The 56,526-nt window shown below is 61.6% G+C and carries 57 protein-coding genes (1 of these 57 only partly in view); 11 read left to right on the forward strand and 46 right to left on the reverse strand.

Annotation, left to right across the window (positions count from 1 at the left end):
- Positions 1–178: 178 nt before the first annotated feature.
- Both HX790_RS10405 and HX790_RS10410 read right to left on the reverse strand, forming a co-directional pair.
- Positions 179–379: a DUF6021 family protein gene (locus tag HX790_RS10405; protein WP_169988239.1), complete on the reverse strand. Its 201-nt coding sequence runs from the start codon at positions 377–379 to the stop codon at positions 179–181.
- Positions 380–394: 15 nt separating this feature from the next.
- Positions 395–574, reverse strand: a complete 180-nt coding sequence (locus HX790_RS10410) for a hypothetical protein (RefSeq protein WP_099550507.1) — start codon at positions 572–574, stop codon at positions 395–397.
- A 117-nt stretch (positions 575–691) separates the two neighbouring features.
- On the opposite strand from HX790_RS10410, the gene HX790_RS10415 reads away from it, so the two are divergent.
- The gene (locus HX790_RS10415; RefSeq protein ID WP_138454153.1) at positions 692–1,213 is read left to right on the forward strand and encodes a DUF3087 domain-containing protein; all 522 of its coding nucleotides are present in this window, start codon (positions 692–694) and stop codon (positions 1,211–1,213) included.
- On the opposite strand, the gene HX790_RS10420 is transcribed toward HX790_RS10415, so the two are convergent.
- The 8 genes from HX790_RS10420 to HX790_RS10455 all read right to left on the reverse strand — a co-directional run bounded on the left by HX790_RS10420 (position 1,214) and on the right by HX790_RS10455 (position 7,503).
- On the reverse strand, positions 1,214–2,341 hold the full coding sequence (locus tag HX790_RS10420) for an MFS transporter (protein ID WP_017137590.1): 1,128 nt from the start codon (positions 2,339–2,341) through the stop codon (positions 1,214–1,216).
- A 66-nt stretch (positions 2,342–2,407) separates the two neighbouring features.
- Complete coding sequence (locus HX790_RS10425; RefSeq protein WP_099550509.1) at positions 2,408–3,772, reverse strand: MFS transporter; 1,365 nt, start codon at positions 3,770–3,772, stop codon at positions 2,408–2,410.
- A 242-nt stretch (positions 3,773–4,014) separates the two neighbouring features.
- Positions 4,015–4,800, reverse strand: a complete 786-nt coding sequence (locus tag HX790_RS10430; protein ID WP_176991514.1) for a DNA-binding domain-containing protein — start codon at positions 4,798–4,800, stop codon at positions 4,015–4,017.
- A complete protein-coding gene (locus HX790_RS10435) occupies positions 4,797–5,621 on the reverse strand; it encodes a DUF692 domain-containing protein (RefSeq protein ID WP_170040719.1) in 825 nt (274 codons plus the stop codon). The genes HX790_RS10430 and HX790_RS10435 overlap by 4 nt, the downstream gene beginning before the upstream one ends.
- Positions 5,622–5,734: 113 nt before the next feature.
- Complete coding sequence (locus HX790_RS10440) at positions 5,735–6,007, reverse strand: hypothetical protein (RefSeq protein WP_017137586.1); 273 nt, start codon at positions 6,005–6,007, stop codon at positions 5,735–5,737.
- Between the two features lie 39 nt (positions 6,008–6,046).
- Complete coding sequence (locus HX790_RS10445; RefSeq protein ID WP_176991515.1) at positions 6,047–6,808, reverse strand: alpha/beta fold hydrolase; 762 nt, start codon at positions 6,806–6,808, stop codon at positions 6,047–6,049.
- Between the two features lie 21 nt (positions 6,809–6,829).
- Complete coding sequence (locus HX790_RS10450) at positions 6,830–7,234, reverse strand: DoxX family protein (RefSeq protein WP_017137584.1); 405 nt, start codon at positions 7,232–7,234, stop codon at positions 6,830–6,832.
- Positions 7,231–7,503, reverse strand: coding sequence for a DUF2282 domain-containing protein (locus HX790_RS10455; RefSeq protein WP_017137583.1), 273 nt, complete (start codon positions 7,501–7,503; stop codon positions 7,231–7,233). Before HX790_RS10455 ends, HX790_RS10450 begins: the two co-directional genes overlap by 4 nt.
- A gap of 577 nt (positions 7,504–8,080) precedes the next feature.
- Between HX790_RS10455 and HX790_RS10460 the strand changes: the two genes are divergently transcribed.
- Positions 8,081–10,897 (forward strand): winged helix-turn-helix domain-containing protein, encoded by a 2,817-nt coding sequence (locus HX790_RS10460; RefSeq protein ID WP_176991516.1) that lies wholly within the window; start codon positions 8,081–8,083, stop codon positions 10,895–10,897.
- Between the two features lie 51 nt (positions 10,898–10,948).
- Here HX790_RS10460 and HX790_RS10465 read toward each other — a convergent pair whose 3' ends face one another.
- From HX790_RS10465 to HX790_RS10525, 13 genes are all read right to left on the reverse strand, one after another.
- Entirely contained in the window at positions 10,949–11,995 is a 1,047-nt protein-coding gene (locus HX790_RS10465) for an EscU/YscU/HrcU family type III secretion system export apparatus switch protein (RefSeq protein ID WP_099550512.1), read from the reverse strand.
- Between the two features lie 3 nt (positions 11,996–11,998).
- The gene (gene sctT, locus HX790_RS10470; RefSeq protein WP_169988229.1) at positions 11,999–12,811 is read right to left on the reverse strand and encodes a type III secretion system export apparatus subunit SctT; all 813 of its coding nucleotides are present in this window, start codon (positions 12,809–12,811) and stop codon (positions 11,999–12,001) included.
- Between the two features lie 6 nt (positions 12,812–12,817).
- Positions 12,818–13,087 carry an EscS/YscS/HrcS family type III secretion system export apparatus protein gene (locus tag HX790_RS10475; protein WP_016969171.1) on the reverse strand — a complete coding sequence of 90 codons (270 nt, stop codon included), beginning with the start codon at positions 13,085–13,087 and terminating at the stop codon, positions 12,818–12,820.
- Positions 13,088–13,097: 10 nt separating this feature from the next.
- On the reverse strand, positions 13,098–13,751 hold the full coding sequence (sctR, locus tag HX790_RS10480) for a type III secretion system export apparatus subunit SctR (RefSeq protein ID WP_017137580.1): 654 nt from the start codon (positions 13,749–13,751) through the stop codon (positions 13,098–13,100).
- A complete protein-coding gene (sctQ, locus tag HX790_RS10485) occupies positions 13,748–14,749 on the reverse strand; it encodes a type III secretion system cytoplasmic ring protein SctQ (RefSeq protein WP_176991517.1) in 1,002 nt (333 codons plus the stop codon). The genes sctR and sctQ overlap by 4 nt, the downstream gene beginning before the upstream one ends.
- The gene (locus tag HX790_RS10490) at positions 14,746–15,192 is read right to left on the reverse strand and encodes a hypothetical protein (protein ID WP_017137578.1); all 447 of its coding nucleotides are present in this window, start codon (positions 15,190–15,192) and stop codon (positions 14,746–14,748) included. The genes sctQ and HX790_RS10490 overlap by 4 nt, the downstream gene beginning before the upstream one ends.
- A 175-nt stretch (positions 15,193–15,367) precedes the next feature.
- Positions 15,368–16,690 (reverse strand): FliI/YscN family ATPase, encoded by a 1,323-nt coding sequence (locus HX790_RS10495; RefSeq protein ID WP_017137577.1) that lies wholly within the window; start codon positions 16,688–16,690, stop codon positions 15,368–15,370.
- Entirely contained in the window at positions 16,687–17,271 is a 585-nt protein-coding gene (sctL, locus tag HX790_RS10500; protein WP_017137576.1) for a type III secretion system stator protein SctL, read from the reverse strand. The genes HX790_RS10495 and sctL overlap by 4 nt, the downstream gene beginning before the upstream one ends.
- Positions 17,268–17,882, reverse strand: a complete 615-nt coding sequence (locus tag HX790_RS10505) for a hypothetical protein (RefSeq protein WP_017137575.1) — start codon at positions 17,880–17,882, stop codon at positions 17,268–17,270. Before HX790_RS10505 ends, sctL begins: the two co-directional genes overlap by 4 nt.
- On the reverse strand, positions 17,879–18,661 hold the full coding sequence (gene sctJ / locus HX790_RS10510) for a type III secretion system inner membrane ring lipoprotein SctJ (RefSeq protein WP_017137574.1): 783 nt from the start codon (positions 18,659–18,661) through the stop codon (positions 17,879–17,881). The genes HX790_RS10505 and sctJ overlap by 4 nt, the downstream gene beginning before the upstream one ends.
- A gap of 4 nt (positions 18,662–18,665) precedes the next feature.
- Positions 18,666–19,100, reverse strand: coding sequence for a hypothetical protein (locus HX790_RS10515; protein ID WP_099550517.1), 435 nt, complete (start codon positions 19,098–19,100; stop codon positions 18,666–18,668).
- Between the two features lie 9 nt (positions 19,101–19,109).
- Complete coding sequence (locus HX790_RS10520; RefSeq protein WP_017137572.1) at positions 19,110–19,352, reverse strand: hypothetical protein; 243 nt, start codon at positions 19,350–19,352, stop codon at positions 19,110–19,112.
- A gap of 12 nt (positions 19,353–19,364) precedes the next feature.
- Positions 19,365–19,928: a hypothetical protein gene (locus HX790_RS10525; protein WP_017137571.1), complete on the reverse strand. Its 564-nt coding sequence runs from the start codon at positions 19,926–19,928 to the stop codon at positions 19,365–19,367.
- A 48-nt stretch (positions 19,929–19,976) separates the two neighbouring features.
- On the opposite strand from HX790_RS10525, the gene HX790_RS10530 reads away from it, so the two are divergent.
- Positions 19,977–20,741: a tetratricopeptide repeat protein gene (locus tag HX790_RS10530; protein WP_017137570.1), complete on the forward strand. Its 765-nt coding sequence runs from the start codon at positions 19,977–19,979 to the stop codon at positions 20,739–20,741.
- A 461-nt stretch (positions 20,742–21,202) separates the two neighbouring features.
- Here the strand turns inward: HX790_RS10530 and HX790_RS10535 are convergent, their stop codons facing one another.
- The 7 genes from HX790_RS10535 to HX790_RS10565 all read right to left on the reverse strand — a co-directional run bounded on the left by HX790_RS10535 (position 21,203) and on the right by HX790_RS10565 (position 27,002).
- Positions 21,203–21,583 (reverse strand): hypothetical protein, encoded by a 381-nt coding sequence (locus HX790_RS10535; protein WP_017137569.1) that lies wholly within the window; start codon positions 21,581–21,583, stop codon positions 21,203–21,205.
- Positions 21,584–21,597: 14 nt separating this feature from the next.
- Complete coding sequence (locus tag HX790_RS10540; RefSeq protein WP_138449212.1) at positions 21,598–22,878, reverse strand: type II and III secretion system protein family protein; 1,281 nt, start codon at positions 22,876–22,878, stop codon at positions 21,598–21,600.
- Positions 22,875–25,013, reverse strand: coding sequence for a type III secretion system export apparatus subunit SctV (gene sctV / locus HX790_RS10545; RefSeq protein ID WP_017137567.1), 2,139 nt, complete (start codon positions 25,011–25,013; stop codon positions 22,875–22,877). Before sctV ends, HX790_RS10540 begins: the two co-directional genes overlap by 4 nt.
- Entirely contained in the window at positions 25,010–25,345 is a 336-nt protein-coding gene (locus HX790_RS10550; RefSeq protein WP_017137566.1) for a lipopolysaccharide assembly protein LapB, read from the reverse strand. Before HX790_RS10550 ends, sctV begins: the two co-directional genes overlap by 4 nt.
- Entirely contained in the window at positions 25,345–25,701 is a 357-nt protein-coding gene (locus HX790_RS10555) for a hypothetical protein (RefSeq protein ID WP_099550522.1), read from the reverse strand. Before HX790_RS10555 ends, HX790_RS10550 begins: the two co-directional genes overlap by 1 nt.
- A gap of 172 nt (positions 25,702–25,873) precedes the next feature.
- Positions 25,874–26,755: an FHA domain-containing protein gene (locus HX790_RS10560; protein WP_017137564.1), complete on the reverse strand. Its 882-nt coding sequence runs from the start codon at positions 26,753–26,755 to the stop codon at positions 25,874–25,876.
- An 85-nt stretch (positions 26,756–26,840) separates the two neighbouring features.
- On the reverse strand, positions 26,841–27,002 hold the full coding sequence (locus HX790_RS10565) for a hypothetical protein (RefSeq protein WP_016969018.1): 162 nt from the start codon (positions 27,000–27,002) through the stop codon (positions 26,841–26,843).
- A 610-nt stretch (positions 27,003–27,612) separates the two neighbouring features.
- Between HX790_RS10565 and HX790_RS10570 the strand changes: the two genes are divergently transcribed.
- On the forward strand, positions 27,613–30,828 hold the full coding sequence (locus HX790_RS10570; protein WP_176991518.1) for a type III effector HrpK domain-containing protein: 3,216 nt from the start codon (positions 27,613–27,615) through the stop codon (positions 30,826–30,828).
- A 71-nt stretch (positions 30,829–30,899) separates the two neighbouring features.
- Positions 30,900–31,310: a winged helix-turn-helix domain-containing protein gene (locus HX790_RS10575; RefSeq protein ID WP_138449202.1), complete on the forward strand. Its 411-nt coding sequence runs from the start codon at positions 30,900–30,902 to the stop codon at positions 31,308–31,310.
- A gap of 163 nt (positions 31,311–31,473) precedes the next feature.
- Here the strand turns inward: HX790_RS10575 and HX790_RS10580 are convergent, their stop codons facing one another.
- The 3 genes from HX790_RS10580 to HX790_RS10585 all read right to left on the reverse strand — a co-directional run bounded on the left by HX790_RS10580 (position 31,474) and on the right by HX790_RS10585 (position 32,700).
- Positions 31,474–32,334, reverse strand: a complete 861-nt coding sequence (locus tag HX790_RS10580; protein ID WP_017137561.1) for a Dyp-type peroxidase — start codon at positions 32,332–32,334, stop codon at positions 31,474–31,476.
- 28 nt (positions 32,335–32,362) lie between these two features.
- Positions 32,363–32,491, reverse strand: a complete 129-nt coding sequence (locus tag HX790_RS29570) for a hypothetical protein (protein WP_017137560.1) — start codon at positions 32,489–32,491, stop codon at positions 32,363–32,365.
- A gap of 71 nt (positions 32,492–32,562) precedes the next feature.
- Positions 32,563–32,700 carry a hypothetical protein gene (locus tag HX790_RS10585; RefSeq protein ID WP_176991519.1) on the reverse strand — a complete coding sequence of 46 codons (138 nt, stop codon included), beginning with the start codon at positions 32,698–32,700 and terminating at the stop codon, positions 32,563–32,565.
- A 28-nt stretch (positions 32,701–32,728) separates the two neighbouring features.
- On the opposite strand from HX790_RS10585, the gene HX790_RS10590 reads away from it, so the two are divergent.
- Together HX790_RS10590 and HX790_RS10595 are read left to right on the forward strand one after the other, a co-directional pair.
- Positions 32,729–34,345, forward strand: a complete 1,617-nt coding sequence (locus HX790_RS10590; protein ID WP_176991520.1) for an NADP-dependent glyceraldehyde-3-phosphate dehydrogenase — start codon at positions 32,729–32,731, stop codon at positions 34,343–34,345.
- Positions 34,346–34,508: 163 nt separating this feature from the next.
- Positions 34,509–35,570: an FUSC family protein gene (locus HX790_RS10595; protein ID WP_169988215.1), complete on the forward strand. Its 1,062-nt coding sequence runs from the start codon at positions 34,509–34,511 to the stop codon at positions 35,568–35,570.
- Between the two features lie 65 nt (positions 35,571–35,635).
- Here HX790_RS10595 and HX790_RS10600 read toward each other — a convergent pair whose 3' ends face one another.
- Positions 35,636–39,304 (reverse strand): hypothetical protein, encoded by a 3,669-nt coding sequence (locus HX790_RS10600; protein WP_017137557.1) that lies wholly within the window; start codon positions 39,302–39,304, stop codon positions 35,636–35,638.
- 301 nt (positions 39,305–39,605) lie between these two features.
- Positions 39,606–40,358, reverse strand: coding sequence for a TetR/AcrR family transcriptional regulator (locus tag HX790_RS10605; RefSeq protein ID WP_099550527.1), 753 nt, complete (start codon positions 40,356–40,358; stop codon positions 39,606–39,608).
- A gap of 359 nt (positions 40,359–40,717) precedes the next feature.
- Here HX790_RS10605 and HX790_RS10610 point away from each other — a divergent pair, with 359 nt between their 5' ends.
- Genes HX790_RS10610 through HX790_RS10625 form a run of 4 tightly spaced genes read left to right on the forward strand, consistent with a single transcriptional unit; the run spans position 40,718 to position 45,332 of the window.
- Complete coding sequence (locus tag HX790_RS10610) at positions 40,718–41,425, forward strand: ABC transporter ATP-binding protein (protein ID WP_017137555.1); 708 nt, start codon at positions 40,718–40,720, stop codon at positions 41,423–41,425.
- Positions 41,422–42,621: an ABC transporter permease gene (locus tag HX790_RS10615; RefSeq protein ID WP_017137554.1), complete on the forward strand. Its 1,200-nt coding sequence runs from the start codon at positions 41,422–41,424 to the stop codon at positions 42,619–42,621. Before HX790_RS10610 ends, HX790_RS10615 begins: the two co-directional genes overlap by 4 nt.
- Positions 42,614–44,095 (forward strand): TolC family protein, encoded by a 1,482-nt coding sequence (locus HX790_RS10620; protein WP_017137553.1) that lies wholly within the window; start codon positions 42,614–42,616, stop codon positions 44,093–44,095. The genes HX790_RS10615 and HX790_RS10620 overlap by 8 nt, the downstream gene beginning before the upstream one ends.
- Positions 44,085–45,332, forward strand: coding sequence for an efflux RND transporter periplasmic adaptor subunit (locus tag HX790_RS10625; RefSeq protein WP_017137552.1), 1,248 nt, complete (start codon positions 44,085–44,087; stop codon positions 45,330–45,332). The genes HX790_RS10620 and HX790_RS10625 overlap by 11 nt, the downstream gene beginning before the upstream one ends.
- A 103-nt stretch (positions 45,333–45,435) precedes the next feature.
- Here the strand turns inward: HX790_RS10625 and HX790_RS10630 are convergent, their stop codons facing one another.
- The 11 genes from HX790_RS10630 to HX790_RS10680 form a co-directional block, all read right to left on the reverse strand.
- Positions 45,436–46,830 (reverse strand): FAD/NAD(P)-binding protein, encoded by a 1,395-nt coding sequence (locus tag HX790_RS10630; protein ID WP_017137551.1) that lies wholly within the window; start codon positions 46,828–46,830, stop codon positions 45,436–45,438.
- A 12-nt stretch (positions 46,831–46,842) separates the two neighbouring features.
- A complete protein-coding gene (locus HX790_RS10635; protein WP_017137550.1) occupies positions 46,843–47,610 on the reverse strand; it encodes an ABC transporter ATP-binding protein in 768 nt (255 codons plus the stop codon).
- Between the two features lie 3 nt (positions 47,611–47,613).
- On the reverse strand, positions 47,614–48,954 hold the full coding sequence (locus tag HX790_RS10640; protein WP_017137549.1) for an ABC transporter substrate-binding protein: 1,341 nt from the start codon (positions 48,952–48,954) through the stop codon (positions 47,614–47,616).
- Between the two features lie 17 nt (positions 48,955–48,971).
- Entirely contained in the window at positions 48,972–50,021 is a 1,050-nt protein-coding gene (locus HX790_RS10645) for a branched-chain amino acid ABC transporter permease (protein ID WP_017137548.1), read from the reverse strand.
- A 4-nt stretch (positions 50,022–50,025) separates the two neighbouring features.
- Positions 50,026–50,907 carry a branched-chain amino acid ABC transporter permease gene (locus tag HX790_RS10650; RefSeq protein WP_099550532.1) on the reverse strand — a complete coding sequence of 294 codons (882 nt, stop codon included), beginning with the start codon at positions 50,905–50,907 and terminating at the stop codon, positions 50,026–50,028.
- Positions 50,907–51,677 carry an ABC transporter ATP-binding protein gene (locus tag HX790_RS10655; RefSeq protein ID WP_099550533.1) on the reverse strand — a complete coding sequence of 257 codons (771 nt, stop codon included), beginning with the start codon at positions 51,675–51,677 and terminating at the stop codon, positions 50,907–50,909. The genes HX790_RS10650 and HX790_RS10655 overlap by 1 nt, the downstream gene beginning before the upstream one ends.
- Positions 51,674–52,585 carry an AMP-binding protein gene (locus tag HX790_RS10660; protein ID WP_169988209.1) on the reverse strand — a complete coding sequence of 304 codons (912 nt, stop codon included), beginning with the start codon at positions 52,583–52,585 and terminating at the stop codon, positions 51,674–51,676. The genes HX790_RS10655 and HX790_RS10660 overlap by 4 nt, the downstream gene beginning before the upstream one ends.
- A gap of 640 nt (positions 52,586–53,225) precedes the next feature.
- A complete protein-coding gene (locus tag HX790_RS10665; protein WP_017137544.1) occupies positions 53,226–54,605 on the reverse strand; it encodes an LLM class flavin-dependent oxidoreductase in 1,380 nt (459 codons plus the stop codon).
- A complete protein-coding gene (locus HX790_RS10670; protein ID WP_138453846.1) occupies positions 54,605–54,931 on the reverse strand; it encodes an acyl-CoA dehydrogenase in 327 nt (108 codons plus the stop codon). The genes HX790_RS10665 and HX790_RS10670 overlap by 1 nt, the downstream gene beginning before the upstream one ends.
- Positions 54,932–54,943: 12 nt before the next feature.
- Positions 54,944–56,140: an SfnB family sulfur acquisition oxidoreductase gene (locus HX790_RS10675; protein ID WP_099550537.1), complete on the reverse strand. Its 1,197-nt coding sequence runs from the start codon at positions 56,138–56,140 to the stop codon at positions 54,944–54,946.
- A gap of 154 nt (positions 56,141–56,294) precedes the next feature.
- Positions 56,295–56,526 carry the 3' end of a helix-turn-helix domain-containing protein gene (locus HX790_RS10680; protein ID WP_099550538.1) on the reverse strand. The gene runs 332 nt beyond the window's last position, so the window shows 232 of its 564 coding nt (coding positions 333–564); its start codon lies off the right edge, out of view; the stop codon is at positions 56,295–56,297.

A 56,526-nucleotide genomic window follows, 5' to 3' on the forward strand; every position in this document is an offset into this window, starting at 1 on the left:
AAGCCGGAGTGCGGGCACACCGAGCATTAGCGAGGTGCCGAGTGGTGGGGCGAAGACCTTTTGGTTACTTTTGGCTGGGCCGGCATTCCGGGCGTTTGCCAAAAGTGACCCGCTGTAAGAGCGGAACCATAAGCCGCCGTTACCGCAGCAACGGATATGTACACCAAAAGCGCCGACATCACCTAGGCTTCTTAAGATCCCCCAACGGATCATAATCCACCTTTTTCCGCTGCTCCTTGTCCTTATCCAACGGCGCAATCGCCGGCCCAACAGGATCAACCTGCGGGTCCGACACATCAGGCGAATCAGGATCAAACCCCAACTCATTCTCGCCGCTGGCATGCTCGCCCGAACCCGGGCCTTTCGGATGATTACTCACAGTCACCTCCTGAACCTATAGCGGGCGCGCCCTGTCATGCAGGTTTTCCAGGTCTTCCTCAACCCGCTCCACATCATCTTCGTCCTGACGCTCGGCCGGGTCATTGGGCCGCAACGCATCGTTGTCACGCTCCTCCTCTCCCGGCGTACGGTCAGGGTCAGGTGTACCCGGCGGCGGTTGCTTGTACTCAGACATAATGGCTTACCTCAAAAGGGCTATACAGATTTAGAGAAACCACCCCAAGCCATCGTTCAACTTGTTTGCCCAAAGCATGCGAAGATGCCACCCCGCCTTTCTTGAGACCTGACCCGGATGTTCGAGCTCAAACCCTGCGACCCCGCAACCTTCCGCCAACAAACCCGCCGCAGCACGCTGATCATCGCCGTGCTGTTCATGGCCCTGGCCATGCTGCTATCAACCCTGGCGGTGATGCTGTTCGGCGAACCCGGCGGCGATAATTTGCGTTTCAACATCGGCGGCGTATTCGCCGGGGTGCTGATCACCGTCGCCCTGGTGCGCGGCCCATTTTGGACCCAACCATGGCTGGCGCCTGCAGTGTACGGCTGGCAGCTCAAGCGCAACCTGATGCGCGTGACCAATGTGATGCACACCCTCAAGGACCGCGCACAGGCCAACGACCCCACTGCCCTCAAAGTGCTGCGTTTTTACCACTTGGGCCTGACGCAGATGCATGACCTGGACGCCAACTCCAGCGCCCAGGCGCAACTGGTCGGCGAGATGGAAGCCCATAGGGCGAAAATGCAGGCACTGGGCATCGACACCGACCAAACCCGCTTCGACCCCGCCTGGCTGGAAGGCTTCAAAAACCCATAATCAGTTGGAAACCTTCGCGCGCCAGCAGAACACGGCGCTGACGGCAATCGCCGCGCCTGCCAGACCGAACACCCACGGCGCCGACGCCACCGGTAGCAGCAACCCCGCCATCAGCGGCCCAAGGCCAGCGCCGACATCGCGCCACACCGCGTTGGAGGCCAGGGCCGAAACGCGCATCGAACCAGGGTTGCGCTCAGCCACCAAAGTGGTCACCAACGGCAATTGCAAGGCGCGCAGCACCAGCACCGCGGCCGCGCCGACGATCACCCAATAACTGCCAAATGCCGTCAGCGCCAAGGCACTCAAGAACGAAAACAACAGCAGCATCGAGGTGGCACCAAAACGCTGCGCCGCACGCCCACCCAGCGGGCTCAGAAGCATCTCCGAGGCATAGCGCAGTGCCATCAGGCCGCCGGCGATCAGTACCGCATCGCCGCCAAGAATCTTCTGCGCCTGGATCGACAGGCCAAAGATAAACAGCCCGTCCAACGCCACGCCTTCGATAAACGACCACACCGCCACGCTGTCCGGCCACTTGAAGCGGCGCCCGGTGCTGTGCAAATCATGCCCGGCGGTCGGCAAACCACGTGCCACCCACACGCCCGCCAGGCAGCAGCCGGCCAGAATCATGAAGATAGGTCGCGGCCCGGCCCACAGGGTCAGCCAGCCCCCCAGCGGCAGCGCCAGCATCGGCCCGAGGGCGATCACCGCCCTGGAGCGCCCTGCCCTGCGCGCCGCGCCCGCAGGCTCAGAGGTGGCCAACACTTGGGTCGACAGGTTCAGCGCGGCAAAACACAGGCCCCAGATCAGCCGCAGCCCCAACAAAGCGGCAAAACCTGACAGCATCGAGTTGCCCAAGGCGCACACCGTGGCGGCACCGGCGGCAATCATGCAGGTCAGCCGGTCGCCATTACGGGCGTAGAAATTCAACACATGGCGGTAGCCGAAAATCCGCACCAGGCGGTTGGCTGCGAGCAACACCCCGGCCTGGGCCAGGGTGATGCCAAAGGCCTGGGATTCCATGGGCAGCAGCAAGTAGAGCAACACATCACTGGGCAGGCATAACGCGAGGGTCAGTGCGGCACGTCGGGAGGTGGTATCAGCAGTGCGTAGAGCCAGGCTGGACATAAATCTGAAACATCCCGAAATATTCAGGCCGCCACGTTAGCGTTGCCGCCGCGTGTTTTACAAGGGCTAAACCTTGTGTTTATACGGCAACAAGCGCAGCCCACTGGCCACACTGCCCACCAGCGCAAACCCACAGCCCAGCCACAGCGCGTATTGCGGGCCGCTGCCCAGGGAGAGGTGAAAGCAGAACGCCACCAACGACGCCCCCAGCGTTTGCCCCAGCAAACGTGAAATCGCGACGATGCCACTGGCCCCACCGCTGCGGGCCAACGGCGCGCTGGTCATGATCGCCTTGAGGTTGGGTGACTGGAAAAAACCGAAACCGGCGCCGCACAAGGCCATGCGCCAGCCAATATCGAAGGCGCTGGCGCCGCTGCCCAAGGTCGCCAACGCCGCCATGCCCGCGCTGAGCATCAGCAAACCGATGCCGCACAACAGGCCCAGCGACACACGATCCGCCAGCCGCCCCGCCACCAGGGCCATCACCGCCACCACGGCAGGCCACGGCGTCATCAAAAAACCGGTTGCCACCTGGCTGTGCCCCAGCACCGCCTGCAACAGAAACGGCAGCGATACAAAGGCCAGGCCCTGGGCGCTGAACGCACAGATGGCCGTGAGAGAAGACAGCGCAAACACCGGGCGCTTGAACAAGTCCACGGCCAGCATCGGCGCCGGGTGACCGGCTTCACGGCGCAACAGCAATGCGCCGCACACCATCGCCAGCGCAATCAAACCGAGGGTCAGTGTGCCTTGGGCGCCATGCACCGCCGTGCCCAGCCCCAGCACCAACAGCGCGAACAGACCAGCACACAACAGCGCCGAAAACCGATCGAACGCGTGACCGGTCAACGGCAGTGTCGGCAATGACCGCAGGCCCAGCCCCAGGGCCAGCAGCCCCAGCGGCACGTTGATCAGGTACAGCCAATGCCAGCTCGCCACCGACAGAATCGCCGACGCGGCGGTCGGCCCCAGCGTGAAGGCCAACCCCACCACCAGCGAGTTATAGCCCAGGCCGCGCCCGAGCATTTTTGACGGGTAGATATGCCGCAACAACGCCGTGTTGACACTCATCACCGCCGCCGCCCCGAGCCCTTGGGCCACCCGCGCGGCAGTCAGGGTGAGCAAAGAACCGGCCAACCCGCAAAACAGCGACGAGACAATAAACAGCAGCAAGCCGCCGAGGTACACGCGCCGGTGACCGAGCACATCACTGAGCGACGCGAACGGCAGCACCGTGGCGATAATCGCCAACTGGTAGGCGTTCACCACCCAGATAACCGAGGCCGAATCAGTGCCGATACCTTGTGCCAGCGTCGGCAGCGCCGTATTGACGATGGCGGTGTCCAGGGTTGCCATGCCAATGCCCAAAGACAAGGCGATCACCGCCGGCAAGCGTTTATTGGAAGGCAGCCCATCGGCAACAGAAGACATGAACAATCCGCACAGGTGACAAAGGCCCTTAGATTAAGGGTTGCGCGAATTTTTTTCAGTGGCCGATTGCCTGGCTGTCCGAATTTTCATGTTTGGATGGCTAAGACTATCCAGACCTTCGCTGCGAACGGGGCTGTAGTGGAGAACTGGCTTGTTGTGGCGAGCGGGCTTGCCCCGCGTTGGGCTGCGAAGCGGCCCCAAAACCTGGCTGACCAGGTCCGTCAGGAATACCCGAGGTGGCTTCACTGGGAGTGCTTCGCACTCCAACGCGGGGCAAGCCCGCTCGCCACAGGGTCAACGATCAACTCACTGCCTAACCACCCGGCCAGGTATTCACCGGCCTGGGCCACTCCCGCCTCTTCACCCAGGCGCGCCACCAGAAACTCGCACAGCCCGGCAAAGCTGCCGTCGGCCTGCAGGTGCAACACGGCCTCAAGCTCCAACGCACTGACCTGACGTAAACGTGAGGTGTACTGACGCCGCCACACTAACAATCCACCTGCCTGTTCCAGCATCATTGCCTGCGGCGCAAGCGCGTCTTGCCACAGTGCCGACCAGATAGCCTCAGCATTGGTAGTCAGCCCATGGCAGCGCAACGACGGCGTCAGGCGCAAAACGGCGCTGTCCCAATCCAGCTCGGCCAGGGCTTGCAACGGCAAGGGCGTCGCATCGGCGGCGACAAACGCCTCATTCAGCGCCGACTCGATCCAGGCCAGTTCATGCACATCCGGGTTATTCGGCAATACGGTCTTCAAGGTCGCGTAAAACCCTTCGGGATACGCATCCAGGGTCCAGGCATGCGGGGGTTGCTGGTCGATATGGGTAATGCTGGCCGCCAGAAACGCCTCCTCTCCCAGCCAACGTCGCACAATCGGAAACGCCTGTTCCAGGCAACCCACCAGCTGCGCGCGATAGTTGTTCTGGTACACCGCCAGGCCTGCGTGCCGGTCGCCCAACAGTCGGGCCGAATCATCCGACGCACTCACCAGCCACGTGTGAAATGCCTGCTGCCACTGCGCCAGGTTCATTGCGCCAGCCCCAAAGCCCGCGCCATTGACAGCTCCTCAAGCAATTCGGCCAGCGGCGGGATGGCATCATCGCGCTCAATCATCGTGGCCACCGGCCCGATTAGCGCTATGGCCTTGGCATACAAATCCCAAACCCCGGCGCACACCGGGCTGTCGTGGCTGTCGATCAACAGCTCACGGCCCTGGCTATGGCCGGCCAAGTGAATCTGGCGCACGCGCTCAGCGGGAATGCCTTCGAGAAAGGCCAGGGCATCAAAGCCATGATTGCTGGCACTGACAAACACATTATTGACGTCCAGTAGCAACTCGCACCCCGTGCGCTCGGCCATAGCGGCGATAAATGCGCATTCGCTCATGCTGGCACCGTCAAACGCCAGGTAGCTGGACGGGTTTTCCACCAGCAGCGTGCGGCCCAACACCTCCTGGGCCTGGTGGATATTGGCGCAAACGCGGTCCAGAGCCTCGTCCGTATAGGGCACCGGCAACAAATCGTGGGCATTGAACCCCCCGCTGCGCGACCAACTCAGGTGGTCGGAGACAAACAGCGGCTCCACCTCATCCACCAGCGCTTTGAGACGCCGCAGGTACTCCGGGTCCAGCCCTTCGGCCGTGCCGATCGACATCGACACCCCGTGCAGCGCCACCGGGTAACGCTCGCGAATCTGGCGCAGGATGTGCCGTGGTTGCCCACCTGCGACCATAAAATTCTCAGAAATCACTTCGACAAAATCCACGGGCACCAAGGTTTCCAGGAAGTCGCAGTAATGCTCCTTGCGCAGCCCCAGGCCATAGCCGGAAAAGCGCGGGTTAAATGTCGGCATCATCGGTACTCCAGCAAAAACTGTGGCGAGGGAGCTTGCTCCCGCTCGGCTGCGCAGCAGTCGCCCGTTTCTGGAGGCGCTGCACAAGCAAGCTTGCTCGCCACAGGAAGGCGTTATTTCGGCTCAGTCAACGTGCCACCGGCCTTGAGGCATTCAGACGGCGTCTTGACGATCACGCCCTCGCCCTTGCAACTGTTGAGGCCCTTGCAGTCGTGCTTGGCGGTGGCGCACAGGCTTTCGCCCTTGCAACTGTTGACGCCGTAGCATCGGCCGGGCTTTTCCTGCTGGTCGGCGGCGCTGGCGGCACTGGCGAATGACGCCGACGCCATGGCAATCAGGGCGGCGGCGGCGGCGAGGCTCAGACGGGATTTAAGTGCAGTGTTCATGGTTATTTCCTTTTGAGGTCTTGTGTGGGGTGAGAGGGATTATTTGATAACGGAAGCCGCGTCTTCGATGACCTTCGCCACAGCCTCAGGCTGGGAGATGTACACCAAGTGGCTAGCCTTGATTTCGGTGACCTTGGAACCCGCGCGCTGGTACATCCAGCGTTGCAGCGCGGGGCTGAGCGCACGGTCTTCGGTGGACACCACGGCATACGTCGGCTTTTTGTGCCACGTCGCCGCCCACACGGTGCCGCCGAACAAGGCGGTGGTAGCCGGCACTTGGGAGGCGGCCATGAAGTCGGTGCGGTTGGGGGTCAGGTCGGCGGCAAAATCGGCGTTGTATTTGCTGCGATCAAAGAACAGGTGGCCGTCGCGACTCTGCTTGATGTCATCGCTGGGCGCCGGCATCGAGCCGATCAACTGGGCCATGTTCTCGCCCACTTCCGGCTGCAGCGCCGAGACGTAGACCATCGACTTGACCTTGTCGCGGTCGCCGGCAATCGAGATCACCGCGCCACCGGAACTGTGGCCCACCAACACCACGGGGCCGACTTGTTGCTCCAGCACTTCACGCGCCTCGGCCACATCCGCCGCGAGGTTTTCGTGGCCCTGGTGCACCACGGTGACCTTGTAGCCCTTGTGAATCAGGATGTCGTGCACCACACGCCAGCCGGAACCGTCGACAAACGAGCCGGGCACGATCACCACACTTTTGCCGGTGCCGGGCTGCGGTGTATCGGCCGCCTGGGCCAGCACGGGGACAGTCAGGGCCATGGCCATGGCCAAAGAAGAAAGCATGCGCATCGGGTATCTCCATCAGGGTTGTTAAGGTTTGCCGAACAGGCGGCGATCCAGCGACCACGCCCCGCCGCCATAGGCCAGCAGCGGCAGCAACAGGCCCGCCCAGGTCAGGTGCGTCGGCCAGGCCTCGGGGTATACGAACACCTCGATCACCAGGGTCATGCCCAGCAGCGCGGCGGCCGCCGGGCGCGTCAGCAGGCCCACTAGCAGCAACAGCGGAAACAGGTGTTCGGCGTAGGTCGCCAGGTGCGCGGCCCAGTCCGACGGGATCAGCGGCAAGGCGTATTCCGAACGGAACAAGGTGTAGGTCGACGGTTTGAGGCTCATAAATCCGCTGACCTTGGTGCGTCCCGACAGGAAGAACACCGCTGCGATGCCCAGCCGGGCCACCAGCAACAGCAGCGCTTGGGGCAACAGGCGCTGGATCACGGCTGTTCCGTCAGGCTGCCGAAGCCTTTGGGCGTCTTGATCTGGGTGCAGGTGCCCTTGTCGACCAATACCCAGGCGTTGCCCTGGTAATCGGCGGTGGCGGTACCGGCGCACGAGGTGCCTTTACCGGCAGCGCAGTCGTTGGCACCGGCGAGGGCGACGCCGAAGCATTTTTCCTGGGGCTTGGCGTCGTCGGCATGAGCCATCGCCGCAAAGGCGCTGAGGGACAGGGCGAAAGTGGCCGCAAGGGCCGCGTAGGGTCGCTTCATCGGTGTATCTCCTGGCTTGACTGAGTGTGGCCAGGGCGCGTGTGGCGGTGGGTGACCGCCTGCGCCAGCTGGTGAACAGAGTTAAAGCCAGGCGTGTATCCGCTCTGTGTCGCCGACACGCCAGAACGTCATGCCGATGTATCAAGGTGGTGCGGGGATACTTTGTAATACAAAGCCAATAAACCACCGCCAAAACGCCAGCGTTTTAGTCGGCATCCCGAACGACACAATTAGAAATATTCGTGTTTCCGAACGAAGGCATTCGCCGGTCGCCAACGACCCTAAAAATCACCATAAATTTCATATGGTTGTTGTCATCTTTGGTACATGCCAACTGGCATACATTCTGCTTTATCAGGGTTTCTGGTAATAAAATGTTTCAGCTTTGCGACAGTCTCATCCTCCGGGACATGCGCTGTGATACGCCCATAACAACGACTACGCCCCAAAGGAGGGCGGCCTTTCCAACGTTTTGATCGACATCAACTTTCCAAGACTGCTGCTGCACATCTGTACCCCAAAAAGGGCGAATGGCCTGATCGCCAATAACAAGCCCGACTATAAAAAGGACGATTTGATGAGCTCGAGCAAGAACCACGCGGTGTCCTTGATGGACGCCGATCACCCGACCCCGGCAGCCGCCGAGAATGTCCTGGGCTTTGGCCCCTTCCTGTTACTGGCCAGGCAGCACGTGCTGCTGCGTAACGGCGAGCCGGTCAGCCTGGGGAGTCGCGCCCTCTACCTGTTGATCGCCCTGGCGACCCGCGCCGGTGAATTGCTGGAGAAGACCGAGCTGATCGCCTTCGCCTGGCCCAAGGTGGTGGTGGAGGAATGCAACCTGCGTGCACAGATCGTCGCATTGCGCCGGGCACTGGGCGACGATGGCAACTTCAGCTATATCGTCACCGTGCCGGGGCGTGGTTATCGCTTTGTGGCGCCGGTGACCGTGCAAACCGCCGGCGAAGAAAGCCTGCCGGTGCTCTGCGCACGCACCGAGGAGCCCGCGCCGCCAGTGCCGTCCTGCGAGGTCATCGGCCGTGACAGCTTGATTTCAAGCCTTGCCGAGCAGTTGCTCAGCCAGCGCTTCGTCACCCTCACCGGCCCCGGCGGCATCGGCAAGACAACCGTGGCCACCGCCGTGGCGCAGCGGCTGGCGCATGAATCCAAGCTCGACACCTGCTTCGTCGACCTGGCGCCCGCCACCAGCGGGCAATGGGTGGCCGGTATGCTCGCCAGCGCCCTGGGGATCCAGACCGTCAGCACTGAACCGCTGCCGACCATCGCCGCCGCCTTGGCCGAACGCCGTCTGCTGCTGGTACTGGACAACTGCGAACACGTACTGCCGGCCGCCGCCGACGCGGTGGAGACCCTGCTGCGCTGCGCCCCACAATGTTATGTACTGACCACCAGCCGCGAACCACTGCGCGCCGACGGTGAGCGGGTGCATGATTTGGCGCCACTGGAAGTGCCCGACGAAGGCACCCGCCTCAACGCCAGTGAGGCAATGGCCTGGTCCGGCGTGCGCCTGTTTGTCGAGCGCGTGCGCGCCCTCGACCCCGACTTTGTGTTCAACGACACCGACGTGGCAGCCGTCTGCGCCATCTGCCGCAAACTCGACAGCAACGCGCTCGCCATCGAAATCGCCGCGGCCCGGGTACGGACCTTTGGCGTCCAGGACCTGGTCGGCCTGCTTGACGGCAGTTTCCGCCTGCAAATGACCGGCCGACGCACCGCCCTCGCCCGCCATCGCACCCTCAGTGCCACGCTGGACTGGACCTACTCGATGCTCAGTGGTGACGAGCAGGCCATGTTGCGCCAACTGGCGGTGTTCACTGGCTCCTTCACCCTGGATGCGGTCAAGGCCATGACCGCCAGCAGCAGCCTGGACCCACGCAACGCCCTGCCGTTGCTCGAAAGCCTGATGGACAAATCGCTGCTGATCGCCGGTGAGGCGCAGTTGCTCAAACGCTATCGCCTGCTGGAAACCACCCGCGCCTATGCCCTGGAAAAGCTCGAAGAACACGGCGAAGTCAATGCCACCAGCCGACGCCACGCCCACTATGCCCTCGGCGTATTGCAAGAAGCCGGGCAAACCCTGGACGGCCTGTCGCCAGACACCTGGATCGCCCTCTACGGCCCCGAAAGCAGCACCATTCGCTCGGCTCTGGACTGGGCCTATTCCGCCAGCGGCGAGCTGCCCCTGGCCATCGAACTGACCCTGGGCGGCGTGCCGTTATGGTTGCGCCTGTCGCGGGTCAGTGAATGCCGAACCTGGGTCGACAAGGGCCTGGCCAGCGACGCCGTTGCACCCTTGGCCGTGCGTCAGCGCATGCTGCTGCAAACCGCCCTGGCCAGCGTGCTGATGCTGACCTACGGCACCGGCGCGGAAATGCGCGAAGCCTGGCGCCAAGTCCGCGAAGATGCCCGCGACCTGGGCGATGCCGAACACAAAATGCGCGCCTTGTGGGGCCTGTGGACCGACCGCTGCGGCTGCAACCAATACACTGAAGCCCTGGAACTGGCCGAGCGTTATATCGCCCTCAACAGCGGCGGTAATCAGCAATTGCTCGGCAAACGCATGCGCGCCGTGGCGCTGTTTCATATGGGCGACCTGCTGGGCGCGCGGCAAAACATCGATGAAGCGCTTGGCTCGCCGTCGGCACCGCGCTCGCACATCATCGACGTGCATTTTGACCAACGCATTGCCGCCCGTTGTCTCAAGGCCAAGGTGCAATTGCTCGAAGGCGACGTCGACCCGGCGCTGCGCCTGATCGCCAGCTGCGTCGACGATGCCATCAGCCTCGACCACCCCGCCACCCTCTGGTACACCCTGTGCCTGGGCGCACTGCCGCTGGCGCTGTTGGCGTCCAACCTGCCGCAGGTGCGCTATTACCTGGGCCTGCTGCAAAGCAGCACTACGCTCCAGGACTTGCCGATCTGGCGGCAATTTCGCCTGTGCTTCGAGAACATCCTGCTGATCCGCGAGGGCTCACCGGAAACGGGCGTGCCGCAACTGGGTGAAGCCTTGCACCACCTGCAAAGCCAGGGCGACAGCCAGCTCTACAGCCTGCTGCGCTGTGAATACGCCTTGGGCCTGGCGCGCCTGGGCCTGGAAAAACTGGCTTTGGAGGTGTTGGAAGATACGCTGCAATTGGCGATTGGCCATCATGAACGCTGGTTTGTGCCGCAGATGTTGCGGATCAAGGCGCAACTGATCTTGCGCCAAGGTCACTATGGTTCGGTTGACAAGGCCAAGGTGCTGCTGCGCCAGGCGTGGGTGGATGCGCAGTTGGCGGGGGCGCATTTTTGGCGGGCGCAGATTGCTGCTGACTTGGCGCGGTTGCAGGAACCTAAGTTGCGGATTGCTGCGTTGCCGCGGTTTCAGCATCGGTAATGGGGTGGGTATATATCCGTCATTTGGGTAACGGCTGAGTGGTGTGTTGGGTCAGATCAGGCGGGCGGCGACCAGCCAATCCGCCACGGCCTGGAATGAGGCGTCGGGCACCGGGTCACCGGGTACGGTTCTGCGCGCAATCTCCGCCGCCAAGGCCCGGTCCGGCGCATGCGGGATGCCTAAATCATAAGCCTCCTGCAACATCAGCAACGCCTCCTCCGGCGCGGCGCGGCAGACAATCACTGGCACCGGCGTTTCGCCGCGCACATAGCGCACGCCAATCACCCAGCCATCGGTAGTCCCGATCATCATCGACGCACGGCCCAACCCCAGCTTGGTCGCAAGTGCCTGCATTTCATTGCGCTGGCGCCGGCGCTCGCTCTTGATCAGCGGGTCGCCGTCGATGTCCTTGCGTTCACGTTTGGTTTCGCTGCGGGTCATTTTCATGTCGCGGCCGAACAGCCAACGCTGCATTAACACGTCAACGGCGCCCACGGTGATAAAGGCGCACAGCACGGTAAACACCAGCGGCTTGAGCACCAGGAAAAACGTCGACTCCATGCATTCGGCGCCACAGCGCGAAGACTCCATCAGCGCCTGCAGCGCGTGCTTGCCGACCACATAGAACGCAATCGCCAACACGTGCACCTTGACCAACCCCTTGATGAACTCCACCAGGTTACGCAGGGCGAAGATCTTCTTCATGCCCTCCGCCGGGTTGATGCGCTTGAACTCCGGCTTGATCGGGTCTACCGAGAACACAAAGCCGCGCATGGTGATGATATTGGTCAGGATCACCACCCCGGTGGTCACCGCCATCACTGGCAGGGTAATACCGATGATCAACTGCTCGGCATGGTCCAGCACCCGCGGCCACACGGTGGCGAACGGCTCGATATAGATTTGCGCGGTCAGGTCGATCAGCGCCGTCACCTGGGCCATGGCCCGTGGCGCCAGAATCGAGATGCACAGGGTGCAGAACAAAATGACCATGCCCGACACCAGGTCCTGGCTCTTGGCGACCTGGCCTTTTTTGCGCGCGTCGCTGAGCTTTTTGTCCGTGGCCGGCTGGGATTTCTCTTCGCTGGTATCGGCCATGGGCTACTCCATGCCCGCCAGGGTTTTAAGCAGCTCGACGGTGCCACGAAACTCGGCCAGTTGGTCGAGCATCAGCGGGATCAAAAAGCCGATGTAGATCACCATCAGAATCGAGAAAAACAGGTTTTTCACCGGCAACGACAAGTCGAAAATATGCAGGTTCGGCGCCATCCGCGACAGGTACGCAAGCATCAAGTCGGTGACCAGCAACGCGATCAGCAACGGCGAGACCATCAGCACGCCAACCCGCATGATCTGGTCGAGGATCGACAGCACCGCCAGCAACGCGGAGCTGGCAAATACCGGCGTAAATGCGGTCACCGGCCATAACTGGTAACTGTGGTAATAGCCGTCGACCATCAGGATAAAACCGCCGGACATAAAGAACAGCGTGATCAGCATCACCGTGAGCAAGGTCGACATCACGCTCGACTCGCCGGTGGACAGCGGGTCCACCAGCTGCGCCATGGTCGAGCCGCGTTGCAGGTCGATCAACTCCCCCGCCACTTCCGCCGCCCAGAACGGAATGCCGAACAGCAAGCCGATCAGGATGCCTATCAAGAACTCCTTGATCAGCAAGCCGGCGATAAACACGCTGCCGTGTTCGGGCATGTGGGTCAGCGCATCGAACACCGGAAAGAACATCGGGATGGAAATCGCCACGGCCACACAGCCGCGAATCATGCCGGTGAGGCCCAGGCGGTTGAACGCCGGGGTGATCACCACCACGCCCATGGCTCGACAGGCGGCGAGCGAGGCAGAACTGATCACCGGATAGGCGACTTCCAGGAACTGCGCGGTCAGGCTGGCATCCATGGGCGGTCAGCGCGTCCACATCGGGAAGTTGTCCAGCACCTGGCCACCCAGTTCCGCGACTTGCCCGGCCAATACCGGGCCGAGAAACACGATGGTCAGCAATACCGCCACCAGCTTTACCACCTGCGGCAGGGTCTGGTCCTGGATCTGCGTCAGCGCCTGGAACAGCCCTACGCTCAAACCCACGATAATCGCCACGCCCAGCGCCGGCGCCGAGAGCATCAGCACCGTCATCAGTGCCTGTTTCATCAATGACAGGAACACATCCTGGCCCATGGGTCGTGCCTCAGCCGTAACTCAGAATCAAACCGTGCATCAAGCGCGACCAGCCGCTCAAGGACACGAATAAAAAGATCTTCAGCGGGATCGAAATCAGGTTCGGCGAAACCATCGACATGCCCATCGCCATCAGCACGTTGGACACCAGCAAGTCCACCACCAGGAATGGGATATAGAGCAAAAAGCCGATCTCGAAGGCCCGCGTCAGTTCCGAACTGACGAACGCCGGAATCAACACCACCAGGTCATCGTCGCGCAAGTCGGCCCGCGCCTCCGGCGACCAGATGGTCTCGGTGGCCTGCACAAAAAAACCGCGCTCGGACTCGTTCGCAAAGCGCTTCAAATGCGCCTGCAAGGGCGGGCGCAGCGCATCGCCCAGATCCTTGAGCTGCTCCACATGCTCGATATTAAGGTCGCGGCCCTCCACTTGCCGGTACATGTCACCAATCAACGGCGTGGTCACATACACCGAGAGGATCAGCGCGATGCCGTACAGCACCAGGTTCGGCGGGGTCTGCTGCACACCGAGGGCGTTGCGGATCAGGAACAGCACCACCGAGATCTTCATGAAACCGGTGAGTGTCACCACCGCCAACGGGATCAGCCCGATCGTCGCAACGACCAGGATGATCTCGATCAGGTTGGGCTGATAACCGGTCATGGGGTGGCGAAACTCAGCAGGCGCACACCCAGGCCGTCACCGATTTTCACCAATTGGCCCTGGCCGACACGGCGCCCGTTGACCATCAAATCGACGCTGTCCACGCCGGGTGTATTGAACTGCAACAAGCTGCCGGCGCCCAGTTCACGCAGTTGCGCCAGGGTCAATTCCAGGCTGCCGACCTGGCACACCAGTTTGAGCGGCAGATCATCCAGGGCCGCAGCCGCATCAACATCAGTCATCGTGTTCTCCATCTGCAAAAGAGGTGCTTGCAAGGCTTCCTGCAAGCGCAAGACTTCACCCTGGTATTGGCAGCGGGCCTGCAGGCGACCCGCCAGCTCCAGCAGCAAACCCGGGCCGGGTTCGAGCATCAGCACATCGCCGGGGCGCAGGCTGCGCAGCTCACCGAGGCTCAAGTGCTGCTGCCCGGCCAGCAGCGCCAGGCTCTGGCGCAGGTCGGGCAATGGGTCCGGCTCAAGCTGGGCGTGTTGATCCAGCAACTGCGCCAACAACACGGCGGCGCCTTCGCTCAGGTCCAGTTGCGCGTGCGTGGCAGGCTGGTTGGCGAAGGACAATTCCAGCGCCAGGTGCAGCGCATAAGGCTGTTGGTCTTGCGGCGCTTCGAGCAATTGCAGCGGCTGACCCAGCAGCGGTTCGAGACGCTCGATCAGGTCCAGTACCGCCAGTTCCAGCAGCAATGCACGCGGCAGCGCCGGCAGCAGTTGCACGTCAAACTGCAACGCCAGCGGCACCAACACCTGCTCCAATGCCGCAGCCGACAGCCGCAAACGCACTGGCGCGCGACCAAGCAACAGCAGCACCTCGCGTGCCGCATCAAGCGGCTGCGGTTCAGCGGCCCAGTTCACGCGCAGGTCTTGCCCGGCGCAGCGGCCCCGCCAGGCGCGGCGGCGCCGGTGCAGTTGGTTATGCAGCGCCAGCAAGGCCGGGTCGTAGTGCGTCAACCATGGCGACAGCGGGTCGGCAAGGGCTGCAATCATGTGCCGGTGCCTTCATCACGCAGTTCACCGACGCGGCGCTCATCGCTTTCACGCCCTTCCAGCAGGCTCTGCCAGGCATCGGACTGACGCTGGCGGCTCAGGCGTTCCTGGCGGAACAGGTCGCGCTCACGCTCCTGGCTTTGCAGGGTGGTGGACACGTGGCTCACGTCGTTTTCCAACTGCTGCTGGTCATCCGACAGCCCACGCAAACGGTCCTGAGCCGCCTGCCAACTGGCTACCGACAAGCCCTCGGTGAGCGAGGCGTACACCTGACGGGCTTCCTCGGCAATTGCCTCACGGTGCAGGCGCAGTTGCTCCTTGGCATCGGTCAACACGCCATGGGTCTGCTCGCAGCGTTGCTGCTGGGCGGCCAGTTGGCTGGCAGCACGTTGTTCGCGCAGTACCCGCAAGGTTTGCAGGGTGCGCAGTTGGTCGGTTTTCATTGGGCGTTCTCCTTTCTAATGCCAGCGACTACCGTTTCCGGATCAGCGAAGATCGACTGTGGGAGCTGGCTTGCCTGCGATAGCGGTGTATCAGTCACAACAGGGCTGACTGACCCACCGCTATCGCAGGCAAGCCAGCTCCCACAGGGTTTTGCGTGTATCTCGATTGCGCGGCTCATGCCAACACCTGGCGCATGTGCATCAGGGTCTGTTCCAGGTTGCTGGGCTCGCCCGCGTTCTGGCGCAGGAATGCTTCGATGGCGGCGTGGCGTGCAATGGCTTCGTCCGCCAGCGGGTCGCTGCCGGCGGAGTACTCGCCCACACGGATCAGCATTTCGATTTCGCCGTAGCGCGCCATCAGCTCACGGATTCGCATGGCCAGGCGCTTGTGCTCCTCCCCGGCGACCTGCTCCATCAAGCGGCTGCGACTGCGCAGCACGTCCACCGCCGGGAAGTAATTGCGCTGGGCCAACTCGGCGCTCAGGGCGATATGCCCGTCGAGGATCGAACGCGCTTCCTCGGCCACCGGGTCGCTCGCGGCATCGCCTTCAGTGAGCACGGTGTAAAGCGCGGTAATACTGCCGGTAGGGCCGGGGCCGGCGCGTTCGAGCAGGCGTGGCAACGCCGAGAAGAACGACGGCGGGTAACCGCGACGGGTCGGTGGCTCGCCCACGGCCAGGCCAATTTCGCGCTGGGCGCGGGCAAAACGCGTGAGGCTGTCCATTAGCAGCAATACATTGCGGCCCTGGTCACGGTGGTATTCGGCCAGGGTGGTGGCGACGAACGCGGCACGTACACGCTCGGCCGCCGGGCGATCCGAGGTGGCGACCACCGCCACCGTGCGCGCGCGCGCCTGGGCATCGAGTTGCACGTCGAGCAACTCGCGCACCTCCCTGCCCCGCTCGCCGATCAGGCCGATCACAATCACATCGGCTTCGCTGTTACGGATGATGCTGGCAAGCAGCGACGATTTGCCCACGCCTGGCTCGCCAAAGATGCCCATGCGTTGGCCCTGGGCCAAGGTCAGCAAGCCGTCGATGGAGCGGATGCCCAAGGCCATGGAGCGCACGATCAGCTGCCGCGAAAACGGTGCCGGAGGCTCGGTGTGCAGCGGATAGCTTTTCAGGGCCAGAGTCAGTGGCAGGCCATCACCGTCGAGAGAATCGCCCATAGGGCTGATCACACGCCCCAACTGCGCATCACCGACCGCCACGCCGAGGGTTTCGCCGGTGGCGGTGATCTGCGTGCGGGTCGACAACCCTTCCATCGAGCCGATGGGCGACAGAATCGCCTCGTCACCATCAAAACCAATGACCTCGGCACTCAAGCTGCGGCTGCTGCCGGGATCGCGCAATTGGCACAGCTCACCAATGCTCGCACCGGCCACGCTGGCGCGCAGCAGCACGCCGCGAATGCTCAGCACGGTGCCGTGCATTGGTCGCGGGCGCGCCTGGGCCAGGCGCTCAGTCAGGCGTGGCAGCAACTGCTCCAGGTTCATGCCACACCTTCTTCGGCAAAGGGCAGCAAGCTGCGGCGCAGGGTTTGCAATTGCGCGTCCAGGCCCAGCTCCACCGAGCCGGCCGGGCTGCTGAGGCGTGCCTGGCCGGCGCCAAGCTGTTCATCGGCGTCCACTGCAAGCGCCAAGCCTTCAAGCTTAAGGCGTTGGCGCAATGCGTCGACCTCGGCGGGTGGCACCCACAGTGTCAGTGCCTGGTCCTGGCGAAACGCGCTCAGGGCTTGGCGGGTGCAGCGCACGACGCGCTCGGCGTTATCCAATTCGCCCAGCACTTCACGCACGATGCCCAACGCCAAATCGGCCAGCGAAGTCTCCAGGCTGCTCAGGTAGTGCTGCACCTGGGATTGGGTCTGCACCAGCAATTGCGCGACCTGCTCGGCACCGGCCTGCCGGGCGCTTTCAAAGCCCTCGGCGCGGGCGGCGTGCAGCCACTGGTCGCTGTCGGCCTTGATCTGTTCGGCCTGGTCTTTGGCCGCTTGCAGGAAGGCAAAACCGTCGGTCCACAACGCGGCTTCTTCGGCCCGCAAAATACGCGCAGCCGGACGGCTCGGTAGTTCATTCATGGGGCAACCTCCTCGGCCAGCAGGCAAGCAGCGGCGGCCTGGACGATTTCCAGGTCACGCGGCACGCGTGCGCTGTAGCCCTGGGGAAAGTCAAAACGCAAGCGCAGCCAGCCTTGCCAGTCAGCGTGCTGGGCCTGCAGCCAGGCGGCGACACAGCCAAGGCCGTCACGGTCGATGGCTTCGATCAACTCGGCCGGTTCACGCAGCAGATCCGCCGCGCCCCCCAGTTGGCGCAGAGCCAGGGCGGCCACAAAGACCTCGGCGCCGAGGCCTTCACGCAGCTCATTGACCACCTCGCGGCGGATCTCACGGCTCAAGGTTGCGCCGTGCCAGATAGCCCCGCATAACCTCGGCAGGCGCGCAAATTGCGCAGGCGACAGCAGCAACACCGGCAGGTCGGCCGCCAACGGCGTGACCAATTGCTCGATCGGCGCCAACTGGTAGTGCTTGACCAGCAACTGCTGCAGGCGCGGGCGAAAACGTGGCTGGGCCTGCATGGCCTGCAACACGTCATCTGGCAGCTCAGCGGCAAAACACGCGCCCAGGCTAGGCCCGCGCACAAACTGCAAAGGCTCGGCGATCAACCCCTGCCAGCGTTCGAATAAACTCATTCACCCTCCTTGAGCACATACAGCGCCTGGGACTGGCGCCGCGCCCACTGCTGGCGTGCCAATACACCGAGGGCGCCAAGCGCAATCAGCAACAACGTGCCGAACATGAAACGCGCCTGAGGCACGTTGTCTTCCAGCATCCACAAGCCCATAAAGCGCGCCAGCCGTGGTTGTGCCGGGTTCTGGCTGATGGCGACAGCTGCCTTGATCGCCGTGACCGAAACGCCTTCGTAGCTCAGGCCGGAAATGCCGTTGGCCACCAGCGTCTTGATCTGCGGGATCAGCGTATTGATGTCGGTACCCGGGTCGTAACGCACCAGTACCGAGGCCGACGAGGGTGAAATCACGCGTTTGAGCAGGTCGTTATCGGGCAGCACCACATGCACGCGCGCAGCGACGATGCCGTCGATCTGCGACACCGAATGCGAGAGCTCCTCGCTCAGCGCATAGATCATCTGCGCGCGCTCCTGCACCGGCGACGACACCAGGCCGTTGCCCTTGAACACTTGGCCCATATTGGAAAAGCTCTGTTGCGGCAGGCCGGCGTTGTCGAGCAGCGTCATGGCTTCGGCGAAACGCTCCTCGTCGACCACCACTTTGAGCTGGCCGTTGTCCTGGGTCTTGCGCTCCGCCGGTATACCACCGCGCAGCAGCACCGCGACCATGGCGTTGGCATCGCGCTCGCTGAGGTTGGTATAGAGGTCGGTGTTGCACGCCTGCAACAGACTGGCCAGCAGGCCGATCAGCAACAGGCGCAGGGCGCGGTTTGGGCTTGGCATGGCGTTATTGACCCTTGAGCAGCGTGTTGGCGGAGCCGGAAATCTGCGTTGCACCGCGCACCACCATCTGGGTTTCGATGGAGTAGTCGAACATCTTGCCCAGGGAATGGACGATCTGGTCGACCTGCTGCTCGCCGACTTTTTTTCCCGACTCAGCCTGGGGAGAAGCACTGGCCGTGCGGATTTCGGCCTGCGCGGGTGGCGGCGCCGAGGGGTTGTTGGTGAGCAAATCCGCACGCTCGGAGAACGCTCGCGAACGGTCGATAAAGCTGTTCATGCGCTCCATCAAGCCCGAACCGATCTGGTGCGGGCTGGCGCCCTCGGGCATGCCCTTGGCGGTGTTGGCCATGTGTTCGAACAGGTTCTGCGAGACCCCGGCGGGCCCCGCACCGGCGGACGGCGGCAAGGCCGTGGCGCCGGCGGCGAGACTGATAGTCATAGGGGCCTCCTACTCGTCGTCGTCATCGGACATGGCGTCGTTCAGCAGTTCTTGCATCTTCGGCATGATGATGAACTGGCCGCCGATGGTGACGGCCTGGGTGATCAACGCATCGTTGAATTTGGCGTCGTCGGCGTCCGAGGTGTCCGCCGGTTTGTCGGCGGCCTTGGCGTTATCCACCGCGGCATTGAACTTGGCTTCAGGGCTGGCGCCACCGGGGGCGAGGTTGCTGTCTACGGCCGTTACGGACATGGTGCTGCTCCTTTACTGGGTTGGGGTTTCGGTACTGACTTGCGCGCCGCGAAACACCCGCACACCCCGCTCGCGGGCCACCGGGGCGGCCACGGCGTTGGGTTGCAGGTGATCGACGTGCTGTTGCACCAGCGCCAGGTACGGCGGTGGCCCGGACACGAACACTTCATCGCCTTCGGGGCCATTGCGCATCGACAGCTGCTGGCCGAACACATCAAGGGTGTTGAGGTAAGCCTGCAATTGGTCGAGGTTCAATGCGCTGGCCTTGAACAGTTTTGTGCCGATCTCATCGTTGGCGTTGAGGTACAGAAGGTTGCCGTCGAAGTACCAGGTCAGGCCGTTGGTGTTGCACAGGGTTTGCAGGAACTCACCGGCGCTGGCGGCGCGAATCGTGCTGCGCGCCTTGCCGCGCACCTTGTCCGAGAGCACCACGGGGATGTCGAGGTTGTGGCCGAACTCTTCCAGTGCGCCGCGCACATCCTGGTCGACCAACACGTAGGCATAGGGTTTGGAAAACCATTCGGGCGCTTCGGCCGCGTGGGCCAAACTGGCGCCGAACAGGCATAGGATGGCCATGAAAAATATGCTTACATGGCCTGCGCCTTCGCCCGACGAGTTGTGACGATGACCAAGAATTTCCTGCTTGCCAGTACCCTGCTGTTGGCTGCCTGCTCCAGCAAACCTGCGACCGATTCCGACAAGTCCCTGCAACTGGCCAACGACCTGAACAAGCGCGGCGATTACGCCAGCGCGGCTGCGCTGTACGAGCGCGCCACCCAGCAACCCGGCGCCGGCATCGACCTGTGGCTCAAGCTCGGCCAGGCCAGGCTCGACGCCAAGGACGCGTCGGGCGCCGAGCGCGCCTTCCAGCAAGCCCTGGGTTTGGACGCCCGCAACGCCGACGCCCTGCTCGGCCTTGGCACCGCGCAGTTGCAACTGGGCAAGACCCAACGCGCCGTCACGGCGCTGGGCCAGGCCGCCGAGATCAACCACCTGCCGGTCGCCTACACACGCCTGGGCATCGCGCAGGTCTTGAACGGCCAGGCCGTCGCCGCACAAACCGCCTTCGCCCAAAGCCTCAGCCTGCAACCCGACAACCTCGACAGCCGCTGCAACCTGGCCCTGGCTTATGCGCTGGGTGGGCAATCGCAACAGGCGCTGGACACCATCGCCCCCGTCACCCAATCGCCCCGGGCCTTGCCACGGCATCAGCGTAATGAACTGTTGGTGATGGTGTTGGCGGGGTATGAGCAAAAGGTTGCCGGGCTGGCGCTGGATGATATTCCGGCGGCTGAGCGGGCACAGTTGGTGACCGAAGCCAAGCGCATCAAAGCGATCAGTGATCCGGTGGCGCAAGCCAAGGAGCTGGGGTTGGTGGACCCGCGCTGATACACGACCAACCCGCTTTTGATCTGGCTTGTGATCTGGCTTTTGATCTGCTTTTGATGTTGATCTGAGTCGCCCCGTTAAACCACGCTGGCCGAACGCAGGCTTTGGAGCGAGGGTAACCCGGCAGGACGCCGGGTTAGCCGCGCTGGGCCAAGGATGGCCCATCGCGGCGGCCCACGCTCCAAAGCCGGAGTGAGGGCACACCGAGCCTAAGCGAGGTGCCGAGTGGTGGGGCGAAGACCTTTTGCTTACTTTTGGGTCTTTCCAAAAGTGAGCCGCTGTAAGAGCGGAACCATAAGTGGCCGTTACTACAACAACGGATATGTACGCCGACTCACCGCTATCGCAGCGGTGCGGCGATCCGACAAGCCAGCTCCCACAGTTAGACCGGGTAGCTTCAGTTGGGTAGTGGTCGACCATGAGGCCGCTTTCGCGAGCAAGCCCGCTCCCACATTGGGGCCTCATTGCTGGCCTCCTGCAGCGCCGGCCTTGGCTTCCTGCTGGTCCTTGCGCCGCTGCAACTGCTCGCGGTCGAACCCTTCGATATACACCTGCGCTGCCCGGCCCACCGGCGCGGCCATTGCTGGCCCGGTCGCGCGGCCCTGGGTCAGGTCCTGCTTGCGCTCGACCATCTGCATCAGGTTCAAATTGTTCGCGCAGCCCAACGGCAAGGTCGGTTTGAAGTCTTCATCCAACCCAATCTCATCCTTGGCCGCCGGTTGCTGGCACTGGCTCGGCACGCCATCGGCGCGGTATTCGGGCGAGTAATACGTCGGCGCCAAATGGGTCTTGCAGCCCACCAACACCAAGGGCAACAGCATCAACACACGCAAAACAGTCATGGCAGGCCCCTTAGTCAATTCATGTAGAAACCGAACGCCCCGCCGCTGCGCGGTCCGCTGGCTGCGGCGGTGGTCGGTAAGGCGTCCAGGGGCGTGGCCAGACCGCGACCGCGTACCGGCTCGACCAGGTACGGGGTAATCAGGATCACCAGTTCGGTTTCATTGCGTTGGAAGCGCTTGGAGCGAAACAGGTTGCCGAGGATCGGCAGGTCGCCCAGCAATGGCAGTTTTTCGATGTCCTGGCTGCTCTCGCGCTGGAACAACCCGGCGATGGCGAACGTCTGCCCACTGCCGACTTCCACCCGCGTGTCGGCGCGGCGCACGCTGAAGGACGGCACATGGAAATTGCCGAAGTCCACAGTGCCGCCGCTGACCACGCTGCTGACTTCCGGGCGCACTTGCAGGGCGATGCGCCCGTTAGGCAGCAAGGTCGGGTTGAACAACAACGACACACCGAAGGACTTGTATTCGATGCCCACCAGGTCGCGGTTGACCGGCACCGGGATCGCCACTTCGCCACCAGCGAGGAAGCTCGCGGTCTGGCCGGTCATGGCGGTGATATTCGGCTCGGCCAGGATCTGCAAGATGCCATTGGCTTGCAGCGCATCGAGCATGCCATCGATATTCACATTGCCGGAACCGGTGCCCGCCGTCGCCAAGCCACCGGCCGTCGCTGCCGCCAATGGGCCGCCCGTGATCAGGCCGAAGGAAAACGTGCCGTTATTGAACATCGCGTTCCAGTTCACGCCGTAGTGCAGCAACTCGGAACGCGACACTTCGGCAAAGCGCACCCGCAGGTTCACCTGGGCGGCACCGGCATATTCGCTGGTGTTGATCGCGCTCTGGAAACCTTGGCCCTGAGGGTTGAGCAGCGCGTTGAGGTCGGTGGCCTCGGCCACCGAACCGAGCGTGCCCTTGGCAATCAGGCGGTTGCCGGCGCCGCTTATCTGCGCACCGTTGCCGGGGTGCAGGGTCTGCATCGGCGTGGTCACCGCCTGGCTGTCACTGCTGACCGAAAGCGTCAGGCTGGCCAGTTGTTTGCCGTCGTTGCCCAGGGCTATCAGGCTGGTGTTGCCCGGCGCCTTGCCGAAGATATAGATAGTGCCGGGCGACACCACTTGCAGGTCGGCCACATTGGGTTCGGCCACCAGCACCGAATCCACTGGCGCCACGAAATGCAAAATGCGCCCTTCACCGGACGCCAGGTTGATCGAGCCGCCAGCACCTCGGGCAATGTCCTGGGCCTGACTGGCACACGCAATCAAAGCGAGTAACAACACACAAAAACGCATCATGAGGCAGACGCCAGGGGAGTGACAGAAGCCGCAGCAGGCGCGCGGCGATTGGAAATATCGGTGAGGCTGATGGTCACCAGCGCTTGCAGGTTGTACTCGGTGGCCAATTCGCGGAACGACAGCACCGCCAGTTCCAGCTCGCCGCGCAGTACCAGGCGACGCAAGCTGCGGCGCAGTTCCGGGTGCACCAGCAACACGGCGCTGTTGGCCTCACGGGTGTTCTCGCAAGCCTGACGCAGTTGCGCAAGCAAGGCGCGGCTGACGTCTTCGGGGATCAACTCGCGCTGCGGCTCCTGGCGACGCAAGGACGCACGAAGCTGGTCTTCCAGGCCCGGCGCCAGTACCAGTGCGCCGATCACCCGGTTGCGATCCGCATACTGATGACTGATCTGCCGCGCCAGCGCTGCACGCAAATGCTCAGCCAGGCGCCCGGCATCAGTTTCACGCGCGCCCCACTCCACCATGGCTTCGAGCAAGGCGCGCTGGTTGCGGATCGACACGCCTTCGCCGACCAGCAAGCGCAGGGTTTCGGCCACGCGTTGCAGCGGCACCAAGCGCAGGGCCTCTTTGACCAGTTCGCCGTAAGTGGCTTCGGTGCGCTCGAGCAACAGACGGGTTTCCTGGATGCCGAGGAAGTCCGCGGCATAGCGGCGCAGGCTGCGTTCCAGCACACCGCGCAGCACTTCGTCAGGCAGCAAAAAGCCGATGCCGGCATTGCGCAAGGTGTCTTCGTGCTGACGCTCGATCCAGTGCGCAGGGCGGCCATTGAGCGGCGAATCGGCTTGTACGGTAGCGATATCGAGCAACTGCACATGCACCGGGTCGTCCTGCAACAGCAGGCAGTTGATCGGCAATTCGCCCTCGCTCACCGGCACGCCTTCCAAAGACACGCGAAAACTGCCCGGCGTGGCCTTGGCTTCCATGTAGATGCCTGGCACTGGTACGTCCACGCCAAGCTCGGTGCGAATGTCGTGACACAGCGCTTCGACACGCTGGCGCAGCATCTGGCGCGGCGCGCTTTGGGACAGGCCGCTGCCGAGGGTCAGCAGTACACGGGTGTCGGGCAGCAGGTTGTCATCCTGTTCGACCGGCACCTCGACCACCGGCTCAGGTGCTTGCACCAACGCTTCAAGTTCACCCTGGGGCTGACGGGCCTGCCGGCGATACATCAAAAATGCCGCACTGCCAAAGGCTAAGGACAAACCGATAAATACCCAGGTCGGAAAACCCGGCAGCAGGCTTACGCCGATCATGATCAGCGCCGTCAGGCCCAGCGCACGGTAGCTGGCGCCCAGTTGCTTGATGATCTCGCTGCCCAGGTCGCCGGCCTCGCCGTCGCTGTTGACGCGCGTCACGACAGTGCCCGCCGCGACTGAAATCAACAGCGCCGGGATCTGGGCGATCAGGCCGTCACCCACGGTCAGCAGCGAATAGGTGTGCACCGCCACGCCGAACGGCATGTCGCGTTCGAGCATGCCGATCAGCATGCCGCCCAGCAGGTTGACCGCGAGGATCACCAGCCCTGCGATGGCGTCGCCTTTGACGAACTTCATCGCGCCGTCCATTGCGCCGAACATCTGGCTTTCCCGCTCCAGGCGCGAGCGCCGACGGCGGGCTTCGGCCTGGTCGATATCGCCATTGCGCAGGTCGTTGTCGATGCTCATCTGCTTGCCGGGCATGGCGTCCAGGGTAAAGCGCGCCGCCACTTCCGCGACGCGCTCGGCACCTTTGGTGATAACCACGAACTGCGCCACGGTGATGATCAGGAACACCACCATGCCGACCACCACTTGCCCGGCAATCACGAAGTCACCGAACGCCTTGACGATATGCCCGGCGTCACCGTGCAGCAGAATCAGGCGCGTGGTGGTGATCGACAGCGACAGGCGAAACAAGGTGCTGAGCAGAATCAGCGGCGGCAGCGCAGAGAACTCCACGGAGTGGCCGATGTAGAACGCTACGATCAGGATCAGGATGCTCAGGGCAATATTGAGGCCGATCAGCATGTCCACCAGGTAGGTGGGCAGCGGGATGATCATCATCACAATCGCCATCAGCATAAACGCGACGATGATCACGTCAGTGCGCTGCGCAGCCATGCGCGCCACATTGTTCAGACGATTGAGTACGCTCATGGGTTGGCCCTGCGTGCGGCTAAGTAGCGTTTGAAGCACTGGCGCGCTTCGTCCTTGCGCTCGCCGTACCACAGCGCACGCGCGCGCAGCAGCAACAGGCTGGCGGACTCACCTTCCAGCGCCACCAGGCGGTCGAGGGCGCCGAGTGCCCGCGTGGCATCGCCACTGTCGGTGAACGCCAGCACCAGCGCGCGCAACAGCACGCAGTCGTGGGGCGCGACACTGACGGCAATCAGCAACATCACCAGCGCGCGCTGGGACTGACCATTGCGCCGGTACAGCTCGCCAATGCCCTTGAGCAGTTGCACGGCGTCCTCGTTATCGCGGGCCATCAGGCATGCACCTGTGAGCGCTGCTGTTCGAGGTTGCGGCGCATCTCGATCTCTTCGCTGATCAGGTCATGGGCCAGGGCCTTGATCTCGGGCTCAGCGTCCAGGCTCGGCAGGATGTGTTCCATCACATGCTCCAACAGCTCCAGGGAACGCGCGCTGCCGAACAGCAGGGAGTCCACCCCGGCGGCGCTGGTGAGGGCTTCGAGGTCGCTGCGCAGCGAGCGGCGGGTTTGGGTCTTGCGGGTCTTGAGCACCGCTTCGAAGGCGGTGGCCTGGCGTGAATTGACCGGGCGAATCGCTTCGATAGGCGCGCTGCGCACATCACTGGGAATTAGCGGGCGGGGTTCGACTTTCATGCCGGGGCCTGTTGATCGTTCCCACGCTCTGCGTGGGCATGCATCCTGTGACGCTCTGCGTCACCTTGCGCAGGGGTCACGCATTGCGCTGATTTCAGGACGCGGAGCGTCCGGGGCGGCATTACCACGCAGAGCGTGGGAACGATCATGTGTATACGTCCCATAGACCGACTCATAAGGTGAAGGTAAAGCGCTCATCGCCACGGGCGAGGATCACTTGGTTGTTCTCGATGCGTTCCAGCACCCAGTTGTCCGCCAGCGCAGCGCCGGGGTACAGGCGCTTGCCGCTGTCATTGATCACGTAGGGGTGGGCGCCGAACCACACGGCCTGGAAGCGCACGCGTGGGCTCGCGGCATCGGCACGCGCGGCAACGCGGGGGTTGAGCACGATCTGCTGGCCGTAGCGCTGGTCGAAGGCTTGTTGCAGGGCCAGCCATTGAGGCTTTTGTGACTGTTCGAAACTACCCTCGGCGCTGAGCTGGCCGTTGCTGTTGGTGACGCTCACCGCATCCAGGCGGGCGGCTTGCAACTGTTGCTCCAGCCAGGCTTTGGCCTGTTCGCGGGACGGCTGCTTAATCGCCGGCACATCGACCACTGCCGCCGCCTGCGCCAACGGCGGGTCACTGCGAAAGGCCAGTGCCCCTGCACAGATAAACAGCAGGCCGAGCGCGACAATCCAAGGCGTTAATCTGCGCGGAGCGCGGGGTTGTTCTGCCTCTTCAGGCAGCGCCAGGCTCACACCGGAGGTGCCGATGCGCAGTTGCAAAGGCAGTCGCGCGCGATGGCCATTGCCCCGGGGAATTCGCACAGTGCCGGCGACCAGCACCTCACCGCCCAAGGCTTCGACCGCCACATGGCCGCCCTCAAAACGCAGGCGCAGGTGCAGGCCGGCGATACCGGGGTCGCTGAGCACAAGGTCGGCCGCGAGGTCCGCGCCGATGGTGTAGACAGGCTGATCAAGCACCAGGGAACTGCCCTGGTGCAAACCGGCGGTCACAGTGAGGGTCGGTGCGCCAGTCGCAGCCACCGGCCCCAAAGAAATCAAGGCTGTCATGTGTGGGTTTGCCCCCTTGAAAATGTGCAACGGGGTCAAGAATCAGCAGGTAAACGGGCAGCGCCAGCGCCGCCCGTTTGGCAAATCAGTTCTGCGGACGCTGTTTGGTGGCGTCGAGCTCAGCTTTTTTCGCGGTGCTGATTTCGGTGATCTTGGCCGACTTCTCGATAGCCATGTTGAAGGTCGCTTCCATCTTCGCGATAGCGTCGTCGGCGCCGCCGGCTTTTACTGGTGGGACATCAGCCATGTTCATCTCCTTGCATCGATAGGGAAGTTATTCAGTTGCGCAACAGCAAGCTGAAAGTATGCAAACCCGGTAAATGCCCAAAACGTCAGACAGTGAGCGTTCGAACCGTCGTTGGTTTGCATGGGGGCCATACTACTCACGAACAAAACGCCTTCGTTGTGAAAGCTTGTGAAACGTTTCGGCTACAAGGTGTGAATTGTTTGGCTCAACCCGGCGTTGAAAAAAACTCATGCCGGTTCGCCCGCGGAACTTTTAGCGAAACGTTCAAACAAGGCCAAAGCCCCATATTACGCGGCGTTGCACGCACACCCCCGACATTCTCTTGATCAATAGGCGGCAGGTTTACAGCGTAAAAACGCGCAGTCCGTCACGACGTCGACGTCTTTTTTGTATCGACTTCACATTTTTCGCTAATAGCCTTTTGCCCAACTTCGCAGATATTTCCATTTGTAACAAAAGCGACTTACTCATCGCGTTTCATAGCTCGGCGCGAGCGACCTTAATGCTCGCGGGCAACTAATTTCCTGCGCCTGATTAGTACAGATGCACTAATAGCTAAATAGTCAGTGTGCAGGCCCTGATATATGAAACAACTTCCAGGTGAGCATGTATGCCAGCGATCCCAAGTAGTCGTGACCCTGCGCAAACACCGGGCACAGACGGCTCGCAGAAAAAATTCGAAACCGCGTTGTACACCGCCGTCAACCAGCCGACCTTCGACCCGTCGAAGATCCGCGGCCCGTCGATCCCACTGCCCTATCAAAACGTTCAGGCGCCGGTGAACAACAGCATCACCTACACACCGTTGGGCAGCGACAAGCCAGTCACTCTCAAGCAGAGCGACAACCCGCGTCTCTACGAAACACTGGTCAACCAGTACAACACCCAACAGAACGATGCGAGCTTCGAAAAAAACCTCAGTGACAGTAAAGCGGCCGGCTACACCCAGGCCGATGCGAGCACCGTGGCGCCGGGGCTGGGCAACTACACGGCCATCGGCAGCCCGACTGAACTCGGCCCCGGGCTGATCCGCTATGAGACCGCCTCGGGTGACAAGGTGGTGGTCAGCCAGAAAGACACGCCGCAGCTGTTCGATCAGGTCAGTGGCGACTTCACCAAGCTGTCGGCGATCAATGCCAGCGGCGCCGAAGGCTATCGCCTGGCCGGTGCCAACGAGAGCATCGACCCAGCCACCCATATCGGCCCGCCCGAGGAAGTCGGGCCAAGGTTGATCCGCTACCAGACCGCGTCCGGCGACAAAGTGATCGTGTCCCAGGACATCACCCCTGCCCTGTACGACCAAGTGGCCAAGCTTTACGCCGGCACTACTGGAGCGGCAGGCGCCTGCGATACTTCGTGGGTCGACAACTCGTCGTTCGGCGTGTCCGGCGCCAAGGACTGGAACAGCATCACTGGTAACACCAGCACGACACCGACCAAAGAAGAACTCGACCTGAACCGCCCGCGCGCCGCCGCACAATTGCTCTCGCAGAACTGGGACGCCTGGGGCCTGCACGGCGCGCCGATCGACTTTGCCAACCCGCCGACCAGCTTGCCGCCCCAGGCTCAGGCCGTGCTCAAGTACGTGGCCAGCAGCCCGAACCTGATGGCCGCGCTGGACAGCGGTGGTCGCGGCAAAGCCGACAATGTGATCACCCATTCCGACGTTGACCATTTCATCAGCAACACCAACAGCGATATCGGCGCGGCGGCGAAGTCCTATGGCAGCTTTATGGGCAGCCACCCAGGCGACTTGGCCAAGGCCAACGCCAAGTCCGCCGCCATCGTGATGGCCAACGAAAGCCTGGTCGCCAGTTCCGGCACCGCCATGCGCCCAGGTGACAACCAGCGCAGCAACGACGGCATGATCCGCCCCGATAACCTGCAAGCCCTGGGCAGTGATTCGGCCTTGAGCAACGAGCTGACCGGCGCTGCAGCAATGTGGTCGCGCCCCGGCCTGTTCCACGCCCTGGAAACCGGCGGTGACAACCCCGCCACCGGCAAATCCGACAACATCGGCACCCGCGACAACATCGGTGCGTGGCTGGAGAAACAGGCGCCGAAAACCGACAGTGACACCCTGACCTTCCTCGACGGCGCCGCCACCCGCGATGCCGTCGCCGGTGTGGATACCTCCAAGCTCACCGCCGATATCCTTGCCAACCCGCAGAACTACACCGGCGAACAAAAAGCCGCCGTGATGGTGCAACTGACCGATGCACAAACGCGCCTGCTGGTCAGCGACTACGTCGGCAACGCAGGCTTGATGGACAAGTACACCTCGCCCAACTGGGGCCTGAACCCCAACGAAGACAAGATCAAGGCGCAGCTGCAAAGCGGCATCGAGACGTTGTCGGCGGACCCGGACGTGCAAGGCTTTTTGCAGAACAATCGCGGCCCCGCGCTCAGCGATATCGTGAGCGCCGACCCGAGCATGAAGGTCGCGATGCAGAACTACGTTGAAGGTGGCATCGAGTCGGGCAAGAACCTCAACGACAACCTCAATGCCAAGGACCAGAACGGCAAGCAGATCGACATGGGCATGGGCCTGCAAAACGCCGCCAACGACGCGACGATCGCTAACCTCGCACTGGGTGGCAACGGCCATGTGGACCTGACCAAGGTAGCGGCCAACGCCGGGCAAAGTGACGCGATCCTCAGCTACTACAAGAACCAGCTGGTGACCGGCAAAGCCTTCACCGATGCGGTAGCCGGTGGCCTGGACCCGACCGTGGCGGCCAGCAGTTTCGCCGCCAGCACCGCGTCGGCCCAGGCCTTTCTGGGTGACAAGGCCACGGCGGATGACGCGGCGACCTTGCAGGTCAACTTCAACGAAAACCTCGGCGATGCGTTGCTCGGCGGTGCGACCACCGACACGTTGAACGTCACGCTCGGCGATGGCAACGGCAACTTCGACGACGCCAAAGTCACCGCTGCGATCAACGACGCGCAGCAAAAAGACCCCGCGATGTTCACCACCTCCGACGGCGGCAAGATCGACCCGGCACAGGTGGTGTCGATGCTGCGGTCGGTATGGGACATCGGCCGTCAGGGCAACAAGATTGCCGATGCCTTGCCCAAGGCTATCGAAGGTATGAAATTCGGGGATGTCAGCCCGGCGTTCAAGCAAGGCCTGCTGCACATTGGCAGCGCGGTGTTGATGAGCGGCGTGCTGATGGCGCGTTCGGCCAGCGGCAGCACCACCCCGGTGGCGGATGCCAACCGCGTATCGGCGGGCCTGCAATTTGCCGGGTTGCTGCTCGAAGGCGGGACCAAATACGCCAAGGAAGCCGGCTATGGCGTCACCTGGGTCAACCGCCCGGACGGCGGTACCATTGGCGATTTCCCCGGCAAAGTGCCGGTGGGCAAAGGCCCGCTGTCGGCGCAACAGATCGCCAATATCGGCGCGGCGGGCAAGATCATTGGTTCGGCCGGCGGCATTATCGGCGGCGTGATCGGGATTATCGGCGGCGTCGACTCCTTGAAAAAAGGCGACTACCTCACCGGCAGTTTCTCGGTGGCCACCGGTGTGCTCGGCACAGGTGCGGCCGTCGCCGGCCTGGTGGAAGCCGGTGCCGGTTTGTATGGCGCCACCGAAATCGGTGCAGTGGCCGGCACCATCAGCGGCATCCTTGGCGGCGCCACGGCGATTCTCGGGGGTATCGGCAGCGCGTTCCTGCCGTTCGCCCTGGCCGATGCCCATGGCAAGGCGCAAGACGCCTTCTACGGGCAACTGACACCTGTGCTGCAGCAATACGGCCTCACCGGTGGCCCGACGATGGATGGCGATTATCCGGCTGACCCGATCCCGGCGATCAACACCTGACTCTCCCTGGCAACCCGGCGTAAAAAGGAGCCGCGTCGGGCTGCAATGTCCACGCACAAAGGTTAACTGACATGACGTACTCGACTCGCAGCCACCTCACCGATGACGCCTCTTTCGGCATTCACTTCGGCCCGTTCCAACTGCTGCCCCACCGTTATCTGCTGCTCAAGCATGGGCAACCCGTGAACCTGGGCAACCGCGCCCTGACCTTGCTGATCGCCCTCGCCTCCCGGCCTGGTGAATTGCTGCATAAACACCAATTGCTCGACATCGCCTGGCCCAGGCTGGTGGTGGAGGAATGCAACCTGCGCACACAGATCAAGACCCTGCGCCGCGCGCTGGGCGACGATGACTCGTTCTACATCGCCACCGCAGCGGGCCTGGGTTATCGGTTCGTCGCGCCCACCTGGTTGGAACCCGAGCCGGTGCAGGTGATGAAGCCGTCGGTGGATGGTGACGATAAGCGCCAGTGGGTGGCGTGATCTACGCCCCCACACAATCAAACTGTGGGAGCTGGCTTGTGTGGCGAGGGAGCTTGCTCCCGCTGGGGTGCGAAGCGCCCCCAGGATAGCTGCGACTGCTGCGCAGTCGAACGGGAGCAAGCGCCCTCGCCACAGCCCCCCACACTGTTTCAGATCTGGGGGATCAGACGAGTGCGCTCACGTCCAAATGCCCATCCTTCACCGGTGGGCACCAGTAGTAGCCACCGGTCAGCGGCGTACTGATCCGATACAACCCATCCACAATCCCGTCTTCCAACCCGCTCATGCGCCGCAGTTGCGCTTCAAACGCATCGAAGGAATGCCCAAACGCCAGGAACATCAACCCCGCCTGGCCGTTCTCGGCCCACGGCATCGAGCGGCGCACCACAAAGGCTTGCGGGGTAAAACTTTCCTGGGCGGTGCGTTTGGTGTGAGCGGATTCGGGGGCGTCGTCCAGCTCTTCGTTATCGCCATGGCGGCGGCCGATGATGTGGTCACGCTCCTGGGCGGGCAACGCGGCAAAACCATCGAGGTCGTGTTGCCATTGCTGGATCGCGGCAAAGCTGGCGCCGCTGTCGGTCAGGGCGGCTTCGACGGCGGCGGCGGCGTGGGGGTTTTCGGTGCCGTCTTCGTAATCGGTCAGATCGAAGCCGGTCTTGTAGCGGAAGCCTTCGGTCATCTGCACCAGCCGGAATGCCGGAGCCAGGGCCTTTTCAAATGCGCGGCTGCGCAGCAGCAGTTCACCGCGATCCACACCGTGCAGCCACACCCACAACGCCTGCTGGGTGGACGGGTTATGGGCGCCTGGGCCAGTAACGGCGGGGAATGCGCGCAGCCCTTCAATGTGCGCGCCGAGCGAAGTTACCAGCGGCTCGCCAACACCGACCACTGCGCCCGCGTCCGCCAACTGCACCAGCGCGTCTAACGCGGCGGGTACGGCTGCCAGTGCATCAACGGCAAAAAACAGATGGCGTGCCTGCAACGGCACCGGTGCGGCAAGAATGCCCGGCTGGTAGTGACTCATGTGAACTCCTTCTGAAAAGCCGCGCAGTTTAACCGGCCAGCGCGGGCTTTTGCTCAAGGTTTTCCAGATCACGCGGTTCCAGGCCCAATTGCGCCTTGAACTGCGCCCAGCCTTTGGGCGTGACCCGCACCGCACGCGAATCCCTGGCGCTGATCAATCAGGCGTGCGCCACGGCCTGCTGTATGGCCTGCTGTTTGTACTCAGCCTGTATTTCTGGGCCTCTCGCCGCTACGCACCGGCGTGGCGTTCCTGCCACTGACGGTGTTGGTGAGCATCGGCAGCCTGACGGCCGGCGAGTGCGTGCGCGCCTTCGTAACGCGTCTGGCGCTTGCCACACAGCCCTTGGATGGGTGACTCTCTAGTCATGTTTTGCAACTATTCCAGGGGTAGCGACATGACCACCAGTAACCTGCTCGCCCAGCTGTTTCCCACCGCCGCCAGCGAAATTCCCGAGCAATTCCGCCTGGCCGCGCCCATCGAACAGCGTGATTACCTGGTCGACGGCCAGTTGCAGGTGTGGAACGGCCCGCTGGCCAAGGTGCAAAGCCCGGTGCAACTGGGCGATGAGCGCGTACACATCGGCAGCACGCCGCTGCTGGATGCCGACACCGCCCTCACCGCCCTGGACGCCGCCGTGCGCGCCTATGACCGCGGCCAGGGTGAATGGCCGACGATGCGCGTGGCCGAACGTATCCAGCATGTCGAAGCCTTTTTACGACGCATGCGCGAACAGCGCGACGCGGTGGTCAAGCTGCTGATGTGGGAAATCGGCAAGAACCTCAAGGACTCACAGAAAGAATTCGACCGTACCTGCGACTACATCACCGACACCATCAACGCCCTCAAGGAACTCGATCGCCGCAGCAGCCGCTTTGAGCTGGAACAGGACACCCTCGGCCAGATCCGCCGCGTGCCACTGGGCGTGGCGCTGTGCATGGGCCCTTACAACTACCCGCTCAACGAGACCTTCACCACGCTGATCCCCGCGTTGATCATGGGCAACACTGTGGTGTTCAAGCCGGCCAAGCTCGGCGTGCTGTTGATTCGCCCGCTGCTGGAGGCGTTCCGCGACAGCTTCCCGGCCGGCGTGATCAACGTGATCTACGGCAGCGGCCGCGAAACCGTCAGCGCGCTGATGGCCAGCGGCAAAATCGATATCTTTGCGTTTATCGGCACCAACAAGGCCGCCAGCGACCTGAAAAAACTGCATCCAAAGCCACACCGCCTGCGCGCAGCCTTGGGCCTGGACGCAAAAAACCCCGGCATCGTGCTGCCCGAGGTCGACCTGGACAATGCCGTGAGCGAAGCGGTCACTGGCTCCCTGTCATTCAACGGCCAACGCTGCACTGCGCTGAAGATCCTGTTCGTACACGAAGCGGTAGTCGACAGCTTCATCCAGAAATTCAACAGCAAACTGGCGACGCTCAAACCCGGTATGCCCTGGGAAGACGGCGTATCGCTGACGCCGTTGCCGGAAGTCGGCAAGGTCGATTACCTCAACGCGTTGGTGGCCGACGCCGCGCAGCACGGCGCCAAGGTGGTGAACCCCAATGGCGGCGAAAGTCGCGGTTCGTTCTTCTACCCCGCCGTTTTGTACCCGGTGAACCCGCAAATGCGCGTTTACAACGAGGAACAGTTCGGCCCGGTTGTACCGATCGTGCCGTACCGTGACCTGGATACCGTGATCGAATACGTACTGGACTCGGACTTCGGCCAACAGTTGAGCATCTTCGGCACCAACGCCGTGGAAGTCGGGCGGCTGGTGGACACCTTTGCCAACCAGGTCGGGCGTATCAACATCAACGCCCAGTGCCAGCGCGGGCCGGACACCTTCCCGTTCAACGGGCGCAAGAACTCGGCCGAGGGCACGCTGTCGGTGCATGACGCGCTGCGCGTGTTCTCGATCCGCACGTTGGTGGCGACCAAGTTCCAGGAGAGCAACAAGGCGTTGGTCAGCGATATTTTGCGTAATCGAGATTCGAGTTTCTTGACCACGGATTACATTTTCTGAAGACAGCGCCGCTCCCTGTATAAACAGGTCAGAGTGGGAGCTGGCTTGCCTGCGATAGCATCACTGCGGTCTGACTGAAAGACCGAAGTGCCTGCATCGCGGGCAAGCCCGGCTCCCACACGCGATCCGGTCCACCCTGCATAATGAGGCCACTTTAATACCGATGAACCTGCCCTTCTTCGCCCGGCGCTTGTTGCGCCCCTTGCTCGACCCCTACCGCCGCTACCGCCACGCCAAGCTGATCCACGCCGTGCGCGTGTCCATCGGCCTGCTGGCGACCATCCTGCTCACCACCGGCATCAACCTGCCCCACGGCGAGTGGGCCTCGGTGACCATGCTGATCGTGATCGGCGGCTTGCAGCACCACGGCAATATCGGCAAAAAAGCCGTGGAGCGCGCCTACGGCACCCTGATCGGTGCCAGCGTCGGCCTGCTGCTGGTGGTGCAACAGGCCTATTTCGGCATACCGCTGCTGACCTATCTGCTGATGTCGGTGGTGTGCGGGTTCTTTTCCTATCACGCCATCGGCAAGGGCGGTTACATCGCGCTGCTGTCGGCGATTACGGTGTTTATCGTCGCCGGCCACGGCGACAACCCGATCTCGGATGGCTTGTGGCGCACCGTCGATATCCTTATCGGCATCGTGTTGGCACTGGCGTTTTCCTTTGCCCTGCCGCTGTACGCGGTGTATTCGTGGCGCTACAACATGGCCAGCGCACTGCGCGACTGTGCGGCGATTTACAGCCGCATCATCAACGGCCAGTCAGTCACTGACGATGAACACTTCAAGCTGCTCAACCGCCTGAATGCCGCCATACTGCAACTGCGCTCGCTGATGCCTTCGGTGTCCAAGGAAGTGCGTATCTCGATGACCGAGCTGGACATGATTCAACGGCACCTGCGCATGTGCATCAGTACCCTGGAGATTCTTGGCAACACCCGGCCGGACCCGCGTGATGAGCAGGCAATGGTGCGGATGCAAGTGATGTTAAAGGCCGAGCACCGGCAGATTCGCGTGCAATTGGTGGGGATGGCGCGCGCACTGAAATCCGGGTTTACCGAGCGCCTGGAGCGGCCTACGGTGCACGCAGCGGATGAAGCTGGGTTGGATGCACCGGTGCAAAGTGCATTGGATGGGTATCGGTTGTTGACGTTGCAACTGGTCGGCAATGTGGAGGCGATGCGGCAGTTGCTGGCGAAGACGGCAAGTCATTGGAAGATTTGAGAGCGGTGAAAAAAGGGACAGCCTACGGTTAGGTAGAGCTGTCCCGATTGTTCAGCGAGGAAGGATCATGTCAGGCGAATGATGCTGGCGGAGTTGACGATGAAATCGTTACCTAAGCCACTATTCTGATAGTTATGAAGGGTAACGGCCGTTACCCCGTTTGCAGGAACCTTAACGTTAGCGGCTAGCGTGTACCAAGTATTCTTGGGCGGCGAGACCACGCCAGAAATCAATCGCCCTCCTACATGTATTGCGAGAGAAGGATCCAAGTTCCATCCACCTGACGGCGAATAATTAAATATAGTAAATGAAACTTGATAGATATGAACAGCGTTAAGATTTAGATAGGTCGTGATTACCGGCCCCGCATAAGTGGGCGGTCTATCTGCAATAGTAGACAAATCAAGTCCTGATCCCGAAAACTTATATCGATCTGCTCCATTGCCTGGCGTCCAAGGGCCTAACCCGTAGACAAAGTTAGTACCCAGTGTCGCAAATGAATCAGACTTAGTGTACTGCACTAACGGAAACACCAACGCTCGGGTTTTGTCCACACCGCCATCGAAGGCAACCCTCACCTCCAGCTGAAACGTTGTACCATTAGGCAGTGCCGTCAGCGTGCCACGCAATACGGGTATATTTACAAAACCATTTTTTACTTCATCCACATTGATGGTATGAGCGGGTAATATTTCCACCGACCTGCCACCACCAATAAGGGTTATCCATATTGTTTGCCCTGCTTTACACAGCGGGACCTTGACCATGTCCGCTCGTGTATTACCGGCAAAGGTATTCAAATCGACAGTGGTACCAGCAGCTTGATTATTGATCGTTGCCTTCGGAAGGTTAGCGGGCGCAATCGCAGCAACCGATACTGTTTGAACTTCAGAGGGCGTGGATTTTCCATCACGCACGAGTACGTACATCAACTGTACCCTGCGCCCAACACCATTGTGCAGCGCCTGCTCCCCAGTAAAATCGGCCAACACTGAGCCCGTCGCACTGCCTGGAACCTCCAACTCTACAACCTCTCCATTTTCCTGTATCCATTTACACAATAAAATGTCCGAGGCGCGCATACCTTTAAGTACTATTTTGACGACAACGCTTTTCTCAATGGCCAGTGGGTCAACCGTTGTTTCTTGTGCGATCGTGGCGGCGCCAATAAGGGTCGGGAAGGCCAGCACGGTAGGAAGTTGCTGGATCACATAGGCTGTTTCGCCAAAAGGTATCGCCGTCTGCATAAGAGGAATTTTTACAAAACTGACCGAGAACGAAACTTTTAACAATGAGCCGTCCTTAAGCAGAGGTATTTTATCCATCGCCAAAGGAACGGAGACGCCCTTGGCAAGGTGATCTGCGATGACCTCGTTCGGCGTAAAAATTTTATTTTCGTAAAGTCCGCCATCAGCGAATTCGCCAGTGATCGTCATGAACATGAACTGACCCACGCTGATAAATTTCCATACATCAATAATCCAGCGAGGCGCATCCAGCTCGTAGACCGGCAGCACCGTGGTATGTGCGTATTTGCTGATATACGGCCTGGGCAGTGCATCGAGAGGCAACAGCAATAACTGCAAAGGCTCGAACGCGTAGCTGAATGACCCGCGAAGCAACGTGCAATTCATCAGGATATTATTGCCATCAGGCCGCACCGCCAGTGTGATCACTTCAACCGGAATTTTAAATGTGAAAACACCGAGCTTCGGATCAACCGTTATTTCTAGCTTATGTTGGCTGATACCATACTGCCCAAGCCAGGAAATAAGAAGGCGGTCACCTTTTGCGGCCTTCGAGTACCTCACCTCGCCATTCGCGCCGTTGATGACAGCCACCGGGTTAATCGTCATCGCGGTGGCGTTCGCCTCAAGCAGTTTAAAGCTTTCGAGGTTCACCGGCTCACCGATACTAAGCTTGAGCACTTCCGAGCGCAGGGTGACGGGCGGCGCCCCTGGGCTCATCACGCTGTAATAGATATCGAGACTCTTGCCTAGGTTATGCTCAATAAACGCCTGCTCAATGGGTGTCTCAAGTTCCAACAAGGCCTCCCCTGCAATATCCTCAAAGATATCAATTTCAATTTGAAGATAGTTTCTCGGCGATTCCCCTGCAAGGGTAAGGACTATCGTGTCCCCGACTTTTGTATTGGCATAATTAAAGTAGACCCCAACCGAATAGCCATTCAAATCCTTCAGGTCAAGGTTCCAGTTACCGTAGAATTTTTTAGCCTCTTTAATATACACTTCAGGCAATACTGGAAGCGCCTTGCCCACCTCAGCCATCACGACTTCTGATTGACGAGGACTGTTCCCATTGAACATTCTTACGTCTAAAAAAACATCAAACGGCCCCAGCCCATCGAACTGTTTCAAGAGGTCTGCCGGCAATACCTGTGTTCCGCCCTCAGCACCGGCGCGCTGCCTACTCAAAGTAACGAGTGTCGCACCGTTTTGGCCGCCTTTGTGCACCGCTTGTATAAGCTCGAGGTTGTTCGCTGCATAAGGTGAATATATCGGAACCTCAGCGACTCCATTCACATCTGCTGAAATCAGCCCGGCGTTAAAAGGGTGGAGAAGTTTCAGCGCCGGCATCCGTGTCGGTGTACCGGTTATATCGAGCGAGTAACTACCCGATTCTTTAATGAAGACATCCTTAGCAGTCCTCCACTCCCACCATAGGCGTATCGTGCCGCGGCCTATGTCATGGAAAAATTTACTGGGGAGTGAGATCGTCTCTGATTCAAAATTTCTGTCCGTGATGGCGTCGAAGCGCGTAATGACGGGTGAACCGCCCTCCGGGGAAGCTTCCACAACCAATACGATTTTGTTGAGCGGCTTGGGTGCCGGTTTTGATTTGGGGGGGTGGATCAACACTATAACTTCAGCATCAAATGGGACATCCAGATCAACGACGGTAATTTCATCGCTGTTCTTCATCACCACGGGGGCGTTGAGTAAGTTGGGATCTATTTCGCTGCGCAACATATAGGGCTTGGAAAGGGTGTACGCCCCCAGAGGCTCATTCCCCACTACGTCCTTCACGCCCATGCGAACAGTGAAAGTTCCGCGCGATGGAAGCTTTTCCAGGTAGCCTTCGTAGGGAACTGACACAGGGTAGCCGCCCTTTTGGGACGCCTCTGTCGGACTGACCGTATGCGTATACGAAAACGTACCGAAATAGAATATATTGCTGTCATTCTGGCGGATGTCCAAATAAGGATACACCCAGATCTGAATGCCACTTTCAGCAATTTTTTTCGTGATGCTCGAGCCTTCCGGAAGATCTACAACTTTCATCAACAGGCCGCTATGCCACGGTTCCCCGGGGTTGGGATCATTACCGCCCGGTATACTCTGTTTGCAAAAAACCAAATCTTCGTCCGAACGAACTTCTTGCCCCGAACCCGCTCGAAAGACCTGCCCATAGAATCTATGGTTTCCGTCGGAAATCTTGTATCCATCGAAGCTAACAGAATATCGTTTTTTTATCTCCACGGTAACGGCTTCGGCCTTCATTGGATTAGGCAGACCCAACTGAACGGCACAGCGGTCAAACTGAGCCCAGTCTGTCCACGGCTCAAAAATCCAATAACAGATGGGCAGTAATTCATTACGCCCCAGGCCTATACGGGCCAGTTCCTTATACTTCGTATTGCTCAGGTTTATTCCGTCGGACGGCGGGTAGGGGCCAACATCTAGCCTATCGAAGTTATCTGGAGGGGTAGACATAACTATCACCTTGCTGGATTAAGGCCGCGCAGGAATAGCGCGACGAGCAAGGTAAATAAGGCGCTTGGAGCAATCGGCAAATCTACTGTCAGAACTGACAGTGGCGACGAGTGGCTGGCGCGTAGGTAAAATCCGACAGACCACGCGACCAGCGTAAATCTGTCTACCCCAGCCATTTTCTTACATTTTTTTCACGATTTATTCACATCCGCAGCCGTAGGGTGAAGCCTCATCCGTTACAAACGCTGCACATCAAAACCCGCCGCCCCAGCGGGTTTTTTTTTGCTTTGGATTTAGGGATTTAACGTGCGGCTTTGGTGGCGGGCGCAGCGGCTTGTTCGCGAATGGCGCGCTGGGTGTCGAGCACCTTGGCCAGTGCGGTTTCCGCTTCGGGGCTTTGCTGCGGTACGCGAATTGCGGCCGAGACCAGGGTGATCAGCTTGGCCATGACCTCGGCATCCGTGGCCGGGCGGCCCAGGCTCATGGAGTTCATCAGCAGGCGCAGTTCAGTGCCGGCCATTACCCCGGAAATCGCCTTGAGGGCAAATTGCAGGCGCACGCCCAGCTCATTGCGTGGCAGATCCGGCAGGGCCAGGGCGAAGGCTTCGAAGAAGCGCTGGAACACCGGCTGGTAATGCACCTTGAGGTATTCCTGGATAAACGGCGAGGTGTCGCTGTACACCCGGCCCAGGAAACGGATAAATGATCGCCCTTCCCCGCTGGCCGGGTCACTGCGTTCCAGGCCCATGGCCGGGGCGAACAGCACGCCGAGCAAGGTGTCGCAGTCGAGCGGGCCATCGGCCTCGGCTTCGCAGCGCGCGAGCAGTTCCAGGCGCTGCTCGTTGAGCGGCTCCAGGCGTTGCATCAGCAGGGTTTTCATCAGGGAGTCCTTGTCCCCGAAGTGGTAGTTCACGGCGGCCAGGTTCACCTGGGCGCGCTCGGTAATCTGCCGGAGCAACACGGCGTCATAGCCGTATTTGATGAAAAGAGCCTCTGTCGCATCCAGCAGTCGAGTCTTGGTAACGTTTGGAGCGCTGAGTTTCTTCGCGACCATGAAAGGTTCCACGTGGGAAATATTGTTTTAAAAAATAATTTGATTTTTTATACCGGGGCAGCCCTTCGAAAGCAAGTAGTGACACTGCGCCATGCTACGAAAGGCCTGTATAAACAGGCCTGTCGAGGGTAGCCGAAGGGATTTTCAGGCGCCGCAGCCGAACGACCGGCAAATCGTCACAAGAGGTGAAACCGCTCTACATCCATGGCTGGCGAAGCGCGTTGATCGCGGTTACTATTCAAACAATATTTTAAAAACAAGAAATAAAACCAGTCCGTGGCGCGTATCAGGCAGTTCCCGAACTTGTTACAAGGCTTTGCCGGGGGCGTGGCGATAGCGTCGAGACTGCAGGCGTAGTCATGATGACAGATACCCCCGCGCACCCAGGCTTGATCTCCCTGCAAGGCATCGGCAAGAGCTATCAGCTCGCCGGGCAACACCTGTCGATTCTCAATGACGTGTGCCTGTCCATCGCCCCCGGCGACAGCTGCGGCATTCTCGGCGCCTCAGGCTCCGGCAAAAGTACCCTGCTCAATATTCTTGGCCTGCTGGACTTGCCCGACGGCGGCCAGTACCACTTTGCCGGCCACGATATCTTCAGCGCCACGCCGGATGAGCTGGCGGCGATCCGCAACCAGCAGATCGGCTTTGTGTTCCAGAGTTTCAACCTGCTGCCCCGCCTCAGTGCCCTGGACAACGTCGCCCTGCCCCTCAGTTACCGTGGCGTGTCGCGCCATGAGTCGGTGGAACAGGCGCTGCGCATGCTCGCGCAAGTCGGCCTGGCCGAGCGCGCCCACCACCGCCCGGCCGATCTTTCCGGTGGCCAGCGCCAACGCGTAGCGATCGCCCGCGCGCTGGTCGGCAAGCCGTCGGTGATCCTCGCCGACGAACCCACCGGCAACCTCGACAGCACCACTGCCCAGGAGATCATGGACCTGCTCCTGGCCCTGAACCGCGAGCAGCAGGTGACGCTGATTATCGTCACCCACGATGCACACATCGCCGAGCGCCTGGAGCGCAAGATCCTGGTACGCAATGGCGTGGTGCATGAGGCTGGGCGCCTATGAGCCAGCGGGTCGAACAGAGCCTGAGCCAACTGCTGCATGAAGCCTTTGTGAGCCTGCGCACCCTGGGCAAACGTTCGATCCTGGCGTTGCTGGGCATCGTGATCGGCAGCTCATCGGTGGTGGCCCTGATCAATATCGGCCATAACGCGGCGGTGGACGCGGCGATGATTTTCAAGGACATGGGCACCGACACCCTGATCGCCCAGTTCCCGTCCAAAGGCAACAGCAATGCACCGATGCGCGCCAGCCTTGACCTGGACGCGGTGCGCCAGGCGGTGCCGGGCATTGCCCATATCGGCGCGCTCAGCCTGTTCAGCGGGCCGCTGGTGTTCCAAGGCCGCACGGCCAACGCCAACTTCGTCGGCAGCACCGCGGATATCAAGGACGCCATGCGCCTGGCCCTGCGCGAGGGGCGATTTCTGTCCGCCTTCGACGCCAACGAAACCTACGGCGTGATCGGCGATCAAGTCGCCCAGGCCTTGGGCACGCCGGGCAACCCGCTGAAGCTGGGCGACCGTGTGCGTATCAACGATTACCTGTTCCTGGTGGTGGGCATCCTGCACAACCAACCCCGCGCGATGCTGATGCCGGTGCAGGCCAACGAATCGCTGTTTATCCCCGCCGAAGGCATGCGGCGCATCTACCCGACGCCGCAGATCGGCAATGTGATCATCCGCGCCGCACCCGGCCAGGACATGGAGCGCATCGCCCGTGAGGCCGCAGTTGCCCTGAAAAGCCAGCTCACCGACCACGATGTCGACATTCAGGTGCCCCAGCAAATGATCGATGGCATGACCCGGCAAAGCCGCACGTTCGCCTACTTGCTGCTGGCGCTGGGCGCGATTTCCCTGGTCGGTGGCGGTGTCGGCGTGATGAACGTGATGCTGATGAATGTCTCGGAGCGCCGCCGCGAAATCGGCATCCGCATGGCCCTGGGCGCGCGCCAGCGTGACATCCGCAATCTGTTTTTGCTCGAAGCGGTCACGCTGACGGCGGTGGGTGCGCTGTGCGGTGCGGTGCTGGGCATGACCGCCGCGTGGCTCTACGCCTGGCTGTCGGGCTGGGAATTTGCCCTGGCCGCTGCCGCCCTGCCACTGGGCGTGGGCAGCACCTTGCTGGTAGGTTTGTTCTTTGGCATCTACCCGGCGGTCTCGGCCTCGCGGCTGCAGCCGGTGGAGGCCCTGCGCGATGAATAAATGGCTGTGGTTACTCGCCCTGGCAAGCCTGCCAGCCATGGCCGCCGATGTGGTAATCAACCCATCGGCGCCGAGCACCACCCGCAGTGGCTATGACCGCAGTGTGTCGCTCAATAACCATGTCACGACGCTGACCCTGGGTGATGCGGTGTACCTGGGCCTGCGCAAAAACCCGGCGATCCGCAGCGCATACCTGCAACGCGTGGCGCAAAAGTTCGACCTGCGGGTGGCCGAAGACACCTTCAACCCCAAGCTCTCCCTGAACAGTTACTACCGCCAAAGTCGCGGCTCGGCCGACAACGCTCGCAATGCCAACCTGGCACCGAGAGCGACCTTGCTCAGTGAGTACGGCACCCAGTTGAGCATGGCCTGGACCCAACAACTGAACAACGCCGACCGCGCCGGCCGCTACCGCAGCGACGGCCTCGACCTCACGCTGATTCAACCGCTGATGCGCGGCGGCGGCTGGGACGCCACCACCGCGCCGCTGCGCCTGTCGCGCCTGTCGGAGCAGGCCAACCGCCTGAACCTCAAGGCCACCGTGGCGCAGACCATCAGCCAGATCATCGCCACCTACCGCGAACTGCTGCGCGCCCAAGAGCAGTTGAGCATCGTCCAGGACGCACTCAAGCGCTCCAACACCTTGCTGGACGTGAACAAGGCGCTGATCAGCGCGGGGCGCATGGCTGAGTTCGAAATCGTGCAGACCGAAGCCGATATCGCCACCCAGCAATTGGGCGTGGAAGAGGCCCAGAACCAACTCGACACCAGCCGCCTGGCCTTGCTGCGCCTGCTGGCGCTGGACCTGTCGACGCCGATCCGCGCCAGCGAAGCCCTGGAAGCCAAGCCGATGAACATCGACAAACGCCAGGCCTTCAGCCTGGCGCAGACCCAGCAGCCGGAGTACCTCGCCGCCCTGCTCGGCAGCCAACAGGCCGACCTCAACCTGGTGATCGCCAAAGACTCCGGGCGCTGGCAGGTGGACCTGGTGGCGGGCGCCAACCAGCTGCGCGATGCCTACAGCAACAATGACAGCGGCAACAACAATAACCGCACCTGGAACAGCTACGCCGGGGTGCAGGTGCAGATTCCCATCGGCGACATCAGCACCCGCCAGGCCGAGGTGCGCGCGCGGGTCAATGTAGAAGACCAGGAGATCCGTATCACCGATGCGCGCCAGGAACTGGAACGCAGTGTCAACGATGTGGTGCGCGACTTGGGCACGCGTTGGCGCCAATATGAAATTTCCCAGCGCGCCGTCGAGCTGTCGCGGCGCAAGATCGAAATCGAGCGGGAAAAACTCAGTGCCGGGCGCTCCACCAACTTCCAGGTGTTGAGTTACGAAACTGACCTGCGCAACGCCGAAAACGCGCGGCTCAATGCACTGATCGCTTATCTGAACGCCCAGACCCAGCTCGATTTGACCCTGGGCATGACGCTGGAAAGTTGGGAAATCGCCCTCAATGACTACTGATAAAAAATACCTGCTGGGTGCCGTGATCGTCGTGCTGTTGGCGGGCGCAGGCATTGCCCTGCGCAGCCCGGCTACCGATCAGCCGGCCGCAACCGAGCAATGGCTGGCAGTCAAGCCCGACCCGTTGGTGCACCAGATAGGCCTGGTGGGCAAGATCGAACCCGACACCACCATCACCCTCACCGCGCCGTTCGACGGCAATGTGCTGGTTAACCTGGTTGAACAAGGCCAACGCGTCGAGGCCGGCCAGGTACTGTTGCGCATGGACCCCTCCACCCTCGAAGTGCAACTGCGCGACGCGCTCTCCGCCCAGCTCAAAGCCCGGCGCACCGTGCAAGAGATGCAAGACTGGGACAGCAGCCCCGCCGTCAGCCGCGCACGCCGCAGCCTGCGCACCGCAGAAATGACCGCCGGCAACACCCAGCGCAAACTCACCGAGAGTGAAAACCTGTTCAAGCGCGGCATCATCCCGCGCAACGAGCTGGACGATCTCAAGCAGCAGACCCAACAGCAACAACTGGACCTGGCCTCGGCCCGCAGCGAGCTGCAGCAGGCGCAAGATCAGGGCAAAGGCGAATACCGACAAATCGCCGAGATGGAGCTGACCAACGCCACGGTGAAATACGACGCCCTGCACAAGCTGCTCGACGGCCAAGAGGTCAAGGCGCCCTTCTCCGGCATCGTCGTGCCGGCGCCGGGCAGCAATAACTCCTCGCCAGGGGGAGCCAATAACAACGCACCGGTGCAGGCCGGCAGCAAGGTCAGCCAGGGCCAGGTGCTGTTCGGGCTGGCCAATATCGAGCGGCTGAAAATCGTCGCCAAGGTGTCGGAACTGGACATCAACCAATTGCATCAGGGCCAGGCCGTGGAAGTGATGGGTGATGGCTTTGACGGCGAGCGCCTGACCGGCTCCGTCAGCGTGGTCAGCGGCCTGGCGATTGCCAGCGACAGTCAGGGCAGCGCGCAGTTTCCGGTCACCTTGTCGATCCCCACGCTCACTGCGCAGCAATTGCAGCGGGTGCGGCTGGGGATGAGTGCGCGGTTGACCATCGTCACCTACAACAATGCGCAGGCGATTGTGGTGCCGAGCCAGGCGATCCAGCCGGACATGAGCGTGGAATATCGGGCCGCGATGGATAAGCCGATGGAGCGGGTGAAAGTCACCACAGGACAGTCAACCGCCGAAGGTGTCGAGGTGTTCGGCCTCAAGCCGGGGTTTGTAAAAACATCAAAATAGCTGGAGATCCAAAGGTGGGAGCTGGCTTGCCTGCGATGGCGGACTGTCAGTTAGAACAGCTGTGCCTGACCCACCGCTATCGCAGGCAAGCCAGCTCCCACATTCATGCTGAGGTGAGTTTGGCGGCCAGGGCCTTGGCTTGAATCGCCACGTCGGTGACTGCCGTGCTCTCCCACCACATCCCCCGCAAGGGCGGGCCCATGGCAAACAGGCGTTGGCTGACCTGGCCTTGAGCATCCAGCACTGCACCTGATGTATCCGCCGCAATTCCCAACGCCAACGGCCCAGGCTTGATCAACCCACGTTTGAGCAACTGCTGCGGCAGCGGTTTGGCCACTCGCCGCCAGTCGTACTCAATACCGCTGGAGTTAATCAACGCAGCACCCGACACCTGGGTGACAGCTTGTTCGCCGCGCCGTCGCAGCTTGATCGTCACCCCGTTGTCCGACGCCACCAGCCCCTTGAACGACGCCGCCTGAATCCGCAGCCGTCCTTCTGCATGCAACCGCGCCACCAACTGCGCGCTCAATGGCGGCGAGCGATGGTGATGGCTCTCCCACCACGGCCTTACATGGCGCACGAACTGGCGTTTCTCGCGCTCACTGGCCTGGCTCCACAAGCGGCCGATATGCGCTCGCACCGTGTCCAGCGGCGCTTGCCAATCAATGCCCTGTTCCACCGCCAGTTGGCATTGGCGCCGCACCTCGCGCAGCAACTGTCGAGGGCTGCGCAGGTTGTGGTCGTCGGCGAGGAAGTCCACCCAGCTCGGCGGTTGCCGGCGTACGTGGGGCAGCAGGCCGTGGCGCGAAAATATCTCGATTGGCCCACGATGGCCGGCCTGTTCCAGGGACACCACGGCATCCACCATGGTCAACCCGGAACCGATGATCAGCACCGTCGACTGCGGCTCGATCTGGCGCATGGCCTTGACGTCCCACGGGTCCACTGCCGCTGCATTCAAGCCGCTGGATTCGGTCTGCGGCGTGCGTGCCGCCGGGAACATGCCAGTGGCCAATACGGCCTGAGCACCGCGCAATTGTTGGCCGTTATCCAGCGTCAGCCGAGTTGAGTCGGCATCCACTTGCAGGTCGACCACCTCGGCACGAATATGCTCGACCGTGGAAGCCGAGAGCGCCTTGGCCTCAGCCAGACGCTGTTGCGCATACACGCCAAAAATCCCGCGTGGCGGGAACAACTCACTGATGGGTACAGGCTGCTGATTCGACTCCGGCCAGCCCCCAGCACCGATGTAGTCGGTGAGCCATTGGGTCAAGTCATCGGGGTTGTCCGGGTCGACACTCATGCGCGCCGCATTGCCGTTCAGGGTGTGCCCCAGTTCGACGGCACTGTAGGCCTCGCCACGGCCAAGCTCCTCGCGTGGCTCAATCACCAGGATCTGCCGCTTGCCAGGCTGGCGCAGCAGTTGCACCGCCAGCATGGTGCCGCTCAAGCCGCCGCCGATGATCAGCACATCAGCGTTGCGGATGGATTCAGTCATGCACATTCGCCCTTACTGTTTGCCCAGATAAATATCATGCAAATCACCCCGCGCCAGCAGTTCAGCCGCACTGCCGCTCAAAACCACGCGCCCAGTATCCAGCACATAGCCGTGGGAGGCATAGTTGAGCGCGACATTGATGTTCTGCTCGGCGATCAGGAAGCTCACCTGTTGCTCGCGGTTAAGCTGGGCGATGATTGCGAAAATCTCCTGCACGATCATCGGCGCCAAACCCATGGAAGGCTCGTCGAGCAAGACTAAAGTCGGCCGAGTCATCAACGCGCGGCCAATGGCGACCATTTGCTGCTCGCCGCCGGAGGTCAGCCCGGCGCGGGTGTGGCGCTTGGTCTTGAGCCGAGGGAACCAGGCGTAGATACGCTCCAGGTCGTGCTCCATGTCTTGGCGGCTCAGGCGCCGCACAAAGCCGCCGCTGCGCAGGTTGTCTTCCACGCTCAGTTGGCCGAACACATGGCGGCCTTCCAATACGTGGACCATGCCCTGGCGCACCCGTTGGCTGGGGTCGATGCCGGCCAGGTCGCGGCCGGCATACTCGATCACGCCACGGCTGACTTCGGCGCGCTCGGCGCGTACCAGCCCCGAAATGGCCTTGAGCGTGGTGCTTTTGCCGGCGCCGTTGGCACCCAGCAACGCCACGATGGCGCCCTTGGGCACGTGCAGCGAGACCCCGGCCACCGCCAGTATGGCGCCGTCGTAGATCACTTCGATGTCATTGACGTTTAACAGTGACGGGCTCGCAGGTTCAGCGGCGGGCTGGCTCATGGCTTATTCATCCCCGGTGCAGGTACGCGGCGTCAGGCCTTTTTCCTTGGCGAACGCGGCGGACTTTTCATCGATCAGCGGGCGCAGCAGCGCACGGTCGGCGGCGATCCAGTCGCTGATCAGCGTCCAGTTGGCGCCGTCCCACTGTTGCACACGCGCCGAGCCGCCGCCTTCGTGGTCGCGGCACGACAGCTTGAGGTTCTGCATCAGGCCCAGATAGCCCATGTCTTTAAGGCGCGCATCATCGATATTCAAGTGTTCCAGGCCCCAACGGCCTTCCTCGCCATTGAGTGGGCGCTTGCCGAACTTGGCCTGGGCAGTGCGAATCGCTTCCACCGCCACGGCGGCATTCACGAGGCCGGAGTTGTAGTAGACGCTGCCGAAGTTTTTCAGGTCCTTGAGGTCGCTGTGGCCCTTGTCGAGGATGTACTGTTTGAGGCGTTTATGGATCTCGAAATCAGCGCCTGCCGGGTAAGGCGTGAGCGCCAGGTAACCTTTGGCGGCGGCACCTGCGGGCAGCACGTCTTCGCTGGAACTGGCCCAGATATCGCCAATGATGTGGTCAACCGGGAAGCCAAAGCGCGCAGCGGTCTTCACCGCCACCGGCGTGGACACGCCCCAGGTGCGCAAAAACACCCAGTCCGGATTGGCCTGGCGCACCTGGCGCCATTGCGCCGACTGCTCGTTGCCCGGGTCGGCCACGGGAATCTGGATATTTTCAAAGCCGTATTTCTCGGCCAGTAACTTCAACGGGCCGAGGGTTTCACGGCCGTAAGCCGAATCGTGATAGACCGTGGCGATCTTCTTGCCCTTGAGTTTGTCGAAGCCGCCTTCGCGCTGGGCAATGTAATTCACCAGTGTGGACGCTTCGCTGTAGAAGGTCAGCATCACCGGGAAGTTATACGGGAACACCGTGCCGTCGGTGGCTTCGGTGCGGCCATAACCGAGGGTAATCAACGGGATCTTGTCGACTTCCGCACGCTCGCTCAGCGCATACGCCGCCGGTGCGCCGTTAGGCTGGTAGACCGCGACCGGCGCGCCATCCAGGCCATTCTTGAAGCGCTCGTAGCACTCGATGCCCTTCTCCGCCGTCCATTCGGTCTCGCATTCCTGCCACACCAGTTTGACGCCGTTGATGCCGCCTTCGACCTCATTGATATAACGCAGGTAGTCGATCATCCCGGCCCACACCTGCACGCCGCTGGAGGCATAGGCGCCGACGCGGTAGGTGGCCAGCGGGATAAATTGCTGGTCGGGCGAGGCGATTGCCTGGGGCACAGCACCGGCCAAAGCTGCCAACGCAAAAGCAGCGCCGACAAGGGAACGTTTCAAGGATGTACGCATAGGAGTTCTCATCAAGGTCAGAAACGCAGCGGCCATTGCCGCAGACGGTCACGCAGGTTGTGCAAGAGGCGAATCAAGCCTTCGGGTTCCTTGATCAGGAACACGATGATCAACACGCCAAAGATGATTTTTTGCAGGTTCTGCAACTGCCCCGCATCCACCGAGCCGCCGAACAGCGCCTGCCCGGCATGGCTGAGGAAAATCGGCAATAAGCTGATGAATGCCGCACCGACAAAGTTGCCGGCAATGCTGCCCATGCCGCCGATAATGATGATGAACAGGATCTGGAACGAGCGGTTGATATCGAAGCTGCTGGCGCTGGCCGTGCCCAGGTAGGCAAAGGCCCACAACGCGCCGGCGATGCCTAAGTAGAACGAGCTGACCGCGAAGGCCAGGCGCTTGTAGCGCACTACCGGGATACCGACCACGGCGGCGGCGGTATCCATGTCGCGGATTGCCATCCAGTTACGCCCTACCTGGCTGCGCACCAGGTTGATGGCGGTCCAGGTCAACAGCAGCACCGTGACCAACGTCAGCCCGTAACGGCCCAACGGCGTATTGAGGTCATGGCCGAACAGCGATAGCTTCGGCGCCGAAATGGTCCCGGAGGAACCGTAGTTGTAGAACCAGGGGAATTTGACGAACAGCCACTCCAAAAAGAACTGCGCCGCCAGCGTGGTGACCATCAAGTAGAAGCCTTTGATCCGCGAGCTGGGCAAACCAAACAGCAGCCCAACCAGCGCGCTGATCACCCCACCGCCGAGCAGCGCCACCGGCAGGCCCAGCTCGGGCAGACGCAGCAGAAAACCGTAGGTGGCAAACGCGCCAACGGCCATGAAACCCGCCGCGCCCACTGAGGTTTGCCCGGTATAGCCGGTGAGCAGATTCAGGCCCAGCCCGGCCAGCGACAGCACCAGAAACGGGATCAGGATCGCATTGAGCCAATAGTCATTGCCCCACAGCGGCACCCCGATAAAGGCCACGGCCAATAAGCCGATCAGACCCCAGGGCAAACGCCGCTGAATCAGTAATAACGGCGCGGTTTCTTGAACAACGGGTATCGACATGGTTTCAGACTCGCTCGATGGCGCGCTCGCCGAACAGGCCGGCGGGACGGATATACAGGAAGGCCAAGGCCAATACATAAGCGAACCACGGCGTGATGCCGCCGCCGATCAACGGGCCGACATACACCTCGGCGAGGTTCTCCGCCGCACCGACAATCAGCCCGCCGACAATCGCCCCGCCAATCGAGGTAAAGCCGCCGATGATCAACACCGGCAAGGCCTTGAGCACCACCAGCGAAAGGGAAAACTGCACGCCCTGGCGCGCGCCCCACAGCAGCCCGGCCACCAGCCCGACAATGCCGGCCACGGCCCAGACGATCTGCCAGATACGGTTGAGGTTGATACCGATGGACAGCGCCGCCGTGGTGTCATCCGCCACGGCGCGCAACGACACACCGATGCGAGTCTTGTTGAACAGCAACGCCAGCAGGGTTACCAGCACCACGGCAGCCGCCGCGGCGATCAAATCAAACTGGCTGAGCATCAGCGGCCCGACAAACAGCGGCACGTCGTCGATGCCCAAGTCCAGCGCACGCACCTGCGAGCCCATCAGCCCTTGGGCCAGGCCTTCGATGATGAACGAAAGGCCCAAGGTGGCCATGAACAGGGTGATCTGCGAGCGGTTCACCAGCGGGCGCAGTACCAGCCGCTCGATGAGCAAGGCGACGATGATCATCACGATTACCGTCAGCAGCAACGCCAGGGCAAAGGGCACGCCCTGGTCATGCAGGCTGACAAAGGTCAGCGCGGCAAACAGCAGCATCGAGCCCTGGGCGAAATTGAACACGCCGCTGGCCTTGTAGATCAGCACGAAACCGATGGCGACCAGCGAGTACATGGTGCCGGCGAGCAGGCCGCCGAGCAGGGTTTCAAAGAAGAACGTCATCAGTGTGCAACTCCCAGGTACGCCGCGATCACCTCGGGGTCGGCCTGCACCTGCGCAGGTGTGCCGTCGCCGACTTTGCGTCCGTAGTCGAGCACCACCACATGGTCGGACAGGCCCATCACCACGCCGATGTCGTGTTCGATCAACACCACGGTGGTGCCGAGGTCGCGGTTGACGTCGGCGACAAAGCGCGCCATTTCCTGTTTTTCCTCGGCGTTCATGCCGGCCATGGGCTCGTCCAGCAGCAACAGGCTGGGGCCGGCGATCAAGGCACGGCCCAGCTCTACGCGCTTTTGCAAACCGTAAGAGAGGTTGCCCACCAGCACATCGCGGTGCGCTTGCAGTTCGAGGAATTCGAGGATACCTTGGCCGCGCAGGCGAAAGGCTTCGGCCTCACGGCGGGCGCGGGGCAAGCCCAGGGCTTGCTCGATAAAGCTGGTGCGCATATGCCGCGACAGGCCGGTAAGGATGTTGTCGAGCACGCTCATTTTCTTGAACAGTGCGTTGTTCTGAAAAGTACGCCCGATACCTCGACGCGCCGCACCCAAAGGGTCGATGCGGTGCAAGTGTTGTTGCTCAAACACAATCTCACCGGCATCGAAGCGGTACACGCCGTTAAGCACATTGAGCAGCGAACTTTTACCGGCGCCGTTGGGGCCGATCAGCGCACAGATTTCGCCGCGCTGCACCTCAAAGGACAAGGCATTGATGGCCTTGACGCCTTTGAACGACAGCGAGATCTCGCGCACCTGGAGAATGGTCTGGCTCATGCGATGTCCCGTTTGAATTCAGCCAGCCATGCTGGATCGCGGCTGGTTTTTTGCGCGCTGGCTGGCTGCCAGATATAGGTCAACCGTTGGAAGCCCAGCAACCTGCGTACACGATTTTTCAACAGGCGCCGCAGGCCACTTTGCGGGTGAGCGATGGCCCAGTCACACACGCGTCGGCGCCAGGTACCGTGGGGCGCCATGCGGCTTTCGATATCGTCGGCCAGGTGCTGTAAACGCTCGGGGGACAGCAGCAGGCCGGTCGGCGCGACCTCACCGCGATCACGTCGGGCCGAGGCCGGGCTTTCCGGAAAAGCCAGGCCGTGGCCGCTGTTCAACCATTGCTCCAGGACTACCGCCAGGCCGCCTTGCCAGTGGGTGCCCTCCTCGCTCCACAACACGGTTTCACCGCTCGGTTGCCACCAGCGCTGCAGGTGTTGCGCCGGGTCTGCCGGGCCGAGCAATTGGGTGAAATCCAACGGATTGGCGGACTGCCAGTGCCGCACCTGCTGCCGCCCCTGGGCATACGAATGGCTGGGGTGAATGCGCCATAGCTGTTGGTACAGGGCTTCTGGCTCCAGGTCATCGGCCAGGGTCAACACCTGCCCGCCGGCAGACTGCGCGGCCAGCGCCAACAGCAGCAGGTCAGGCTCGAACGTGCCGCTTAAGGCCAAGCGTGATTGCGCGCTGAAACCTTGCTGGCGCAAACCATCGGCCAGGCGCTCGACGTCGCGCAGCACGTCGATCCAGCGCCAGGCATACCACTGCCCCTGGCGCTTGTGACGCAGGGCGATGTGCAGCGGGGTGAGCTGCGCCCAGTGCTGCAAATGCTCCAAGGCTTTGGGCAGGTTGCCGAGCAGTTCGGCAGGCCATTCCAGCGCCTGCGGACGTTTGAGTTCGTGCACGCTCATAGGGGTAATGCTCCTATTCAAGTAGTGTGCGTGCGGTGGTCCGCTGGCCAGGTCAGGTGGTTCAACAGCGATCAACTGTGGCAAGCCAGCTCCCACATTGACCGAGGTGCTTCAGTTAGATTGCGCTGGTTTTGAGGTCGCGGTGGTCCGCTGGCCAGGTTAAGTGGATCAACACCAATCAACTGTGGGAGCTGGCTTGCCTGCGATGGCGGCGTGTCAGCTGGCTCATTTCTGGCTGACCCACCGCTTTCGCAGGCAAGCCAGCTCCCACATGGACCGAGGTGCTTCAGTTAGATTGCAGTGGCTTTGAGGTCGCGGTAGACCGCTGGCCTAGTCAGGTGGATCAACACCAATCAACTGTGGGAGCTGGCTTGCCTGCGATGGCGGCGTGTCAGCTGGCTCATTTCTGGCTGACCCACCGCTTTCGCAGGCAAGCCAGCTCCCACATTGACCGAGGTGCTTCAGTTAGATTGCGCTGGCTTTGAGGTCGCGGTAGCCCGCTGGCCTAGTCAGGTGGATCAACACCAATCAACTGTGGGAGCTGGCTTGCCTGCGATGGCGGCGTGTCAGCTGGCTCATTTCTGGCTGACCCAGCGCTTTCGCAGGCAAGCCAGCTCCCACATGGACCGAGGTGCTTCAGTTAGATTGCGCTGGCTTTGAGGTCGCGGTAGCTTGCACCCGGATGGTTTGGGGCCAGCCGCGCACCGTCGCCGAATAGCTTTTCGCGCAGGGTGCCCTGGGCGTACTCGGTCTTGTATACGCCGCGCTTTTGCAACTCCGGCACGAGCAGGTCCACGGCGTCGATGAAGGTTTCATGGGTCAGCGCGTAGGCCAGGTTAAAACCATCCACGTCGGTCTCTTCGACCCACTCCTGCAACAGGTCGGCCACGGTTTCCGGGCCGCCCACGAACAACGGGCCAAAGCCGCCGATGCCAACCCAATCGGCCAGTTCATTGGGCGTCCAGACCTTGTTCGGGTCCGCCGTGGAGAAGGCTTCTACCGCCGATTGAATCGCGTTGGTGTGTACATGCTTGAGCGGCTCATCGGGCTTGAACTGGCTGAAGTCGATGCCGGTCCAGCCGGAGATCAGCGCCATTGCGCCCTCGTAGCTGACGTAGGATTTGTATTCGTCAAACTTGGCTTTGGCCTTGGCATCGGTCTCGCCAACGATCACCGTTTGCAAGTTGAAGATCAGGATTTTCTTCGGATCTCGCCCGGCCTCAGCGGCTCGGCGGCGGATGTCGGCGACGGTTTTTTTCAGCAGCACCTTGGACGGTGCAGCCACGAACACGCACTCGGCCTGTTCGGCGGCAAACTGCTTGCCACGGCTGGAGGCACCAGCCTGGTACAACACCGGCGTGCGTTGCGGCGACGGCTCGCAGAGGTGAATGCCGGGCACCTGGAAGTGTTTGCCGACATGGCGAATCTCGTGGATTTTGCTCGGGTCGCTGAAAATGCGACGCTCGCGGTCACGCAGCACGGCGCCCTCTTCCCAACTGCCTTCCCAGAGTTTGTAGCAAACCTCCAGGTATTCCTCGGCATAGTCGTAGCGCGCATCGTGTTCGGTCTGGGCTTTCTGACCGAGGTTCTTGGCGCCGCTTTCCAGGTAGGACGTGACGATGTTCCAGCCGACACGCCCTTTGGTCAGGTGGTCGAGGGTCGAGAGCCTGCGGGCGAACGGATACGGATGTTCAAATGACAAAGAAGCGGTCAGGCCAAACCCCAGGTGTTCGGTGACCAACGCCATCGGCGCAATCAGCGACAGCGGGTCGTTGACCGGCACTTGTGCGGCCTGGCGAATCGCCGCGTCGCCATTGCCGTTGTACACGTCGTAGATGCCCAGCACGTCGGCGATAAACAGGCCGTCAAACTTGCCACGCTCAAGAATTTTGGCGAGGTCCGTCCAGTACTCCAGATCCTTGTACTGCCACGAGCGGTCACGCGGGTGCGCCCACAAGCCGGGAGATTGATGGCCTACGCAGTTCATGTCGAAGGCATTCAAGCGGATTTCACGGGACATCAAAGCACTCCGTTGAGGTGGTAGTTGCCGACGATCTGATATTTGCGCCGCAGTGGGTCGTCGAGGGTCGACGCCAGCGCGGTACGTTGGCCGGTGAGTTCAAATTCGGCATTACTGGCGGCAATCAAGGCTTCGGCAGCGGCGATTTGTGCTTCGGTCAACGCCACCGGGCTTGGGTGGGTTTCAGCGCGTTCAAACAAGGCGGCGGCTACGTCGACGCGGATCTGCAAGTCGCCAAAGCGGCTGATCACGTACGGGTCATCGCTGGCGTGTACAAACCGTCGGGTACTTTCCAGCAGTTGGCGCGCTTGATTCAGGGCGGTCATGAATAAATATCCTCAGTTCCAGGCGTGGCGCGCAGGCTTCACGCCGTTGAGCACGAAGTTGCCGATCAGGTGGTATTTCCAGCGGGCCGGGTCGTGCAGGGTGTGGGTGCGCGCGTTGCGCCAGAAGCGGTCGAGGTTGTGCTTGCCGGTGACCGAGCGGGTGCCGGCCAGTTCGAACAGTTTGCTGCTGGCAAGCAAGGCGGTTTCGGCCGACAGCACTTTGGCCTGGGCAACCACCAGCGAGGCGTTGGCGACGGTGTCTTCGTTGGGCTCGGCCAGGGCCAGGTCGACGGCCTTGCCGGCCTTGGCGAGGATCGCTTCGGTGCCATGCACGCGCCATTGCAGGTCGCCGATGGCGGCGATGGTGAACGGGTCTTGCCAGCCGTGGTCCTGTTGGCTGTCGATCCAGGGGCGAGCTTGGCGTGCGTAGATTTTTGCCTGTTCGAGGGCCTCCAGGGCGATGCCGGTGTCGACGGCGGCCTGGATAATCTGCGAGATCGGGCCGTTGGCGGTGGGCTGGTCGAAGGCTTGGTGCGCAGGAATGATCGCGCTAAGGGGCACACTGACGCCGTCGAGGGTCACGCCGCCACTGGCGGTGGTGCGCTGGCCGAAGCCGTCCCAGCTATCAATCACGGTTAGGCCCGGCGCATCGCGTTCGACAAAGGCAATAAACGCCTGGCCGTTCTCGTTGTTGCCGACCGTGGGCACGAGGTGGGCAAACAGCGCGCCGGTGCAGTAGAACTTCTCGCCGTTGATAGAGGCCGTGTCGCCGTCAAAACGAATCTGAGTGTCGAAGGTGCCGGCGTTTTTGCTCTTGGCTTCAGAAAAGGCATTACCGAAACGATAGCCGGCCAGAACCTTGCCGAAATAGTGACGCTTTTGTTCCTCGCTGGCGGTTTGCAGCAGGATGTCCACCACGCCCAGGTGGTTTTGCGGGATTTGCCCCAGCGACGGGTCGGCGGCGGAGATCAACTTGATCACCTCGGCCACCGTTACATAAGACACCTCGGCGCCGCCGTAGGCCTTGGGAATAGTGATGCCCCAGAGGCCGCTGGCAGAAAACTCATCAAGCTCGGCCACCGGCAGGCGCCGCTCGCGGTCGCGCACGCTGGCGTCAACGGCAAACCGCGCGGCCAAGCGCGTCGCGACTTCAATGGCTTCGGCATCCGAGCGGATGATATGGGCAGGTTGTTGAGGGTGGGCTGACATGGGCCGACTCCAGGCTCCGATGGGTTACCGGAGCAATTGCAGGAGTCATGCCTGAATTTAATCGTCAGCAAAATCAGGCGGTTGCTGGCTTTAAGAGGTTGTTGAACGCGTTTCAAACCAACAAAGTGTGCATCCACTGTTGCCAGGCCAACAGTTAGATCACCACGTTACGCACAAACCGCACGGCCACGTCGCCGTCATTGCGATAGCCGTGCACGTTGCGGCTGGCGAACATGTAGAACTCACCGGCCGCCACGTGTTTTTGTTCCTCGCCCACCAGCAAGGTCAGGCAGCCTTCGAACACGAACAGCTGCACGCTCCAGCCGTCCGGGTCGGGGTCGGGGCTGTAGCGATCACCCGGTTCCAGGTGCATCTCCCACAACTCG

The organism is Pseudomonas sp. IPO3747, assembly GCF_013385245.1.
Classification (GTDB): domain Bacteria; phylum Pseudomonadota; class Gammaproteobacteria; order Pseudomonadales; family Pseudomonadaceae; genus Aquipseudomonas; species Aquipseudomonas edaphica.

Coding starts and splice junctions, on each gene's coding strand:
- HX790_RS10660 (WP_169988209.1), bottom strand. CDS start 52,585: ATGAGCGTGCACGAACTCAAACGTCCGCAGGCGCTGGAATGGCCTGCC.
- HX790_RS10425 (WP_099550509.1), bottom strand. CDS start 3,772: ATGTCTTCTGTTGCCGATGGGCTGCCTTCCAATAAACGCTTGCCGGCG.
- HX790_RS10575 (WP_138449202.1), top strand. CDS start 30,900: ATGACGTACTCGACTCGCAGCCACCTCACCGATGACGCCTCTTTCGGC.
- HX790_RS10465 (WP_099550512.1), bottom strand. CDS start 11,995: ATGGCCGATACCAGCGAAGAGAAATCCCAGCCGGCCACGGACAAAAAG.
- sctV (WP_017137567.1), bottom strand. CDS start 25,013: ATGAGCGTACTCAATCGTCTGAACAATGTGGCGCGCATGGCTGCGCAG.
- HX790_RS10600 (WP_017137557.1), bottom strand. CDS start 39,304: ATGTCTACCCCTCCAGATAACTTCGATAGGCTAGATGTTGGCCCCTAC.
- HX790_RS10440 (WP_017137586.1), bottom strand. CDS start 6,007: ATGAACACTGCACTTAAATCCCGTCTGAGCCTCGCCGCCGCCGCCGCC.
- HX790_RS10590 (WP_176991520.1), top strand. CDS start 32,729: ATGACCACCAGTAACCTGCTCGCCCAGCTGTTTCCCACCGCCGCCAGC.
- sctR (WP_017137580.1), bottom strand. CDS start 13,751: ATGACCGGTTATCAGCCCAACCTGATCGAGATCATCCTGGTCGTTGCG.
- HX790_RS10410 (WP_099550507.1), bottom strand. CDS start 574: ATGTCTGAGTACAAGCAACCGCCGCCGGGTACACCTGACCCTGACCGT.
- HX790_RS10430 (WP_176991514.1), bottom strand. CDS start 4,800: ATGAACCTGGCGCAGTGGCAGCAGGCATTTCACACGTGGCTGGTGAGT.
- sctT (WP_169988229.1), bottom strand. CDS start 12,811: ATGGATGCCAGCCTGACCGCGCAGTTCCTGGAAGTCGCCTATCCGGTG.
- HX790_RS10520 (WP_017137572.1), bottom strand. CDS start 19,352: ATGTCCGTAACGGCCGTAGACAGCAACCTCGCCCCCGGTGGCGCCAGC.
- HX790_RS10560 (WP_017137564.1), bottom strand. CDS start 26,755: ATGACAGCCTTGATTTCTTTGGGGCCGGTGGCTGCGACTGGCGCACCG.
- HX790_RS10665 (WP_017137544.1), bottom strand. CDS start 54,605: ATGTCCCGTGAAATCCGCTTGAATGCCTTCGACATGAACTGCGTAGGC.
- sctL (WP_017137576.1), bottom strand. CDS start 17,271: ATGAATGAACTACCGAGCCGTCCGGCTGCGCGTATTTTGCGGGCCGAA.
- HX790_RS10515 (WP_099550517.1), bottom strand. CDS start 19,100: ATGACTATCAGTCTCGCCGCCGGCGCCACGGCCTTGCCGCCGTCCGCC.
- HX790_RS10615 (WP_017137554.1), top strand. CDS start 41,422: ATGAGCCAGCGGGTCGAACAGAGCCTGAGCCAACTGCTGCATGAAGCC.
- HX790_RS10415 (WP_138454153.1), top strand. CDS start 692: ATGTTCGAGCTCAAACCCTGCGACCCCGCAACCTTCCGCCAACAAACC.
- HX790_RS10555 (WP_099550522.1), bottom strand. CDS start 25,701: ATGAAAGTCGAACCCCGCCCGCTAATTCCCAGTGATGTGCGCAGCGCG.
- HX790_RS10505 (WP_017137575.1), bottom strand. CDS start 17,882: ATGAGTTTATTCGAACGCTGGCAGGGGTTGATCGCCGAGCCTTTGCAG.
- HX790_RS10490 (WP_017137578.1), bottom strand. CDS start 15,192: ATGAAAACCGACCAACTGCGCACCCTGCAAACCTTGCGGGTACTGCGC.
- HX790_RS10585 (WP_176991519.1), bottom strand. CDS start 32,700: ATGACTAGAGAGTCACCCATCCAAGGGCTGTGTGGCAAGCGCCAGACG.
- HX790_RS10580 (WP_017137561.1), bottom strand. CDS start 32,334: ATGAGTCACTACCAGCCGGGCATTCTTGCCGCACCGGTGCCGTTGCAG.
- HX790_RS10495 (WP_017137577.1), bottom strand. CDS start 16,690: ATGAACCTGGAGCAGTTGCTGCCACGCCTGACTGAGCGCCTGGCCCAG.
- HX790_RS10640 (WP_017137549.1), bottom strand. CDS start 48,954: ATGCGTACATCCTTGAAACGTTCCCTTGTCGGCGCTGCTTTTGCGTTG.
- HX790_RS10460 (WP_176991516.1), top strand. CDS start 8,081: ATGAGCTCGAGCAAGAACCACGCGGTGTCCTTGATGGACGCCGATCAC.
- HX790_RS10645 (WP_017137548.1), bottom strand. CDS start 50,021: ATGTCGATACCCGTTGTTCAAGAAACCGCGCCGTTATTACTGATTCAG.
- HX790_RS10550 (WP_017137566.1), bottom strand. CDS start 25,345: ATGGCCCGCGATAACGAGGACGCCGTGCAACTGCTCAAGGGCATTGGC.
- HX790_RS10535 (WP_017137569.1), bottom strand. CDS start 21,583: ATGACTGTTTTGCGTGTGTTGATGCTGTTGCCCTTGGTGTTGGTGGGC.
- HX790_RS10565 (WP_016969018.1), bottom strand. CDS start 27,002: ATGGCTGATGTCCCACCAGTAAAAGCCGGCGGCGCCGACGACGCTATC.
- HX790_RS10455 (WP_017137583.1), bottom strand. CDS start 7,503: ATGAAGCGACCCTACGCGGCCCTTGCGGCCACTTTCGCCCTGTCCCTC.
- HX790_RS10445 (WP_176991515.1), bottom strand. CDS start 6,808: ATGCGCATGCTTTCTTCTTTGGCCATGGCCATGGCCCTGACTGTCCCC.
- HX790_RS10675 (WP_099550537.1), bottom strand. CDS start 56,140: ATGTCAGCCCACCCTCAACAACCTGCCCATATCATCCGCTCGGATGCC.
- HX790_RS10635 (WP_017137550.1), bottom strand. CDS start 47,610: ATGAGCCAGCCCGCCGCTGAACCTGCGAGCCCGTCACTGTTAAACGTC.
- HX790_RS10620 (WP_017137553.1), top strand. CDS start 42,614: ATGAATAAATGGCTGTGGTTACTCGCCCTGGCAAGCCTGCCAGCCATG.
- HX790_RS10420 (WP_017137590.1), bottom strand. CDS start 2,341: ATGTCCAGCCTGGCTCTACGCACTGCTGATACCACCTCCCGACGTGCC.
- HX790_RS10570 (WP_176991518.1), top strand. CDS start 27,613: ATGCCAGCGATCCCAAGTAGTCGTGACCCTGCGCAAACACCGGGCACA.
- HX790_RS10540 (WP_138449212.1), bottom strand. CDS start 22,878: ATGATGCGTTTTTGTGTGTTGTTACTCGCTTTGATTGCGTGTGCCAGT.
- HX790_RS10650 (WP_099550532.1), bottom strand. CDS start 50,907: ATGACGTTCTTCTTTGAAACCCTGCTCGGCGGCCTGCTCGCCGGCACC.
- HX790_RS10670 (WP_138453846.1), bottom strand. CDS start 54,931: ATGACCGCCCTGAATCAAGCGCGCCAACTGCTGGAAAGTACCCGACGG.
- HX790_RS10435 (WP_170040719.1), bottom strand. CDS start 5,621: ATGCCGACATTTAACCCGCGCTTTTCCGGCTATGGCCTGGGGCTGCGC.
- HX790_RS10610 (WP_017137555.1), top strand. CDS start 40,718: ATGATGACAGATACCCCCGCGCACCCAGGCTTGATCTCCCTGCAAGGC.
- HX790_RS10475 (WP_016969171.1), bottom strand. CDS start 13,087: ATGGGCCAGGATGTGTTCCTGTCATTGATGAAACAGGCACTGATGACG.
- HX790_RS10625 (WP_017137552.1), top strand. CDS start 44,085: ATGACTACTGATAAAAAATACCTGCTGGGTGCCGTGATCGTCGTGCTG.
- HX790_RS10595 (WP_169988215.1), top strand. CDS start 34,509: ATGAACCTGCCCTTCTTCGCCCGGCGCTTGTTGCGCCCCTTGCTCGAC.
- HX790_RS10605 (WP_099550527.1), bottom strand. CDS start 40,358: ATGGTCGCGAAGAAACTCAGCGCTCCAAACGTTACCAAGACTCGACTG.
- HX790_RS10630 (WP_017137551.1), bottom strand. CDS start 46,830: ATGACTGAATCCATCCGCAACGCTGATGTGCTGATCATCGGCGGCGGC.
- HX790_RS10655 (WP_099550533.1), bottom strand. CDS start 51,677: ATGAGCCAGACCATTCTCCAGGTGCGCGAGATCTCGCTGTCGTTCAAA.
- HX790_RS10530 (WP_017137570.1), top strand. CDS start 19,977: ATGACCAAGAATTTCCTGCTTGCCAGTACCCTGCTGTTGGCTGCCTGC.
- sctQ (WP_176991517.1), bottom strand. CDS start 14,749: ATGATTGCAGCCCTTGCCGACCCGCTGTCGCCATGGTTGACGCACTAC.
- HX790_RS10525 (WP_017137571.1), bottom strand. CDS start 19,928: ATGGCCATCCTATGCCTGTTCGGCGCCAGTTTGGCCCACGCGGCCGAA.
- sctJ (WP_017137574.1), bottom strand. CDS start 18,661: ATGCCAAGCCCAAACCGCGCCCTGCGCCTGTTGCTGATCGGCCTGCTG.